General features: G+C 67.7%; 29 protein-coding genes and 6 pseudogenes. 17 read left to right on the top strand and 18 right to left on the bottom strand.

Annotated elements, in window-relative coordinates; all coding sequences use genetic code 11:
- Positions 1-451 precede the first annotated feature (451 nt).
- Positions 452-886 carry a CBS domain-containing protein gene (locus ACZ7M7_RS44290; RefSeq protein ID WP_472127449.1) on the top strand — a complete coding sequence of 145 codons (435 nt, stop codon included), beginning with the start codon at positions 452-454 and terminating at the stop codon, positions 884-886.
- A 624-nt stretch (positions 887-1510) separates the two neighbouring features.
- A pseudogene (locus ACZ7M7_RS44285) lies at positions 1511-1986 on the top strand (transposase); the annotation flags it as partial.
- 23 nt (positions 1987-2009) lie between these two features.
- On the opposite strand, the gene ACZ7M7_RS44280 reads toward ACZ7M7_RS44285, so the two are convergent.
- The gene (locus tag ACZ7M7_RS44280) at positions 2010-2426 is read right to left on the bottom strand and encodes a GNAT family N-acetyltransferase (RefSeq protein WP_472127454.1); all 417 of its coding nucleotides are present in this window, start codon (positions 2424-2426) and stop codon (positions 2010-2012) included.
- Positions 2427-2778: 352 nt separating this feature from the next.
- Between ACZ7M7_RS44280 and ACZ7M7_RS44275 the strand changes: the two genes are divergently transcribed.
- Complete coding sequence (locus ACZ7M7_RS44275) at positions 2779-4806, top strand: S8 family serine peptidase (protein WP_472127447.1); 2028 nt, start codon at positions 2779-2781, stop codon at positions 4804-4806.
- 235 nt (positions 4807-5041) lie between these two features.
- Here ACZ7M7_RS44275 and ACZ7M7_RS44270 read toward each other — a convergent pair whose 3' ends face one another.
- Entirely contained in the window at positions 5042-5956 is a 915-nt protein-coding gene (locus ACZ7M7_RS44270) for a transposase (protein WP_472127446.1), read from the bottom strand.
- A gap of 89 nt (positions 5957-6045) precedes the next feature.
- On the opposite strand from ACZ7M7_RS44270, the gene ACZ7M7_RS44265 reads away from it, so the two are divergent.
- Positions 6046-6863 (top strand): IS5 family transposase gene (locus tag ACZ7M7_RS44265; protein WP_472127444.1). Its coding sequence is split into 2 segments (ribosomal slippage): positions 6046-6394 and positions 6394-6863, totalling 819 coding nucleotides; the frame shifts between segments, so codons are not numbered across the junction.
- Between the two features lie 30 nt (positions 6864-6893).
- Positions 6894-7085 (top strand): hypothetical protein, encoded by a 192-nt coding sequence (locus ACZ7M7_RS44260; RefSeq protein WP_472127442.1) that lies wholly within the window; start codon positions 6894-6896, stop codon positions 7083-7085.
- Positions 7086-8022: 937 nt separating this feature from the next.
- Here the strand turns inward: ACZ7M7_RS44260 and gcvH are convergent.
- Positions 8023-8391, bottom strand: a pseudogene (gcvH, locus tag ACZ7M7_RS44255) (glycine cleavage system protein GcvH); the annotation flags it as partial.
- Between gcvH and fxsT the strand changes: the two are divergent.
- The gene (gene fxsT, locus ACZ7M7_RS44250; RefSeq protein ID WP_472127440.1) at positions 8382-10970 is read left to right on the top strand and encodes an FxSxx-COOH system tetratricopeptide repeat protein; all 2589 of its coding nucleotides are present in this window, start codon (positions 8382-8384) and stop codon (positions 10968-10970) included. The pseudogene gcvH and the gene fxsT sit on opposite strands and share 10 nt — an antisense overlap.
- Positions 10971-11019: 49 nt before the next feature.
- Here fxsT and ACZ7M7_RS44245 read toward each other — a convergent pair whose 3' ends face one another.
- On the bottom strand, positions 11020-11379 hold the full coding sequence (locus ACZ7M7_RS44245; protein ID WP_472127438.1) for a hypothetical protein: 360 nt from the start codon (positions 11377-11379) through the stop codon (positions 11020-11022).
- Between the two features lie 767 nt (positions 11380-12146).
- Positions 12147-13343, bottom strand: coding sequence for an AlbA family DNA-binding domain-containing protein (locus ACZ7M7_RS44240; RefSeq protein WP_472127437.1), 1197 nt, complete (start codon positions 13341-13343; stop codon positions 12147-12149).
- Between the two features lie 497 nt (positions 13344-13840).
- On the opposite strand from ACZ7M7_RS44240, the gene ACZ7M7_RS44235 reads away from it, so the two are divergent.
- Entirely contained in the window at positions 13841-13987 is a 147-nt protein-coding gene (locus ACZ7M7_RS44235; RefSeq protein WP_472127435.1) for a hypothetical protein, read from the top strand.
- Here the strand turns inward: ACZ7M7_RS44235 and ku are convergent.
- The 3 genes and pseudogenes from ku to ACZ7M7_RS44220 form a co-directional block, all read right to left on the bottom strand.
- Positions 13979-14844 (bottom strand): annotated as a pseudogene (ku, locus tag ACZ7M7_RS44230) (non-homologous end joining protein Ku). The gene ACZ7M7_RS44235 and the pseudogene ku sit on opposite strands and share 9 nt — an antisense overlap.
- A 110-nt stretch (positions 14845-14954) precedes the next feature.
- Positions 14955-15218: pseudogene (locus tag ACZ7M7_RS44225) on the bottom strand (HNH endonuclease); the annotation flags it as partial.
- Between the two features lie 862 nt (positions 15219-16080).
- Positions 16081-17115, bottom strand: coding sequence for an AraC family transcriptional regulator (locus tag ACZ7M7_RS44220; protein WP_472127433.1), 1035 nt, complete (start codon positions 17113-17115; stop codon positions 16081-16083).
- A 540-nt stretch (positions 17116-17655) separates the two neighbouring features.
- Here ACZ7M7_RS44220 and ACZ7M7_RS44215 point away from each other — a divergent pair.
- On the top strand, positions 17656-18438 hold the full coding sequence (locus ACZ7M7_RS44215; RefSeq protein ID WP_472127432.1) for a trypsin-like serine peptidase: 783 nt from the start codon (positions 17656-17658) through the stop codon (positions 18436-18438).
- Here ACZ7M7_RS44215 and ACZ7M7_RS44210 read toward each other — a convergent pair.
- The 3 genes and pseudogenes from ACZ7M7_RS44210 to ACZ7M7_RS44200 all read right to left on the bottom strand — a co-directional run.
- Entirely contained in the window at positions 18413-21256 is a 2844-nt protein-coding gene (locus ACZ7M7_RS44210; protein WP_472127430.1) for an AfsR/SARP family transcriptional regulator, read from the bottom strand. The two genes, ACZ7M7_RS44215 and ACZ7M7_RS44210, sit on opposite strands and share 26 nt — an antisense overlap.
- Positions 21257-21423: 167 nt before the next feature.
- On the bottom strand, positions 21424-22140 hold the full coding sequence (locus ACZ7M7_RS44205; protein WP_472127428.1) for a cysteine hydrolase family protein: 717 nt from the start codon (positions 22138-22140) through the stop codon (positions 21424-21426).
- Between the two features lie 373 nt (positions 22141-22513).
- A pseudogene (locus tag ACZ7M7_RS44200) lies at positions 22514-23252 on the bottom strand (APC family permease); the annotation flags it as partial.
- A gap of 143 nt (positions 23253-23395) precedes the next feature.
- On the opposite strand from ACZ7M7_RS44200, the gene ACZ7M7_RS44195 reads away from it, so the two are divergent.
- Positions 23396-24004: a TetR/AcrR family transcriptional regulator gene (locus tag ACZ7M7_RS44195; protein WP_472127427.1), complete on the top strand. Its 609-nt coding sequence runs from the start codon at positions 23396-23398 to the stop codon at positions 24002-24004.
- Positions 24005-24018: 14 nt separating this feature from the next.
- On the opposite strand, the pseudogene ACZ7M7_RS44190 reads toward ACZ7M7_RS44195, so the two are convergent.
- From ACZ7M7_RS44190 to ACZ7M7_RS44175, 4 genes and pseudogenes are all read right to left on the bottom strand, one after another.
- Positions 24019-24432: pseudogene (locus tag ACZ7M7_RS44190) on the bottom strand (helix-turn-helix domain-containing protein); the annotation flags it as partial.
- 283 nt (positions 24433-24715) lie between these two features.
- Entirely contained in the window at positions 24716-25213 is a 498-nt protein-coding gene (locus ACZ7M7_RS44185) for an SRPBCC family protein (RefSeq protein ID WP_472127425.1), read from the bottom strand.
- A 196-nt stretch (positions 25214-25409) separates the two neighbouring features.
- Positions 25410-25976 carry a DUF4291 domain-containing protein gene (locus tag ACZ7M7_RS44180; protein ID WP_472127423.1) on the bottom strand — a complete coding sequence of 189 codons (567 nt, stop codon included), beginning with the start codon at positions 25974-25976 and terminating at the stop codon, positions 25410-25412.
- A gap of 627 nt (positions 25977-26603) precedes the next feature.
- The gene (locus tag ACZ7M7_RS44175; protein ID WP_472127421.1) at positions 26604-27197 is read right to left on the bottom strand and encodes a TetR/AcrR family transcriptional regulator; all 594 of its coding nucleotides are present in this window, start codon (positions 27195-27197) and stop codon (positions 26604-26606) included.
- A gap of 58 nt (positions 27198-27255) precedes the next feature.
- Here ACZ7M7_RS44175 and ACZ7M7_RS44170 point away from each other — a divergent pair, with 58 nt between their 5' ends.
- On the top strand, positions 27256-28206 hold the full coding sequence (locus ACZ7M7_RS44170) for a patatin-like phospholipase family protein (RefSeq protein WP_472127419.1): 951 nt from the start codon (positions 27256-27258) through the stop codon (positions 28204-28206).
- Positions 28203-29684, top strand: coding sequence for a flavin-containing monooxygenase (locus ACZ7M7_RS44165; RefSeq protein ID WP_472127417.1), 1482 nt, complete (start codon positions 28203-28205; stop codon positions 29682-29684). The genes ACZ7M7_RS44170 and ACZ7M7_RS44165 overlap by 4 nt, the downstream gene beginning before the upstream one ends.
- A 292-nt stretch (positions 29685-29976) precedes the next feature.
- Here the strand turns inward: ACZ7M7_RS44165 and ACZ7M7_RS44160 are convergent, their stop codons facing one another.
- Entirely contained in the window at positions 29977-30492 is a 516-nt protein-coding gene (locus ACZ7M7_RS44160) for a hypothetical protein (RefSeq protein ID WP_472127415.1), read from the bottom strand.
- A gap of 554 nt (positions 30493-31046) precedes the next feature.
- Between ACZ7M7_RS44160 and ACZ7M7_RS44155 the strand changes: the two genes are divergently transcribed.
- Complete coding sequence (locus ACZ7M7_RS44155; RefSeq protein ID WP_472127414.1) at positions 31047-31874, top strand: SGNH/GDSL hydrolase family protein; 828 nt, start codon at positions 31047-31049, stop codon at positions 31872-31874.
- A 160-nt stretch (positions 31875-32034) separates the two neighbouring features.
- Here ACZ7M7_RS44155 and ACZ7M7_RS44150 read toward each other — a convergent pair whose 3' ends face one another.
- Together ACZ7M7_RS44150 and ACZ7M7_RS44145 are read right to left on the bottom strand one after the other, a co-directional pair.
- Positions 32035-32493, bottom strand: a complete 459-nt coding sequence (locus ACZ7M7_RS44150; protein WP_472127413.1) for a Fur family transcriptional regulator — start codon at positions 32491-32493, stop codon at positions 32035-32037.
- Positions 32490-33044, bottom strand: coding sequence for an ATP-binding protein (locus tag ACZ7M7_RS44145; protein ID WP_472127412.1), 555 nt, complete (start codon positions 33042-33044; stop codon positions 32490-32492). The genes ACZ7M7_RS44150 and ACZ7M7_RS44145 overlap by 4 nt, the downstream gene beginning before the upstream one ends.
- 698 nt (positions 33045-33742) lie before the next feature.
- Here ACZ7M7_RS44145 and ACZ7M7_RS44140 point away from each other — a divergent pair.
- From ACZ7M7_RS44140 to ACZ7M7_RS44120, 5 genes are all read left to right on the top strand, one after another.
- Complete coding sequence (locus ACZ7M7_RS44140) at positions 33743-34351, top strand: hypothetical protein (RefSeq protein WP_472127410.1); 609 nt, start codon at positions 33743-33745, stop codon at positions 34349-34351.
- A 433-nt stretch (positions 34352-34784) separates the two neighbouring features.
- Positions 34785-34940, top strand: coding sequence for a hypothetical protein (locus ACZ7M7_RS44135; protein WP_472127408.1), 156 nt, complete (start codon positions 34785-34787; stop codon positions 34938-34940).
- Between the two features lie 593 nt (positions 34941-35533).
- Positions 35534-36805: a ferredoxin reductase family protein gene (locus ACZ7M7_RS44130; RefSeq protein ID WP_472127452.1), complete on the top strand. Its 1272-nt coding sequence runs from the start codon at positions 35534-35536 to the stop codon at positions 36803-36805.
- Between the two features lie 233 nt (positions 36806-37038).
- Positions 37039-37197 (top strand): hypothetical protein, encoded by a 159-nt coding sequence (locus tag ACZ7M7_RS44125; RefSeq protein ID WP_472127407.1) that lies wholly within the window; start codon positions 37039-37041, stop codon positions 37195-37197.
- A 258-nt stretch (positions 37198-37455) separates the two neighbouring features.
- Positions 37456-40371: an AfsR/SARP family transcriptional regulator gene (locus tag ACZ7M7_RS44120; protein ID WP_472127451.1), complete on the top strand. Its 2916-nt coding sequence runs from the start codon at positions 37456-37458 to the stop codon at positions 40369-40371.
- Positions 40372-40998 lie beyond the last annotated feature (627 nt).

The raw sequence follows: 40998 nt of genomic DNA, 5'->3' as shown, positions 1-40998 counted from the left end.
GTCTCCGCCAGATCCAGTACCGCAGCAACCTCATCGACGGATGCCTTGCCGAAACCGGCCTCACCTTGACGACATCACGGCAACAACGTCAGTAGAGCCAGTAAGGCCCTCGTCCAGCCCGTCCAGCAGCACAAAGCGTGGCCCGTCTCCTGCCTCGTGCAGGTCCTGGTCCAGCGTGCTCCTCGCGGAGGGCGTATCGACGACGTTCCGGCCCAGGTGCAGCAGGGCGCAGTCGTCGCGCCCTGCTGGTGAGGTCGCGCTCCTGTTCTAAGAGGTCGTAGTGGAAGCCATTGGTGGCGCGCCGGATAAGCAGAGTGCCACCAGCCCCTGACAGCGACACCGGCCCGCACCGAGTGCGTGTCTGCCCTGAGCCGCTGCCAGAGAGCAGTGCCGGGTCATCCATGGTGTCATCGAAGGCGGGGCAATCGACGATTTGGACACGGGAGGAACCATGGCCAGGCGGCTGACAGCGCGAGACATCATGACCGGCGGTGTGAGCTGCGTGGGCGCGCATGAATCGCTGCACGACGCGGCCCGCATGATGCGCGACCTTGACGTCGGATGTCTGCCCATATGCGGCGACAACAACAGACTCACGGGCATGATCACCGACCGCGACATTGTCATCAATTGTTGCGCCGACGGGATCGATCCGGCGACGGTACAGGCTGGCACACTGAGCGGCGATCTGCACTGGATCGACGCCGACGCGGAGGCCACCAAGGCGCTGGAGCTCATGGAGTACCACCACATCAAGCGGTTGCCGGTGATCGATGTCAAGTCCGGTCACGCCCTTGTCGGCATCATCAGCGAGGCTGATGTTGCCAAGAACCTCGACGACAAGCACATCGCGGAGTTCGCGACCGGCGTGTACGCCACCGTTTAGGGCCGCTCCAGCTACCATCCCCTGAGCGGGAATCCTTCTCTGGCATCAGCATGCGCCGCCAGGCCTGACCCGCCACTAGCGTCTGGCATTGGCCAGTGCCGCCCTCCGCGGCATCGTCCGGGAAATCTCTCCCTCCAGCCGATGCTGTTCATGCTCGGGCACCTGGGCCTTCCTCGTCGAGCAGACCCTGCATCACGCCCACTTCCGGCTCCCGACCGCATCACCGACACCTCGTCCGGGTCTCCGTGATGGAAGCCCGCCCCGCCGGCCTCCAGATCAGACAGCTGGTGATTGCAACGCGCCTGACGAAGTCACAGGACGCACGGGGGATCCGGCATCTGCGGGACGTCGGTGCGGCAGAGAGCCTCACGCCGATTATCTGGCGCCGGCGGGACGAGTACATGTTTTCCGACGACCCGGCGGACTGGATCGAGTACGAGAAGAAGCAGTTCCAGCAGATCCTCGGCCGGCTCACCCGGATGATCACGGGGACCCTGGACCCGCACCCGGCCCGCTAACCCGCCGACGAATGGGCCCAGCTCGCATCCGCCCAGCTCACAGGCGTCCGCGCGACCCTCGCAGAGCTCACCAAATAGACCCGCTCCCAACCCTGCTGAGCGCGTCATGCCTGCTTCCGCGCGGCGCCGAAGCCGCTATCCCTCCGACACCACGATCGCCGAGTGGGCTCTGATCGAACCCCTCCTACCAGTCCCTGCCTGCCAGACCAAGACCGGCGGGCAGCCGGAGAAATGACCTCGGCGGGACATCGTCGACGCGATCCGCTACATCGTCGACAACGGTGCCAAATGGCGGGCCCTGCCAGCGGACTTCCCACCCTGCGAACCGTGTCCCGCCCCTGCGGTGCGAAAGGCTTCGTCATCCTGCCCCGCCGCTGGAAAGTCGAGCGGACCATCGGCTCGCTGATGAACGCCCGTCGCAACGTCCGCGACTACGAACGCCTCCCGCAGCACAGCGAAGCGCACCTGAACTGGTCACTCATCACTCTCATGACAAGGCGCCTCGCCCGCAAGCCGGGAACTCCTCAGTCCCACCCAAGCGCTGACCCGCAAGGGGCCTGGGCAAGCTGGTCGAATGGACCGGGATCGTGAACCAGGCCGACGAGTCATCCCTGCGGCGGTCTAGAGGATGGGGTGACCGCATGCCACTCGTCTTCGAGGATGCTGAACATTTCGGAGTCTCGCCAACCGTCCCGGAGCAGAGTGGTGTGACGATGACGTCCTTCCCATCTCATGCCGAGCTTGCTGAGCACCCGTGCCGACCCAAGGTTCCGCGGGTCACAGGTGGCGTAGATGCGGTGGAGCTCAAGATCCTCGAACCCTCGCGCCAGTAGTTCCCTGCCGATCGCCGTTCCGACGCCCTGTCCCCAAACCCGCGGATGCACCGCATAGGTGATCTCGCCTTGACGCTTCCCTCGGCTCCGGACGTGGAGCTCACCCATGCCGACTACGTCGCCATCTACACGCGCTACAGAAGCGAACCGCTGCTGAGGTGAGTGCGACCAGGCCTCGACCGCGGTCATCACGAAGGCGCGCGTCTGCTCTTCGGTGTTCGGTCCCCAGGTCTGGCGGCAGACCTCGACGATTGCCAAGACTGGCTGACGAACATGGCACCGGCTCAGTCAGGCGATGAGCCCTGCGAGGAGCTGCCTGTGCTGACAGCAGCGTCGCACGTAACACGCCCTGGTGGCCAGAAGCGGGCAGCCACAGAGCGGTGCGGAATCCATGAGCCGAGTGGTGCGGTCGGCCGTCCGGGCCCCGCCAACGCATGGCGCGTCTCTCACGCGGCAGAAGACCCCGATTCGTGACATAGGGTAATTCTAGAGGCACGCAGTGTCACTGTTTTTAGTCGCGCGCACATCACTGGAGCCAGCCATGGCCAGAATCACCATCAACGGTGTGACCATCGATCCGCTGAGGCAGTCCCACGAGCTGGCCAGCGCGTCGCTGGTCTCGGAGGACGCGTCCGCCTCCAACTATCTCCTCGTCCAGACCACCCATATCCCCTCGGTACAGGAGAAGGAGCAGCTCGCGGAGCTGGGCGTAGTGATCCACGAGTACGTACCGGAGAGCACCTATCTGTGTGGGTACCGGCCTGCTGATCTCGATGCCGTCCGGGCCCTTCCCTTCGTGGCCTGGGCGGATGTCTATCTGGAGGGCTTCAAGATCGCCCCTTCTCTCAGGCCCAGCGGGTTGCAATCCGATCTGGCCGCCCTGACCTCACCCACGGCGACGGTGGATTCGCAACAGCATGCGGTCGATGTGGTGCTGCATGACGATGTCGATCCGGAGGCGGACGGCGTCAGACAGCGCATCGCCGATGCGGTCGGCGTCAGTGCGGATGACGTCCAGCTCACGAGGAACAAGGCCCGTCTCACGCTGTCAGGAGACCAGCTCGGCAGTCTGGTGGACATCGATGAAGTCCGGCAGATCGACGAGGTGCCCCAGTGGGTGAAGTGCAACAGCGTCGCCCGGCCGATCATGAACGCCACGGTCCAGCTGAACGGCACCGCGTTCCTCGGACAGGGCCAGGTTGTGGCGGTGGCCGACACCGGCTTCGACCAGGGCTCCACAATCGACGTCCACCCCGCGTTCGCTGGTCGGGTGGCGCAGTTGCACGCCCTCGGCCGCCCCAACAGCTCGAACGACCCCGACGGCCACGGAACGCATGTGGCCGGTTCAGTTCTCGGGGACGGTCACTCGGCCACGATGGGTGGTCCGATCCAGGGCACCGCGCCCCGGGCCACTCTGGTACTGCAGTCGCTGTTGGACCCGTTCGGCGGTCTCGGCGGGATCCCCGACGATCTGCGCGATCTGTTCGAGCCTCCTTACCAAAATGACGGCGCGCGCGTGCACACCAACTCCTGGGGCCCCCGTCAGCCGGGGTTGCCCTACGGCAGCAGTGGGTTCGAGGTCGACGACATGGTCTGGCAGAACCCGGACCTGGTGATCTGCTTCTCGGCCGGTAACAGCGGCCATGACCGGGACCGGGACGGTGTCATCGACACAGCGTCCGTCAGCGCGCAGGCAGGGGCGAAGAACTGCATCACCGTGGGCGCCAGCGAGAGCCGCCGCCCGGACATTCTCAAGACCTACGGCCAGCTCGCGTTCGGGAACTTCCCGGCCAATCCCATTCGCGACGATCTAATGGCTGACAATCCCGCCGGGATGGCCGCCTTCAGCAGCCGTGGGCCGACCCGTGAAGGCCGGATCAAGCCCGATGTGGTGGCGCCGGGTACATCCATCCTGTCCACCCGCTCGCGCGCGGTGGTGACGCCCGACATCCGCTTCGGCATCTCCTCGGATCCGGCGTTCTTTTTTGAGAGTGGCACCAGTATGGCCACCCCACTGGTTGCCGGCTGCGTGGCGGTACTGCGTGAGACTCTGGTGACCAGTGGCAATGAGGCGCCGAGCGCCGCGCTGCTGAAAGCCCTGCTCATCAACGGTGCAGTGGAACTGACCGGCCAGTACGTCCCCTCGGAGGCCGGGGCCTCTCCGAACAACAGTTCCGGATTCGGCCTAGTCAACCTCGCTGGTTCGGTGATCGACCCTGGCGACACGAATGCCGGCTTCACCGAGGACGGGCCGCTGGAGCAGGGTGAGGAGAACATCGTCCGTGTCCAGGTGCCGGCCACCGGGTCCTTCCGCACCCTCAAGGTGACCCTGGTCTGGACAGACCCGCCCGGCGCCGCCCTGCAGAACGATCTTGACCTGGTCGTCCGAGCCGTCAGCGGCCAAGAGCGCCACGGCAACATGGGAACCTCCACGAGTTTCGACCGGACCAACAACGTGGAGCAGGTTCACTGGGAGAACGTCCCTCCGGGCGACGTCGACATCATCGTGCGCGCGCACCGGATCACCCGCTTCCCACAGCCGTACGCGTGCGTCTGGCGGATCTCCTGACCCGGCCCGAGTCAGTAGGATCCGGCTTCTGACCGGCGGGTCGGCCAGGCAGACCGGATTGCTCCCCGACCGCAGGTCGGCGCCCACGAGCCGGGCCGGATGGATGTGGACGTTCTGGGGCGGCAGTTCGGTGGTGGCGGCATCGGCCGGCCGGGGCGGGGCGTAGCCGCGGGAAGCCGACTAACGAGTTGGTGCGTGATAGTGGCTGGGGCGTGTTGCCTGCTCGCGGCTGTTTTCAGTTCATGGCGGTGCAGTCGGAGACCAGGCCGGCAACGGCCTGGTAGGTGTCGGGCAGGCGGTCGCGGCGGTGGGCCCAGCGCATGAGTTGTTTCCAGCGTTTGTGGTCAGCAAGGGCGTGCTCGACAGTGATGCGGTCGGATGAGTGACCGTGACGGTCGCGTTCCCACTGTTCGACTCTGCCGGGCAGTGCCCCGGGCCGTGGCTTTCTGGGCGGGGTGACGGCCTGGCCTGGATGGTCACGGCTCAAGCCCAAATAGCCGTCGTCGAGTAACACTTCAACCAGGTCGAAGTGGTCGAAGCAGCCGGTGATACCGGCAGTGCGAGCCGCGGTCGCATCGTGCATCCGTCCCGGCCGCAGCCCGTCCGACCACAGAGTGCGGCCCCGATGGCCGGCGATAACAGTGGCCTTCATCGTGTTCTGCTTCTTCTTGCCCGACACGAACGCCCGCCTGCCGCCGCGGCCCGCCACCGGCCAACGGACCTGGATCTCGGTGGCGTCCAGCCGCAGCTCGACGCCCTCGGCCTGGGCATAAGCGAACACATCCTTCAGCATCCGAAGACGCAGACCGGGCCTTTCAGGAACGGCAAATCCCCGCTCCGCCAGCAGCCGGCGCACCTCACCGACCGCACGGGTGACCGTCGAACGATCGACACCGAACAGCACACCCAAGACCGCATGCGGCAGATCGTGCCGCAGGTGGATGAGCGTCGCTACCAGCCGGTCCACGAAGACCAGCTGATGCCGGGCCCCAGCGCCTGGTGCACGCTTCCTCGCCCCGCCTCTCGCCTGGAACCGTCGCCCCTCGACCCCGACTACCCACCGCCTGGCCAACTCCGAGACCAAGGACGACAGATGAGCTACCGAGATGCCCGTGAACAACGGATGCGATAGTACAGAACGGTCAGCCATGCCCCTCACCAGCACACCATGCCCAGCCACTATCACGCACCAACTCGTAAGACCGTGTCCTACGTGGTGAGGCGGACGTTGAGCTGTACATGGGGCGGGATACGTGGAGTTGGATCGTTCCGGACGGGCTGTGGGAGATCGCGAAGCCGCTGATCCCGCCGTCGAGGGTGCGGCCGCAGGGCGGCGGAACGCAGGACACGCCTGATGAGACGCTGTTCGCGGCCATCGTCTACGTCCTGGTCAGCGGCTGCGCCTGGCGCCAACTGCCGCCCTGTTTCGGCATATCGAAGTCGACGGCTCACCGCCGGTTCCTGATCTGGTCGAGAGCCGGCGTCTGGGGCCGCCTGCACGAAGCCGTGCTGCACCGCCTCGACGACGCTGGCCTCAATGACGTCACCCGTGTTGTCCTCGACACCGCCCATGTGAGGGCCAAAAAAGGGGCGAACACACAGGTCCGAGCCCCGTGGACCGGGGCAAGCCGGGTTCCAAGATGCACATCTTGTCGGACGCGAACGGACTGCCCCTCCTCGTCGGCGTCTCGGCCGGCAACGTCCACGACAGCGAAGGGCCGAAGCCCATGATCGAGGGTCACCAAACGAGACACGACCCTCATCGCGACCGCTACTTCAAGCCCCAGCGCCTCCACGCCGACAAAGCCTACGACCGCGCCGACCTGCGCAGATGGCTCCGATGGAAGCGCATCGGAGTACGCATCGCCCGGAAAGGCATCGAATCCAGCGAGCGATTAGGGCGTCGGAGGTGGGTGATCGAGCGCACGATGTCATGGCTGTCCGGCTACCGCAGACTCAGTCCCCGCTACGAGCGCCAGCCCCGCAACTACCTGGCACTTCTCGGACTTGCCGCTGCCCTCTGCTGCTACAAGCGCCTCGTCCGCCTCACCACGTAGGACACGGTCTTATTACGCAAGGTGATGGCCTTGCCGGATCCACTGTTCCGCACGCAGACGGCGCTGGGCGTCCACAGTCTCGCCGTCCGACGAGGTGGCTTCTACGACACGGTAATCATGGACGGCGAGGGCAGCAACGACGAGGTACTGCCTATGCGCGAGGCTGCGTCCTTGGGAGCCTGGCTGGTCGTCCCGAAGTCGAGGCGATCTGCCGGCCAGTGACCTCAGGGCCTCCGAAGGCGCCGCAGCTCGGCGCCTCAGACGCCCTGAGGTCACCCGGTTTTCATCTCTGACAGCACCTGGACCAGGCCGCCGAGACATGCGTCACGGCCCACCGCGACGCGCTGCGCTCGGACATCGCGCAGCCCGAAGGAGAGGCCGGTGCAGCGCAGATCGGCAGCGCCCACGTGGCATCGACCTCTGGACCGCGCGTTGGCGCCGACAGACAGCATCAGGTCAGTTGTTCCCGGTACTTGCGCAGCACTTCGTCGTATGTGACGATCTCGACCGGTTCATCCTGCTGAAGTGCCCGGTGCAGCACGTTACCGGGGTCGATCTCGATCTCCCTGCCGACGATGAGCGTCAGGCGGGGAACGTAGGGGGTGAACCCCAGCTCTCTGCGGACGTACTCCCGATTCTCTCGCATGTCGAAGTACCCTGCGTAGAAACGGAGTTGGCGGACGGCCGCAACGATGTTGTCGGTCAGCCCGGCGCCAGCCTCCGTCGGTCGGAGGATGCGTTCCGTCGGCAGGCCGAGGTCGACTACCTGCGCGTCCGCGGAGAGACCCGCGACCGGCCGCAGGATGAAGTCGGGGCGCATGTCACGCGTCGTCTCCTGCTGCAGGGTGACCTGAGGGCTCAGGGAGAACCCCGCGTGCAGGCTCTCATACTCGCTCCCCAGCAGGAATTCGGGATGCTGTTCGATGAAACGCCGGAGCTGTTCCGCTTTCGCGCGAGGATCATTGATGAGCGCCTCGAACTCATCAGCCAAGGTGGGGGCATGCAGTCGACTCACGTCAACGAGAGACCCTGTGATCATTCCGGGGATCTGCCGGTTCTGCGCAAGGATCACACCATCCTCGGCCCGGACGGCAGGTACGTAATGAATCTTCTTCCATTCGTCAAGGACGAACACATGCGCTACCTGTTGCGTGACTTCCGCTCGATACCGCACAAGGTTGCGGAGAGCGTCGACGTCTCCGGGGCGGTGCACCTTGACACGGAACAGCCAACCGCCCCCGTACGGGTCACTGTTGACAAGGTCCGGAGCGTTCACGACATCCTCGTTAACCTCGACGACCTCGCAGTCCACGGGGGCCATGATGTCCGAGACCGACTTTGTCGATTCGATCTCCCCGCAAGATTCCTCGGCGCGCAGAAGAGCCCCGGGCTCATCAGGCAACTGCAGGTAGACGACGTCTCCCAGGGCACTCTGGGCGTAGTCGCTGATGCCGATCGAGTAGAGGCCGTTGGCCTCACACATCCATTCGTGCTCGCTGCTGAAGCGATAGTCCAGCAATGATCCCAGTCTCACGGGCTTATCCTTCCCCCAAGGAAAATGTTACGGCTCGACACGGAGCGACACGCCGCAAGGAGCGTGATTCATTGTCGATGAGCATCCCACCCCTTGACGCCCGAAACGCCAGGGGAGTGCAATTCGGAGACCACAGCGTCCAGCAGAACTTCTTCGGGCCGGTGCACCGGGAAGCCCCGCGCGCGGCTCGTTCGCCCCTGCCCTACGCGCTGTCGCCACTGCACGGCAGGGACGGCCTGTTGCGCGAACTGCACGACTGGGTAACGGGCTTGAGGACCGAAAGGGCCCGCCCAGCGCGGATTCTGCTGTACGGCACGCCCGGCGTCGGCAAGAGTGCCCTTGCAGCCGAGTTCGCCCGCCGGTACGGGAGCGCATACGGCGTGGTGTGGTGGGTGCCCGCACATGACCCGGCCCAGGCGGTCGGCGCCTTCGTCGGACTGGCCGCGCAGTTGGACGTGTTGGGCGCCGAGGATCGCACGGATCCAGTGGCTGCCGTGCAGGCCATGCTCGCCGCCCGTGACGACCGCTGGTTGCTGATCTTCGACGATGTTCCCGACACTGGCGTACTTGACGGGTTGATGCCGTCCGACCCACGTGGTGACGTGTTGATCACGAGTCGGAATCCCCATCTCGGTACTCCCGACATAGTCGTGCATGTTCCCCCACTGAGTACGGAGGACGCCGAGGACTTCCTCTGCCGCCGCACCGGATCGGGAGACCGGGCCAACGCCCGGCGACTGGCCCGGGAGCTGGGCGGGCTGCCCATCGCCCTGGAACAGGCAGCGGCCTTCGTCGTGTCGACGTCCGGCGCACTGAGTCTCGCCGGTTACGTCCGGCTGCTGCGGCAACGCCAGATCGAAGTACTCGATGAAGGACTGCCGGGCGAGTACGTACCGCAGCGGCGCACCGCCGTATCCACCTTCACGCTGGCCATGGAGGCGCTTCCGCCCGCGGCCGACGCCCTCATGAGACTCCTCGTGTCCTTCGCTCCGCAAGGCATCCCGCTGTTCGTGCTCGACCATCTCCCCGGCACACGCGAGGACCACGAACCATGTCGGCTTCCGGAGGCCGACAAGCTGCCGTGGGATCCGCTGGATGTCGGTGTGGCCACGTCCGTGCTCGCCAAGTACTCGCTGATCCACAAGGAGCCCGCCCTGGATGGGTCGTTACTCGATGTCCTGTCCGTGCACACACTCGTTCGCGCGGTGGTGCTCAGCAGGATGACCGCCGAGGAAGCCGCCGATCTGAGGGCGGTCGCACGGCTGCTGGTGCACCGCGCCACGCCACCGCGCCCAGAGGACCCCGCCGTCTGGAACCGGTACGGTCTGCTGGTGCCCCACATCCGGGCTGTGGCCGATCCCAGGGCCCTACACGAGGACGAGGCGTGCTGGCGTGCCGCCACCTACCTCGAGGGGCGAGGCGACAGCCGTACAGCCAGCCTGCTCTGGCACGAGATCGAGAGCGCGGCACGTCAGGCCAACGGCGAGGAGGACGCCCGGCGTCTGGCGGCCGCAGGCAACCTCGCCATTTCCATGGCGGGAGCCGGCCAATTGGCGGAAGCGCATGCGCTGGAACGTCGCGTGGCCGACCTGTGCACCAACCGGCTCGGCAAGGATCACCCTCAGTCACTGGTGGCAATGGGCAATCTGGCGATCCGATGTGCGTCGCTCGGCGATCTGGCCGAGGCCGAGAGGCTCGAGCGAGCGGTTCTGGAGGGGCGAAAACGGATTCTCGGCGACGAGCATCCCCACACGCTCCTCGCCATGGAAAATCTCGCCGTCCGACGCGCCACACTCGGCGACCTGGCCGAGGCCGAAGAGCTGGAAGGCACCGTTCTCCAGGTCCGGCGTTCCCTCGGCGACGAGCGAGCGACGGCCCATGCCATGACAAATGTGGCTGCGACGCTCGCTGCGTCCGGTGACTTCCTGCGGGCGGCCGACTTGGAGTCCGAGGTGCTGCGGACTCGCCGACGCATACTCGGAGAAGAGCATCCGCATACCCTGCAGACGATGTCCAACCTGGCCGGGTATCTCCTGCAAGTCGGTGCCATGACGGAGGTGCTCGACGTCATCGTCCCCGTCGTCGATGCCTTCAGACGCCTCCGCGGTGACCACCACCCCGACACCCTCAGCGCGCTCGGCGTCCGGGCCATCGCACTGGCAGCCACGGGCAGAGCGGAGGAGGCGGCCGAGATCCAGCGGCGGGTTCTCGACAGTCGCCGATCCCTCGGCCCAACTCATCCAGACACTTACCGAGCCATGGGCAATCTCGCCAACTCTCTCAGCGCACTGGGCGACCTCGAGTCAGCGGTGAAACTGGAACGACAGGCCTTCGAGGGTTTCGAACGCATCCTGGGCCCCGACCATGCCGACACCTTGTCCGCCCTGGACAACCTCGCCACCTCGCTAGCGGCGACGAACGATCTACGCAGCGCGGTGGAACTCCAGCAGCGGACACTCGACGGGTACCGAAGAGTCTTCGGCGACGACCACGCCTGTACGGTGCGAGCGCGCCGGAGACTCGGCCTGTTGCGCCGTCTCGCGACTGCGGGCCCTGCGCCCCACGCGCCGTGAACCGATAGTCCGGCGGGGAACATGCTGCCGTGATGGCACTCTTCCGCCGTCAGGAGAACGTGTTGGTCTGAGTGTTGTGGTCCCCGATCTGCACGCCCTTCGAATCTCGGGCGTCCACCTCGTACTTCCCTGACTGCTTGAGCAACTCCCTTGCCAGCAGCAGGATCTCATCATCCCTGTCGGCTCCGGAGTCGATCAGCTCCTCCCTCAACTGTGCGTGCCACATGCCCGGCTCAACCTCGACAGCGTCGAGGACACTGGGTGACTCGTCATCGTGCGCGGCCAATCTGCGGCGCACCGCGTCGCGGAGTGCGAGATACGCCTCCTTGACGGAACTGCTGGTCGCATCCGTGATACCGGCCGCAGCTCCCGCGGCCAATGCCGCCAGGACTAGCTCCACACCCGTCATTCCCATCCCCTCCATTGGAGATGCACCCGACGACAGCACCCGCCAGCTGGGCAGGCAGCCGTCCATAAGGGTAACGGCGTTCTTCCCCGCGCACGGTCCTCGCGCTCGATCCGACAACGGACCGGTACAGCGCGAAGGCGCAGATCCGCATCACCGCGCGCGCTCCTGGCGCCCGCACCCGCCACCATGGCGCCAGCACGCGAGCCCCAGCAGAGCAGGATCCGGCTCTCGCTCACCGTCACCGCCCAGGAAACCGGGTCCGCGGATAATCGAGCGTGGATCGATGACGACGAAGGCTTCTTGGGGTGCACGATAATCGGCGCTTCAGGCGACAGCAGAGAGCTTCGACCCGTCACGGGCATGAGCCTACGGGCCACCGCCTCGTCACCCGCTCGGGCCACGATCGGAAAGGCTCCCTGGATAAGGACAGGATCAGCGGCGGCCGTCAGACTAATCGTCGCCGATGTCAGCTGGCGGATTTACTCGCAGCTCGACCACGCGGAATGATCTTGGAGCCAGGGCCGCCATAAGTGCCCTCACGCAGGGCGACGAGGACCTTCTCGTCGATCGCCCAGTCCACTCCACGCGCACCAGCTTGAAGCGTATGGGGCATCCTCAACGACCGGTTCCATGAGCCAGATCGGGGATCCACAGGCGGCACACTCTGCCGGTGATCTCCCGCAGGGGCGCCTGCAGCCGTCGGGCGCCTCCGCGCGCTGGGGTCGCGTCGCTGCAGCCAGGATCGCCCTTCGTCGCGGTCGTGCAGGTTACAGATGGCCGGTGATGCCGAACTGATGCATCAGGTCGGTGAAGAGCTCCTGAGCGCTCACCCGCAGCAGCTCGTCTCCGTCGGCGGGGCTGACCTGGGTGGTCACGGTCTGGATGCGTCGGGGCCGGCGGGCGCGGTCGGGGGCGTGCCGGAAGGCACCGCCGTGCTCGGTGACGATGGGGGTCAGTGGTTCGCGCTCTGCGGTGGTGATAGTCGCCTGGACGTGCGAGGAGCTGTCCACGCCGAGGTGGCGAGCGAGTTCGCGGGTCAGGGCGAGGGTGTCCCGGCAGGCCGCCGCCGTGACGTCCGTGTCGACCAGGAGGCCCGTTGCCCGCGGTTCGTCGTCCTGACGGCGCAGGGCTCTGAAGGAGACGTTGACGGCGAGCACGGTGCTGCCGTCGTGGTGGAGCTCGGTGTGGATCTCCCGGCCCGTGCGCGGGGACAGGGTGGAAAAGACCCATCGGCGCAGCCCGGGGCGAGGGTCGTGCAGCACGATGCTCAATGTCTGCAGAGGGCTGCCGGTGTACTGGTCGCGGGTCGGGCGCTGGGAGTGCGCGGTGGCGGTGCGGCAGAGGGAGCCGGCCGTCTCGCGGGTCAGGAGTGTGGCGGTGCGCGGCAGGGGCCGCTGGGGCCGGGCGACGGCGATGAACCAGGCCGAGGGTTCTTCTTGTTCGGCCAGGACGTCGCCCCGGGTGTGGGTATAGAGCTCCTCGAGTGCGTCCTGGGCGTGCTGGGCGCGGGTGAGGCGGTCGCGGTAGGCGCGTTCGATCTGGTGCTCGGCCATCCAGGCGGTGTGGTCGCGGTCGTGGTAGGGGACGACGACGGCCTGATGGTCCTTGTCCTTGGCCGCGGTGCCGTACACGTGGTGGGGGGCCATGGGGCTGGCGGGCACGTCGACGACCAGGAAGCTGGTGGCGCCGTCGGGTGAGGACAGGACGGTGAAGTCGGTGTCGGCCAGGTAGGGCTGGACGTGGTTGCGGATCCACTGCGCGTACTGCTGGGTGTTGACCTCGGCCAGGTCGATGCCGACGGGCTTGGTGTCCTGGTCGGTGACGCCGTAGATGAGCAGGCCGCCGCGGGTGTTGGCCATCGCGGAGACGTCCTTGGCCAGGCCTGCGGAGGCGGCCGAACACGCGGTCCGCCGCAGCGGGGACCGCTGGGGCGCCGTCTTCCAGCCGCCCCAGAGCCAAGACACACACCCGTCCGTTGGACGCCGCACCGACAGCAAGCGCGCCAGAGGGATGTCGTCGCGCGTTCCGATTTGGGCGGCCCGGTTTGACTGGTACTCAGGTCACCGCCAGCGGCGTTGGCTCGCAGGAGGTCCACCCGGCGGTGGCCAGTCGTGGCGCTTCTTCCAACGCCCGGCCCGGAGGTATCGAGGTTGCCGGGAGTCACCATGTGTCAACGCGGGATATCCACCCGAGCTCAGCCGCGTTTCCAGCATGTCAGCGAATTTCGTTGGTGCCTCAAGGCCGTCGCTCTGCAACCGACTACACCTCGCGGTCCCTGCATGCTGATCGCTCAGGCGACCACTGGGCTGGAGCAGTTCATTGACGCTGCTGCGCATGACCACAGAGCGTGGAGCCTTGGTTGGGGCCGGTACGGCCACGAGCGGGTGGGCGTGGGGAGCCGTCTCTTCGACGAGGCACCAAAGGCGGGAGCCAGACCTGAGCGCCTCGGTACGGTGCTCGCATGGAGACCCTCAAGACCGACCGCTGGATCGCGCTGGGCGCGATGGCTGTCGCCATGGTGGCAGCGGTCATCAGCATCTGGCAGGCGTTCATCGCCCGCCGCTCCGGGGCCGAGCAGCTGGAGTTTTGCCAAGCGGGCTCAGCGTGAGCAGAACGAGCGGTACGTGAACGTCGACGTCGGGCCGCGCGAGACTGGGTCCAGGCTCCTCGTAAGTGAGCTACGCCAGCGTTGCCCCTCGCCGTCGACGAAGGCCACCTCGAAAAGACGGTTCACCAGCCCATGAATCGAAGAAACACTGAGGTCTTTCAGCCTTGCCGCCCCAGAGTGAGCACCCTCGCGCTTGGCCTCGATGATCTGCGCGAGCGCGTTTGTGTACTCGTCGTGGAACTCGGGGCCCTCCAGAGCGTCGCGGGTCATGCTCTCGATGAGAGCGAGCGCGCCGTCGATCTCGCCTTCCGTCAGGTCTACGCGCGGTGGCAGCAGCTCGGTGGGGTCGCGGATCGCGTCGGGCCAGTACATGACGTGCAGTACGAGGGCTTCGTCACGGACGCGGAGGATGCCGAGGCGTTCGCGTCCGTGCCAGGCCCATTTGGCGACGGCCACGCGGGACGATCTGCCGAGGGCCTCGCGGAGCAGCTTGTAGGGTTTGGCCGCGACCTGGCCTTTGGGCGTGAGGTAGTAGCCGGAACCGATGCGGATCGGATCGATGGACTCCAGCGGCACGAAGGCCTCGATCTCCACGGCCTTGGCGGTGTGCAGCGGCAGGTTGTCGAGGTCGGCGTCGCTGATGGCGATGATGTGGTCCTTGGCGAGTTCGTAGCCCTCTCACTCTCGTCGACCTGGCGGTCCTCGATCTCGCAGATCTTCCGGTAGCGGACTCTGCCCATGTCCTCGAGGTGGTACTGGTGGAAGCTGATGCTGTGACTCTCGGTGGCGCTGGCCACGTTCACCGGCACGGTGACCAGACCGAATGAGATGGCGCCTGACCAGATGGCTCGGGGCATGGCAGACCTCCGTGACGACCCCGAGCAACACCAGCCTAAGAGTGTGGCGCCGGTCGGCAAGGCGCAGCTGCGCCGCCCGCCCGATGCGGGATACGGAGCCGGCTTCACGATCAGGGGGCGGGTTCGTACGTCACCGTCTGGTCCGGACAGCCTGAGGCCGCCTGTTCCAGAGCGGCCAGTTCGACTTCGTCGATGCTCAGGGCCCAGCGGAGTTTGGTGCCCACCCATTCGGCGAGGTACCGGCAGTGGACGTCAGCGGCGGGCGGCAGCCATGGGGCGGGATCCTGGTCGGCCTTGCTGCGGTTGGAGCGTGCGGTGACCGCGACGAGGGAGGGATCGGCGCCCTGGGCGCGGCCTGTCTCTCGGCGTCGAGCTCTCACACCGCGCACGGGGCGACCCGCCTCATGCAGGCTCCTCCGCTGGTCGAGGTGCGGCCTTCAGCGAGCGCCCGAACTGCTCGACCCGCAGCCCGGTGAACGTCCCCACGCACGCCCGGCTCGGCCTTCAAGTCCCGTCTTGGCAGGCCGGTTGGCGGGGGCAGCCGGTGTGGGTGCGCAGCGAGCGGCGGACGGCCGCGGTGCCGCTATCGAGCTCGAGGTAGTGCGCACGTCCCCGCGCGAGCCGACGTCCCTAGACGACGGCGCACGAGGGAAGAGAGCATCATGGACCTTCGGCGCTGGCTCGGCCGAGCGGCCCACGCGATACAGGACTGGGCCGACACCTTCGGCCCCTATCAGCCACACCCGTCGCTGCCGGCCGACGACGACCGCTTGGCCGCCGCGTTCCTTCAGAGCCGGCCGGGAGGCGTTCACCGCACGCCACCCCGAGATCACCCCGGACGCCGACGGTGCCCGGATCCTGCGCAGCGTCCTGATGAAACCGGAGTCCGGGCATCACGTCGAACACCTTCATGCCCGCGCGGAGCAGCTCGCCCTGTCGTCATCGGCGCGGTGGTGAGCGCGCAGGCGCCCGCCATCCCTCCTTCTGATCGGTTGGAGCATGGTGATGGAGGTCGGCGCGTTTCCCGCAACTGGTCCGCGGACCATTGCACAGGTGAGGGCCCCGCCGAATGTCATCGCACCCAACGCTATTCGGGATACGAAGATCCCCGTGGCGCCCATTTGCCCGTACTGCATGTTCTGCCTTCCGGTGATCCGTGCGCTGGTCGTTGACGGCGCTGAGGCTGTCCGCACGGCGGTGTTCGACGCGATGGGCCACCGAGTGGGCAGTCCATGATCAAGCGTCTGGAGAACCTGCGCGTGCGTCTGATGCTGTCGGTACGCGGAAGGGGAGCGCGGGCCAGCCGTCCCGCGTCGCGATCACGGCTTCCGCGGGGGCGCTGCGGTACTGGGCCGGTGAGATGCCCGTGATCCGTTCGAATGCGGCGCTCAAAGCACTCTCCGAGGAATATCCCCACTGGGCGGCCACCGAGGCCACGGTCCGCTCGCTGCGGCGCAGTTCCTGGCCGGCGGCCAGTATCCGCCAGCGCTGGAGGTAAAGAAGCGGCGGCAGTCCGACGAGTTCCTTGAACCGGGCGGCGAAGCTCGCCCGGCCCATGCCCACATGGGCGCCGAGCGCGGAGACGGTCCATGGACGGCCGGCCTGCTGGTGCATCAGCAGCAGCGCACGGCTGATGCGCGGGTCGTTGAGGGCCGCCAACCAGCCCGGCAGCGAGGTCCCGTCCGGCACGTCCGCCGCGACGACGGCTCGCAGCGCCTGGATGAAGAGGATCTCGGTGAGCCGGTCCGATATCACGGAGGTGCCCGCGCGCACGGCGCTCACCTCGTCGAGGAACACCCCGAGCAGCGGCTGGATGGCCTGTGCGTGGGGCGTTGCGGCGCGGATGTGGACCAGGGGCGGCAGGCCGCCGAGCAGCAGTGCGACGGTGGTGTCCAGGAAGTCGACGCTGCCGCCGACGATGAGTGTCCGCTCCTGGGCTTCGGATTCGAGGTTGTGCCCGAGCCGCACAATGCGGCTGTCGGCCGCTCGATAGAGCTCCTCGGCACTGCGGTACGGCGTTCCTCGGTCACTGGCGACGGTGAAGGACTCTCGCGCAGCGAGGAGGAAGCAGTCGCGGGCCTCGAGGCGTACCGGATCGGCGTCGTCCACACCCAACCAGCAGCCTCCGTCGAGTACGGCACCGATCTTGATGTGTTCGTGGAGTTCGAAGCGAAGTGCCCAACTGCCCCGTGCCTCGAGCCCGGACAGTGATCCGGCCCTGATGTGCAACGCGGCGAGGACATCGGACAGCGGGTCAGCCGATGGTGTCATGCCGCGCAAGGTAGCGCAGTGCTCGACCGGGTCGCTGTCCCGTCCAGCAGACAGTGGTCAACCTGTGGCCGCTCGGCCGGGCCGGTCGAGGTCCGCACTTGGCCGACACCACGTCGTCACATCACGGTTGTGTATTGGGCGGCTGCGGGAGAACCCCGCCGGGGCCGGCTCCGTAGAAAGGGTTGTCGGCTCCACTTCGGAAGCCGCGCACCATGCTGGGTCGGCCCTGTGGGGTTCGAGCGCAGGGACGGCCAGGCGGGACAACGCGCAGCACAAAACAGGTGATCGGGCGGGCCATGTGGGCGCCGTGCCCGATCGCGACCACTGACCTCCGGGGCGGGTGGGGCTGTTCCCCCCTCTTGTTCCGCCCGCCCCGGGCTCCGCACGAGTTGAAGGATGCCCTTGAGCCGCTGTACACGCGTCGCTGCTTGCATCATCGCGCTACTGCTTGTCCTTGCGGGGGTCGCCGGTTGCGACTCCTCAAGACGGCTGTCGGCCTTCTCCAACCCCGTCGTGGAAGGGCTCTGGACCATCCAGCGCATGGCACAGGCTCGGTCCGCGGACACCCGTGTGCCCAACGACATCGGCGAGGGCTCCGGCACGACGGGCCCTGAGCCCGACCCGGTGCCCGCACAGCCGCAGGCGGCGACGTACCACGACAACGCCGCGGTGATGGGGAAGATTTTCTTCGACACTCCCGACGGGCCGAGCGTGTGTTCCGGCACGGCGGTGGAGGATCCGGCGCGCCCCGGCAGATGGGGGCTGGTGTGGACGGCGGGTCATTGTGTGCACGGCGGGGCCGGAGGCGACTGGTTCCGCAACATCGTCTTCGTGCCCTCGTACAACAATCTCGGGCTCGAAGGAGCGGCCCGGCAGAGTGCGGGCGAGGACCGGATCGCACCCTTTGGAACGTGGTGGGCCAGCTGGGCGCAGCGGCAGGGAAAGGCTGCGTCGCTGCAGAAGATGATCGGTCAGGCGGCGCCGGTCTGGTTCGGCGCTCCGTCGGCGACGCGTTTGAGTGACATGGCGGCTTGGGGGTATCCGGCCGAGGCCCCGTTCGACGGCGAGCGGGGCTTCTCGTGCCGGGACAGGCCTGGGCGTCTGTCGATCCGCCCGAGGCAACCGGTGTTGTACCGGATCGGCTGCACGATGCCGGGGGCTCCTCTGGGGCGGCTGGTTCGCCCGCAGCACGGCAGCGGGCTGGAGCTGGTGAGCAACACGTCTATCGGGCCGACCGACAACACCTGGCTGGCCGGCCCTCGTCTGGCCGAGTCGGCGCGGGAGCTCTACCAGCGCGTCAGCGACAAGGTGGGTTCGTCGTGAGGGCTTTGAGCTGGGCTCGGACGGCCTCTTGATCGGCATGGCCGAGTCGTTCCAGAAGGGCGAGGGCCTGCGTCCATGCCGCCCGGGCCTGCTCTACCCTGCCTGACGTGAGGTGGGTGTCCCCGAGGCGGCGCAGTGTGTCGGCTTCGGCCTGGGCGACGCCGATTTTTCGGAAGAGGACGAGGGCCTGTTCGTAGCTGGCGACGGCGTCGGTGTGTCGTCCCAGATGGTGCTGGGCGAGGGCGATGCTGTCCCAGACGTCCGCTGCGAGGTAGGGCCGGTGGTGAAGCTCTGGTATGGCCAGAGCTTCCTGGCAGTGGTCGAGCGCCTGTTGGTGCTGTCCGAGCAGGATGTGGCACCAGCCGACGGCGTTGAGCGCCGCAGCTGTGCGCGGGGCCGGGTCGCCGGCCGCCCGATGCCGAGCGAGGGACTGCTGGGCGTGGAACAGAGCTCCCTCCAGGTCGCCTTGCTGCTCGGCCACCCAGCTCACCTGCCGGTGGCTGTCGGCGCAGGCGGTGATCTCGCCTGCCGCGGCGAAGAGTTCCACCGCACGCTCCATGCGGATGCGCGCCTCCTCGACCCGGCCCAGGCAGGCCGCGGCGCGTGCGAGGCTCAGGTGGACGTGTGCCTGGGCACAGGGGTCTTCAAGACGCTCGGCCGCCTCCATGGCCATGTGCTGGGTCGCTTCGAGGTCGTGCCACTGAGCCTTCCGGTCCAGGTGGTGGGCGACGGACCAGGCGAGTTGCCAGGTGTGCGCAGCGAACCCATGGACGGCCGCCGTTCTGATGGCCTCTATCACCACTGCTCGCTCGGTATCGAACCAGGATGCGGCGGGGCTCGAGCGTTCTGGGCCCGGTGGGAATTCCTCGGCCTGAACACCCTGGGAAGGCGCGGACAGGGCGATGGCATGCCGGTCGGGAGAGTACGCCCGTCCTGCGCGGTGCGCGCTGTGCAGATAGTGGTCGAGGACTCGGAGGCGGGCGGCGTGCTGCTCGTGCGGTGCGTCGGTGGCGCGCGCCAGCTCGTCGGCATAGGCGCGCAGCAGGTCGTGCATGGCGTACCGGCCGGGCGCGGGTTCGTCGGCGAGGTGGGCCTCGGTCAGTTCGGCCAGCAATTGGTGTGTGTGCGGGAGGGTCAGCCCGGCGAGGCTCCCCACGGCGGCGAGGGAAGCGTCCGGGCCCGGATGCAGGGCGATCAGCCGGAACAGGCGTGCGGCGGCGGGGGTGAGGGCGTGGTACGACCATGAGAAGACGGCGCGTACGTCGGCGGCCGCGTCGCAGTCGCTCAGTGTGTTGAGGCGGCTTTGGCCGTCGCCCAGTTCCTGGGCGAGAGTCGCCAGGGGGAAGGCCGAGCGGGCCAGCGCCCGTGCGGCCGCGATGGACAGGGCGAGTGGCAGGCGGGCGCAGTGTTCGATGATTTCGTCGACGGCTGCCGGCTCGGCGGCGACCCGGCTGGCGCCCAGTCTGCGTGCGAGGAATTCGCGCGCCTCCGCGACGGTGAGCGCGTTGAGGTGGACGGGGCGGGCCCCGTCGGTGGCGATCAGGCCGGACAGCCGGTTCCTGCTGGTGACGATCACCATGCAGCCGGGGTTCGCGGGAAGCAGCGGGCGCACTTGCTGGGCGTCGCGGGCGTTGTCGAGCAGGAGCAGTACTTGCCGCCCGGCGAGTCGTGTGCGATACCAGGCCGCGAGTGCGTCGGCATCCTGCGGCAAGCTCATGGGATCGCACCCGAATGACTCGAGAACCGTGCGCAGTGCCCGATCCGGGGAGACCGGCAGTCCAGCCGGGTCGAAACCCCTGAGGTTGATGTACAGCTGGCCGTCAGGGAAGCACGGGGCAACGCGGTGGGCCCAGTGAACTGCGAACGTGCTCTTGCCGACTCCGGCCATGCCGGTGATAACGCCGACCCCGACGTGAGCGGGTATCCCGTCCTCTCCATCGAGCATCAGGTCGACCTGGGCGAGCTGCGCCGCGCGTCCCACAAAAGCTGGTAGATCGACGGGGAGTTGTGCGGGCGCCGGCTGGCGGGGCACCGGCTGCATTGTGTATGGGTGTGTGGGTGCCGGTGGGGTGGTCAGCGCGACGTCCGCCCGCAGGATGCGCTCATACATGTTCCGCAGTTCAGGTCCCGGGTCGATCCCCATCTCGTCGGCGAGGAGAGAGCGGGCCTCGCTGTAGGTCATGAGTGCCTCGGCCTGGCGTCCTGACCGGTACAGGGCGAGCATCAGCATCTCCCTAAACCGTTCGTCCAGCGGATGCTCGGCTACGAGAGCGGCCAGTTCCCTTGCGATGTCCGTGTGCTCGCCCAGGTCGAGCCGGACCGCGAAAACCGCTTCCAGGGCCGAAAGCCGCAGTCGTTCAAGCCAGTTGCGCTGCGCTTGGGCGTACTCGCCGCGGATTCCGGCCAGCGCTGTCCCCTGCCAGTGAGCGAGGGCTTCGTTCAGGTACCGGGCGGCGGTGTTGCTGTCGTCGTCGCGTCGGGCCCGGTCCGCCCGCGCGACCAGCTCACGGAAAGCGGTCAGGTCACATGAGTCGGGGCAGATGGACATCTGGTAGCCGTCACCCATGGAAACGATCGTCAAGGGCCCGAGCAGTTGACGCAGCCGATACACGTAGGTGCGCAGCGAACTCACTGCGGAACCCGGTGATCCGGTGCCCCAGACGGCGTCGACGAGGGTCTCAACTGAGACCTGCGCGCCTTCGCCGAGCAGAAGCATGGCGAGGACGGCACGCTGCTTCGGGGGTCCGAGGTCAACCTCGTCCGGCCCGCGCCAGGCACGGACGGGCCCGAGAACAGTGAAGCGCAGTTGCTCCTCCATTCACGTTCTCCCCTGCCCGTACCGCGTGCTGTGCCTTCCACCAGTGTGTGTTCTGGCCGCGGATGACATCGGCGGGGCCGTCGGCGGGGCTGACTGCGACGCTACGGTCCGCCGACCGGATGAGCCATGATCGGGCGTCTGGAGAATCTGCGCGATCGTCCACGGTGTCATTGGCTGCCTCGCAGCGCTGTGACGGCCTCGGCGGTCGACCAGGTGGCGCTCGCCAGGAAGCGGAAGTTGATGAGGGCGGAGAGATAGCCATCGCCTTCCGGGAGCCGCGGGCCGGCTGTGGCATCGCGGACGACGACCACTTCGAAGCCCTGCTCGATGAGTTCGCGGAGGTGGCCCTCGACACAGAGATTGGCTGCCATGCCGGCCAGCAGGACCTGCGAGATGCCGCGCTTGCGCAACTGGAGGGCGAGGTCGTTCGACTCGGGCCCAACGATCTTGTGCGGCGAGGCGATGACGGTTGCGCCATCGAGGATGTGCTCCTGGTACGCGGGCAGGAAGTCGGCCCCGGAGCCGGCGAATTCGTCGAGGAGGAGGGGCCCTCGGCGCCTGAACATGCCGACGCTGTGCATGTACTGCTCGAGAGGGCCGCCGAACTTCCAGGCGTCGTCGGACGGGTAGTAGTAGTGAGGCGAGATCGCCACGGTGATACCGGCGGTCTTGGCGGCCTGAAGAAGCTGTCCGATGTGGGCGACCGTGTCGTTGTCCGTGACGCTGGCGCCGAAGATCTCCCAGGTGGCCCCTTGCGGACTGAGGAAGTCAATCTGCGGGTCGGTGACGACCAGGGCCGTGCGAGGAAGGTCGAGTTGCAGGCCGCTGGCCGGAAGCGCGGGTGTGGAGGGTTCCGCATAGAGGCTGGCCCGGGCAGTTGTCATGGTCGGACTCCTGGTCTGTCGATACGGGAGATGGATGAAGCCTCCCGAATAATAAGTGACCAGTCGTCTGTTAATGAAGGCGGGGGCGCACACGCCACATCTGAGTGTCCGAGGACGAACCACAGTGGCCGCCGAGAGCGTCGGTATCGCCTGCGGCCCGGCCGGCATGGCCGGCATGGTCGGCCTGGTCGGCCTGGTCGGCCTGGTCGGCCTGGTCGGCCTGGTCGCCATCGACATCGACATCGACGCCCACCGCACACAGCCACCGGCCCGGGACCGGATCCTGCCCGGTATCCCGTCGCCGACCACGTCGACCTCACCGGCTTGGCCCCGCGCGGCCGGCGCAGCCCTGTGGAGGACGACACCACGCTGCGAACACCTCGAACGGGAGGAAGACGACACCTACGCCGATCAGGCCCGCGAGGCCCGTGGTACGGCGGCTGTCGCGGGTCTCCTTCTGAGATTGCTGGTGCCGTCCCAGCCCCGGTAGTAGAAGGCGGCAATCACCACGCCGGAGGCGAATCCGTTCATCCCGATCGAAGTGGCCGAAGCCGAGCCAGGACCAGTCGAAGGGCTGGGCGTGGTGGCTGTGCAGAAGGGCACCGACCGCGAAGACGGCCAGGATGGCTCGTTCCACGCCAGACATGAGCAGCTGCGCGCGGACCGTGAGCCCCGCCCCACCAAGCACGACAAGCAGCATGATCAGGAACCAACCGGCGCCGACGACGGTGGTCACAGCGGTGCTGTCGGGCGAGCGAGAGGGGCATCGCCCCGGCGGGCAAAGAACCGGCGACCATGAACATGGTGGCCGAGACGACCAGCGCCCCGCCGCTGATGAAGCCGAGGAAGGGGTGCAGCGTGCGGCCCACCCAGGAGTAGCCGACCCCCGCGTTCACGTCGAGGCCGAGGTAGCCGAAGGCGAGCGCGATGCCCAGCATGGGTATCGCGCAGTACAGCAGGGCGGCGGAGCCGGCCAGGCCCACCGTGCCGACAAGGACCGCGGTGGTCGCCGCCAGCGAGTAGGCCGGGGCGCTACCGGCGACCGCCATCACGACAATGTCGAACGTACCGAGGGCGTTGGCCTGAAGCCCTCCGCCCTTGTGGTTGCTCATGAATTCGCTTTCCGTCACGCACGATGCGGAGGGGCGTTCACTCCCTGCTACGCAGCCGGTCCCGGCGGGGTTCTGTTGCGGCGGCCCGATGCTCAACCGTGACCGCCCTGAACGGATCCGTCGCCGAGGGTTAGGCTGTGCATGTGCCCCGACCTGCCAATCCCTTCGTCCGCGAGAGGCTCCTCGACGCCGGACTGACCCTTTTCCATGCTCGCGGCATCAACGCGGTGGGAATCAAGGAGGTCACGGACACAGCCGACGTCCCGAAGGGATCGTTCTACAGCTACTACAACAGCAAGAACGACTTCGTGGCTGCGGTCATCGACCACTACTGGGCCGGAGTCATCCGTGATCACGGCGTGCTCCTCACCGACATGTCGGCCCCGCCGGTGAGGCGCCTCGTGGCATTTTTCGAGTCCCTGACCCAGGAACATGCCGAGCGGGGATTCGCGCTCGGGTGTCTCCTCGGCAATCTCGCTCTCGAACTGACCGATGACAACGGCGAGGCACGGCAGCGGCTGGCGGACATCATGGACCAGTGGTCGGCTCTCATCGGTGCGTGTCTGGCACAGGCAAGGAGCGCCGGTGACGTCACCGCGACCACCGATACGACGGAACTGGCATCGATGATCATCGAGTGCTGGGAGGGAGCTGTCATGCGCGGCCGGGTCGACCGGAGCCGCGTCCCGTTCGATCGCTTCCTCACTGTGTCGCTGCCCCGTCTGTTGGACATGGCCCGGGTATCTGTCTAAGGGCTCGCAGAGAATCAGCATGCTGATTTCGTCTCGGCGGGGCTGCTGTTCGCGAGGAACACGGTGACGTCAGCGGGCGTGCGGAACCTGGCGTTTCGAGGGTGGCTGTAGCCGTCCTCGGCCCGGAGAGGCTTGCCGAACGGCCCCGGTGAGGGTGCTGGCGTTGACTCCGAAGAGCTGGGCGAGCAGGTCCCAGGTGCCGAATTGCGCAGGTAGAGCACAGTGACCACGACTCTGTCGGCAGTGGTCAGCTTGTCCTTGGCCCCTGCGCCACGAGCACGGATGCGCTCCTCGCCTCGCTGCTGGAGCCGTCCTGGCTCACGTAACTCATCGAGCCTCTGGGCAAGTTGGTCAACGAGTTCGTCCAGCGCCGGTTCCGTCATGCCAGTCAGCTCCGGGTCGCTCAGGCATCCAGCGAAGGGCTGCGGGTACGCGATGCCGGCTGGCCCAGCGGCCTGCGGTGAACTCCTGCAGCTGGTCCACCAGTTGCCGATCAGGCCGGGCCATATGACGGAGGAGCCGGGCATGCGCTCGGTCTGCTGTTCGGCGCCCGCCTGATCCTCTTGTTCGCGGACGGTCTCGGGTGTCCGGCGCTCGCCAGGGTCGCGGACCTGCTCGGCCCTTCAGCCCCAGTCGGCACGGTTAGCGGCCCACAGTCACGCCGGGTCCGTCGTCATGCCGGGCAACGCTGGTCAGGCGTCTGGACAGTGATCAATCCAATGGTGACGCGAGCAGGTCCCCGAGCTTGCCGAGGCTCTGACTCCAGCCTTCCTCGTGGAGAGCCCGCCGCCGCTCCGTGGCGAAGTCGCCCTGGTCCAGGACCAGCTCGGACCGTGCGACGTCGAGGTCGTGAAGCGACAGCGTCACCACCGTCTCCCGGTCCTCGGGGTCGGGATCCTCCCAGCGGAAGGTATACGACAGGCGTTCTGGAGACTCGACCTCGATGAATTCGCCCACCAGGTAGAAAAGCTCGCCCTCTGGGGGCTGCATCGCGATCCGGTAGGCACCACCTGGGCGGAGCTCGCTCTCCACACTCGGGACGGTGAACCCGTCCGGGCCCCACCAGCGGGCCAGTTTCTGGGGTTCGGTCAGCTCTCGGAACACGACCGAGCACAATCCGTCCAGGGTACGCTGCAGATGCAGTCTCAACTCGCCTTCCTGTGTCATCACGCACCACCTCCCACCGAAGGTGCCGTAAATGACCGCCATGCCCATTCTACGTTTTCCCGACCGTAGATCACGATCTCTCCCGGCAGGGCGGGGCAGGGCAGAACCCGCGGCCGGCGCCGGAAAATGCTGCGCCCCGCCCCCGGCCGGTTGAGGAACAGGCATTAAAGGCCTTTAAGGCGTGTGTCGAAAGTGCTCGCAGTACGATGGCCGTGGGCGGACCCTCACCAGTCCGCCGTCATCTACCTGGAGAAACGACGTGTTCCAGTGCCTGGGGCATTGGGTAGGTGCGCTCCGCAGGAAACAGCCGCTGTGCCTTGGTGGCGTGCCCGGTTTGTATCAGTGCCGAGGCCTTGCGGATCTGGGGGGTGAGATCGGTGAGACTGACGATCCAGTCGTCGGTGAACGTGCGGATCAGGTGGCGGCCGATGCCGACCTGGATGCTGTAGTGGTTCAGAGCCGCTCCGCGCGGCGAGCGCTCCGGGTCCCACTGGACATGTACGGCTGCCTGGGCCACGGCCGCTGGGTCGGCGGTCGTCAGCACGGCCTGGGACAGGGCATCCTCCCAGCCCTCCCGAGTAATCCGCACCGCGAGAACGCGTTCCTGGCCGGGCTTGCGGGCCCAGTTGCTGCGGTGCATCAGCCACATGAACGACGGCTTGATCCACGTCATTCGGTGGAACGAGAACGGCGCAACGAAGCGGCCCGCCCGCAGTGCCGCGTCAGCAATGGCAGGCGAATACGCCTGATAGACCACGATCGTGCGAGCGTCGTAGTCGGCACGAATCTGATATTGGGGCGTCATGCGTCGCACCCTGCCATCTGGTCCGCCGGCGCGGCGAGCCGATTTTGCCTTACCGCCCCCGGGGCCGGTTCGAATGCGCTGCTCAGAGCCACTCGTTGGTGGAGTCGACCGCGACGTCCCAGTCGAAGTCGCCTTCGGCGTCGGCCTGGGCGAGCAGGGCGGTGAAGACCTTCTCCCAGGTGCCGTCGGCGGCCCATTTCCTCTCACCGCCTGGCGGGCCCGGCGCCGTCGGGACGCCCTGGACATCGGCCGGAAGCAGGCGAGTCGGCGGGTTGGCATCGTGGCAGCAGAGGGATGTGAGGCCCCGCCGACCGGGGATAGGAACGCGGCGGCTGTAACGGCCGCTACCGCAGTGGCTTTACGGAGGACAATCCTGGAGCATCACGGCTCACCACGATCGACGCAGATCGGAACGACAACAGCTGGCCCACTGGCCGTACGCTGAACCCCACTGTGCGGCGCGGCACAGGCCGTCCGCAGGGGTTCCGGATCGGCTACGGCTCCGTGAGCGGCGCAATGCTCAGCGCTCCCTCGGCAACACGGCTTTCGCGCCGATCGCCCCGCTCGCCTCCGAGCCGCCCTGTCCAGCCGGGTGCCCGCACCGTCAGCGCAGCAACATGGGCACCCTCATTGACGCCCGCTCAGGACGCTGCGCAGCAGGTCAACGAGGGGCTGCACCGGGACGGTCGGGTCGAAGGCACGCTGGACGCCGAGCCCGATGCCGAGGCTGAGCAGGGTCAGGGCGGCGGTCTCGGCGGGCAGGGAAGGTGTGCTGCCGAGTTCGTCCGCCTGCGCCCGGATCAGGTCCGCGAGCGCGTCGGTGACGGTGCGCCGGCGCTGGGCGAGTTGCTCGCACACCTGCTTGTCGCGGCGGTTGGCGGTGGCGAACTCGACTTCCAGCGAGGTCCACGAGCTGTCGCCGATGGTCTCCTCAGCCCAGCGGGCGAACCCTGCGATCCGGTCCTCGAAGCGGGGCGCGTCGCCCATCGCGGCGGCCAGCTGTGTCACCTGTTCCGAGGCGACGCGGTCGAGGACGGCCAGGCATAGCTCGTTCTTGGTGGCGAAGTTGGAGTACACCGCCCCCTTCGAGTAGCCCGCCGCCTCAGCGACACGGTCCATTGACGTCGCCGTGAAGCCGTCGCCCAGGAAGAGCGCGTATGCGGTGTCGAGGACGTGTTCGCGGGTGCGGGCCTGGCTCTCGGCCCGGGTCAGTCTTGCCATCCCCGGAGGATACCGCTAGCTTTCGAATTCCCATGGACTTCAAATACCGGGAGAATCTATGGCGGGGCGTCAACGACGCGGACTGGTCGTCGGGTGCGGCGGCACCCTCGGCTTCGCATGGGCGGTTGCGGCGCTGGCCGCGGTTGAGGAGCAGCTCGACTGGGATGCCCGCACGGCAGAGGTCCTAGTGGGGACGTCCGCGGGAGCGGAGGTCGTGTCCGCGCTCGGGTCCGGCCGGTCGGTCTCCGACCTGCTCGCGGCACTGCTGGGCCGGTCCGACGCGGACCCGCTGCTCCTGCGGCACGTCGGCGCGCACCCGGGCGCCCTGCCACCGGTTCCGTGGCCGGGACTGCCGGGCGCCGGGCTGACGGCGGCGGCAGCCCGGGGCCGTGTCCCGCTCGGGTCGGGGCTGCTCGGCTTCCTGCCGCGCGGCCGCGGGGATGCGGGGTGGCTTCGGGGATTCGGCGCCGCGCTGGCGGACGGCCACACGTGGCTAGCCTCGTCATGTACGTGGCTGGTGGCGACCGAGACGCGCTCCGGCAGACGCGTCGCGTTCGGTTCGCCCGACGCCCCGGTCGCCGACATCGGCAGCGCGATGGCCGCGTCGTGGGCGATCCCGGGCTGGTTCCCTCCCGTACGAATCGACCGACGCTCCTACCTCGACGGCGGGGTGTTGTCGCCGACGTCGGCCGACCTCGTTGCCCCGCTCGGCCTGGACGAGGTGGTGATCGTCGCCCCGATGGCGACGTCCGGGGGCGCGCCCGCCACCGGGCTGAGCCGCCTCGAACGCGTCCTCAGACGCTGGATGACCCGCACCCTCGACGCGGAGGAACACCTGCTTCGGGCAGCGGGGACCCGCGTCGTGCGGATCGAGCCCGGCGCCGAGGAACTGGCCGTCATGGGCTTCAACTTCATGGACGTCGCCCGCCGCCCGGCCACCCTCGACGTCTCCCTGCGTACCGCGCCCAACCGTGTCAAGCGAGCCATCGACAGGAGCACCACGACATGAGCGCCCATTTCGAGGTCATCGTCATCGGCGCCGGCATCTCCGGGGTCGGCGCGGGGGTCCGTTTGCGCGAGGCTGGGATCCGGGACTTTCTGATCATCGAGACCGCCGACGACTTCGGCGGCACGTGGCGGGCCAACACCTATCCGGGCTGCCAGTGCGATGTGCCGTCCCGGCTCTACAGCTACTCGTTCGCGCCGAACCCGGACTGGATGAGGGTGTACGCGCATCAGCCGGAGATCCTCGCCTATGTGAAAGGGGTCGCCGACCGGTACCGGCTGCGCGAGCACACCCGGTTCGGCGTGCACATGGCCGACGCACGCTGGAAGCCCGACGCGGCACGGTGGCGGATCCGCACCAATGTCGGCGAGTTCACCGCCCGGTTCCTGATCGCCGGTGCCGGGCCGTGGAACGAGCCACTCATCCCCGATATCCCGGGCCTTGCGGAGTTTCCCGGCGAGGTGTTCCACTCCGCGCGCTGGAACCACGACTACGACCTGCGCGGCAAGCGGGTCGCGGTGCTCGGCACCGGGGCATCGGCCGTGCAGTTCGTCCCGGCCATCGCCCCCCAGGTCGACCGGCTCCACCTGTTCCAGCGCACTGCCCAGTGGGTGCTGCCCAAGCCGGACCATCGCATACCGAAGGCCGAGCGGTGGGCGATGCGGCACGTGCCCGGCGCCCGGGCCGCGGTGGCCTCGGTGGAGTACCGTGCCATGGAGATGCTGGGCCGCGGATTCCGCAGGCCCTCGCTGCTGCGCGGCGTACAGGCCGTGGCACGCGCACACCTGCGCGCCACCGTCCGCGAGCGTCAACTGCGTCGCAAGCTGACCCCCGACTACACCATCGGCTGCAAGCGCATCCTGTTCTCCAACCACTACTACCCGGCCCTGACCCGCCCGAATGTGGACGTGCACGCCTGCGCCGTCCGCACGGTCGACGGCAGCACCGTGCTCGGCGCCGACGGCAGCAACGCCGAAGTGGACGCGATCGTTCTCGGCACGGGCTTTCACATCCTCGACATGCCCCTGTCGAACCTTATCCACGACGGCGCGGGACGTTCCCTCGCCGACCACTGGCAGGGCTCCCCCGAGGCCTACCTCGGCACAGTCACCGCCGGGTTCCCCAACGCGTTTCTACTCCTCGGTCCCGGCCTGGGCACCGGACACAGCTCCGCGTTCACCATCCTCGAAGCCCAGCTCGATCTCGCCCTCGGCGCGATCCGCTCAGCACGCGCCCAGGAGTGGGCATCGATCGAGGTACGCCACGACGTGCAGAGCGCCTATAACACCGAACTGCAGGCCGCGCTCGCAGGCACCGTCTACAACACCGGCGGATGCCGGAGCTACTACCTCGACGCCAACGGCCGCAACAGCTTCAGCTGGCCCTGGTCCACCGGCCGGCTCCGCACGAGGGTGGCACGCTTCGACGCCCGAGACTTCACCGTCATCCGCCCCGCCGACCGGCAGGGACTCAGCGCATGAGATTCCCCGCCATCGACATGCGCGGCGCCACAGACCTCCTGCTGGTCAACGCACATGACCCGCTGCTGCTCTCCCTGGCCCAGCACCGGCAGAGGCGTCGCGCCCCCGAGACATGACTCTCGTCTCAGTTGGCCGTCAAATACGGAGCACTCTCGACGGGCGAACGGCAGTAGAACGACGACGTCGGAGCGCTTGACGAGTCACTCGCGGAGGGCGTCACTCTCGACGAGGAGGGTGGCGGGGCTTTGGCCGACGCGGTTGTCCCAGTCCGCAAGGACCGAAGTCGCGCGATTCATGGTGCCCGGCTGACGCCGGCTTCGCGCCAGAGGTTGTTCTTGGTCAACTTGCCGCCGGTGCGGGTGGGCTGGCCGGTGAACAACCGCTCCGTCGCCTCGCGCAAGGCCTGCTCGGTCCCAGCGGACACCGCCGCAGGCGTCATCGGGTGGTCCTTCGGATCACGCGGTCGACGTCGTGGGGCTGCTCGGTGAGCAGTGCCCGGCGGTTGGGCGGGAGGTTCGCCGCGGAGATATCCGCGCTGTGCCTGGTTGGTCGCTCTCATCTCGGTCGCTGTAGCCCGGATGGCCGCGAAGGTCTCGCGCAGGTGGTCGGCGCCCGGTCCATGGCCGATCGGTTCGCGGTCGGCGGCGGCGAAGAGCTCGGTCACACGCTCGAAGCGGCGCTCGCTGATGGCGGTCCTGAGGTGCTGGGCCCAGGCGGGCGGGGGTTCGGTGGAGGCCTGGGTGGTGGTGTTCGCGAGCGCCCGGGTGGCGACGTGCTTGACGTTCCGCCGCACCATGGCGGTGCTCACATGGGGGTTCCCGGCTCGGAGATCGCCGTCGGAAGTTTCTCCGGTATGACCTTTCCACACACATGGCCGACGAGTGAGGGAGCCCGCTGGCGGCGCTCAACAGCGCATGGTCAATGCAGTCCTGCGCGGATGGTTGCGAGTGCGTTCGAGACGGAAGATCTCGGACAGTGCGCGCGAGACAAGCCGTCGACGTCTGGCCTAGCCCAACGCCCCCTGAAGGGCCCACCGCCTCCTCGCGCAGAAACTCACTACCAGTCAAGTGGCGGCGTTGGCCGCGCTGTTCGTGCCAGCGGCAGAACAAGCCACTCGCAGAGATCACCGAATCGCGCACTCACTGGGGTGAACCCTGAGACCGGGAGCGGCGTAGTGACGAGCGAGAAGAGCGGGCAGAGACCCGAGGTACCCGCACCTGCGTACACCTCTCACCTCTGCCGGCAGCCGGAACCACCCGACTCAGAACAAAGGAAGCCGTGAAGCCACGCACTACCCGTCTCTCACGCTGTCGCGCGGCTGCGCTCAGCGCCGCAATCACCTCTGGCGCATTGGCAGGCGCGATGTTGCCCTCAGCCGCACATGCGGCACCCCAGTACCCCCGATCGCTCGACTACGTCGCGCTCGGTGACTCCTACGCCTCCGCTCCGGGCGTGCTAGAGCAAATCGATCCGGTGTGCGCCCGCTCCAGCAGCAACTACCCACATCTCGTGGGGGCGCAGAACAAGGCACATCTCACGGACGTCACCTGTTCGGGGGCAAGCACAGCGGACCTGGCCGTCGCCCAGGGTGCCGCTGCCGCACAGTACGCCGCCCTCTCCCGGAGGACCGACCTCGTCACCGTAAGCATCGGCGGCAACGACATCGGCTTCTCCGCGGTGCTCAGGCGCTGCGCCGCGCTGACCGCCGGAGCGCCGTCCGCGAGCCCATGCCGCGACCACCTCACTCAGGGCGGCATCGACCAGGTCGAGCAGAGCATCGCGGCCACGGCGCCGAAGATCTCCCAGGTGATCGCCGAGATTCGCAGCCGGGCCCCGCGAGCCAAGGTCTTCATGGTCGGCTACCCATCGCTCTTCCCCGACAGCGGAGTCGGCTGCACAAGCCCCAGCGTCCCCATCGCCGCGGGCGACTTTGCCTACCTGCGAGACAAGACGAAGGCCCTCAACGCCATGATCGCTCGCCGGGCCAAGCTCGCGGGCGCCAAGTACGTCGACACATACACGCCCACCATCGGCCACGACATGTGCCGTCCCGTAGGGGAACGCTGGATCGAAAACCTCGGTGCCGAGGCCCCGGCGGCGCCGGCCCATCCGAACGCACAAGGCGAGCAGGCCATGGCGACAGCCGTGAACCGCGCGCTGTCTCGGTGCGGCGGAGCCCACCGAGCCTGATCGCGCCGGTTCCTGGGTGAGGCGACAGCAGCACGCACCCATCAGCTCCTCCGGCGGCCCCCTCTCCCGGGACCGCCGGAGGTGGTGCCCGCTCAGGTGCCATGCGCCTGCATCACAGCCCCAGGCGCACTCGCACCCGCGCGGGTCATCGAGGTCTGCGTCAGGGTGCGGGGGCCTCTGTCCGGCAGTCGGGGCACAGGCCCCAGAACGTTACCGCGGCTTCCTGTGTGTCGTACTCCTCCGGCAGTTGCGGGTCCATGCACGGAGCCGTACCCACCGTGCACACCACGTCACGGATGGTGCCGCATGCGCGGCACACGAAGTGGTGGTGATTGTCGTGGCGCTCGGTCTCGTAGCGGGCCGGGTGTCCGGGGATCTGCGTGCACCGCACCAGGCCGGCGTCCGTGAGGGCGCGCAGGACGTTGTAGGTGGCCTGCACGGACAGGTGGCCGGTGACCCGCTGGGCGTGCCCGCGCAGGGCATCGGCGTCAAGGTGGCCGGACGATTCCTGGACCGCCCTGAGGATGGCCATGCGCGGGGCGGTCACCCGCAGGCCTGCCATGCGCAGCCGTGCCGCGGCCAGCGCCATGGGCTCCTCGGCGTCGGTCACGGTCGTCATGTCACCCCGTCCTTCCTGTCGTCTTCGCCTCCGTCCCGGCCCGGCGGGTCAGTGTCTGCGGAGAGCTCGAACCACACGCTCTTGCCCGCGGGCCGGTGCTCCCAGCCCCAACGTGCGGCCAGCATGCCCACGAGCGCGAGTCCGCGGCCGTGCTCCGCCTCCAGGCCTGCGTCGGTCGGGCGGGGAGGTGCCGAAGAACCGTCGGAGACCAGGCAGCGCACATCGGACACACGCTCGAGCGTCAGGACCAACGGGCCGACAGCATGGCGAAGCGCATTGGAGACCAGCTCGCTGACCAGCAGCTCGGTGGTCGGGACGAGACCGCCCAGGCCCCATCGGGACAGTACGTCGCGTATGGCCGACCTCGCCTGGGCGCATGCCGTGGGGGACCACGGCAAGGTCCAGGGGCCGGCGACAAACGACTGCACCTTCTCCTCACCCGCGGAAGCGCCGACGGTCGCCGATGGGGCGCAGGGCCGGGGCAGGGCGGGGAAGGCCTGATCGACGACCGTTCCGCCCGGGAGGGGTTCGAGCGGCACTGTGCGGTCCATGAGGCGCGCACCTTCGAGTGGAGGATCGGGGCACTTCCCAAGGTACGCCTTTTCTGGAATGAGTCAATTGTATGGATAAGGTCTTCTTTCCAGACTCAGTCCAGACACCATCGCGCGCGGCCTCGGCTCAACCGGATCCGTTGCCCAGGAGGCAATCAGCTTGGAGCTCTCACGACGGTTCAAGTAGCCTCTCGAAAAGACCCCGGTGAGCTCGCCGCGATGCGGTGATGAACGGTGGGCCGCCACTGCGGTGGAAACCGCACAGAGTTCGCCTGTGCCCACGTCATGCCGCGACGCCCGCGCGCGAGCGCTCGGATGCGGTCACAGTCATAACGGAAAACGATGTTCAAGAGCCCCGTTGTATGCGGGCAGGGTTTCACTGGCAGCCTCCATGGGACTTCACTCGCCGTAGCGTCTACGCTCCCGATCCTGGATCTGCACGGACACGAGCCGAAGGCGCCAGCAGCGGGCCATTGCATGCGGCTGAGATCGGATTTCTCGACGCTGCGGACCCTCACTTCGTGGAGATCTCCCGCAGACTGGGACGGGACGGGCGGCAGGCGCTTGATCACCTCGATGTCCATCTCAGTCTGGACCTTCTCCCGGCGCCGCCCTCAATGAGGGTCGCTCTCCCCACTGGTGAACTCTTGATCAGTCTCGAGCCGGGCTGGACCGCTCCCCAACTGCACGGGGGCTCCGTGTCCTACGGGAACCTTTCGATCGAAGGCACCGCCGAAGGCTCCCGAATCTCGTGGAAGCCGGGGACTCGCATCCTCGTCGAAGACGTACCCACGACCTCGCTGGCCTCTCTGCCCCCGCACTCGTACACGACCCTTCGTTCCAGAACCAGCGACCTCGGCGACAGCATCCGCCGCGAGGCGTTCACGCTTCTCGGCACCAGGTATCGAAGCGACATTCCCCCGGTCCCTGACGATGCCTTTCCTGCCGACCCGCAACGGGAAGCGTCACGTGTGCTCCGTCACGTGCCGACGGAGTACCCCGGGTTGACGGGCGCGGCCGAGGTCTTTGTCGACCATGAGGGCGCCGTGCTCACCATTCGACGCTACGGCTGTAATGGCCGCGGGACTCAGTACGACCTGCCCATGACAGCGGAGCGCGCCGAGTTGGTGGACAGAATGCATCAAGAATTCGCCGGCTCCACAACTGCCTATGCCAGCCTCGGTGCGGGGCCAGAAGCCGCGTCGCAGTTGAGCCTCACCGCATGGTCCCCTCTCGCGTTGAGGAGCTTGCTGCCCCTCATGCGTGTTGTCGATGCGGATGATGCGACCGTCCTGACGCTCACCTGATGTGTGGCGCAGCGAGGGCGGGGAGGTGGCCCCCTCAGCGAACTCGTACGCGGACCTCCGGGACGCAAATCCAGAACGGGCGTGGCGTGCTGCTGAAGCTGCCGCTGTTGCGGCAGCCGGCATTTCGGCCAGCCGGGCATACGAGCTGAGAGACTTGGGCTTCTCCACGGTTCAGTCGGCAATCTCAGAGCATGCCGTTCGCCCGACGGAGGCCGCCAGGACAGCACGTGAGCTGATCCGCGCGTCGGAAACCCCTGTGCCGAAGGAAGTCGGTACCGCACTGGCGGCGGCCCAGCGGAATGAGCCCGAAGTGGCTGACACATGGCAGCACGAGTACCGCCGCAGTTGCGGCCCCGAGGGATGGGGACTGTGGGCGAAGCTGACACGCCACACATTCGCCCTCGGAGATGGACGGACCAGCACACTCTGGGACGTGGCGAATGGTTGGTGGGCCATCGGCGAGGAGGGCGAGGAGGCGCAGACCTGCTGCATCGTCGTGGACGAACACGCGGCGAGGATCCTCTGGCGGTCGACGTGCAGGGAACTGCAGAAGCTCGCCGATCAGCTTCAGCGGGATTCATGCAGCTGACAGACGCGGACTTCCGTGGCGCGCGGTGGCGAACGGCGCGCTGCGGCGGTGCGTGATGTGCCCACCCTGACCGATCTCGGCCATGAGAACGCGGGCGGCTGCTTCCGCCTTCCGACGTTGCCGAGAACACTTCATTGCCAAGTGAGCAATGAGCAACGCATCGTCGACCGGACGGCCATGAAACACCATTGGTCGAATAACTCTGCACTTTCGGGCAGAGCGGTCTTCCGCGCCTTGATTTCTGAGTCGTGATCGCCCCTATTTTGCTGACGGTTTGAGCCCCGCCGGGCTGCGGAACCGGTAGGTGACCTTCGAGCAGCCCACCCTCCCCACCGCACGCCGGGACCAGACCATCGGACTGGGTCGCAGCAGGCCCACGAGTACACGCGCCAGGGGTGCTGAGAACCGATCTGGGCCCGGGCTCGTAGAGCAGACCGGGTTCCCACTACAGGCTGGAGCCCTTGGTCTTCGTGGCGTTGCGGGTGTGGGCGCCACGAGTGCAGCAGCGCGGCGAACGAGAGGTAGCGAGGGTGGCGACGAGTTATCAGGTGCAGCGGGGCACCGTACTTCCGGGCGTTGCGGCGCAGTGGGTGATGTGGACGTTCGTCATCGCGAACACGGTGATCGTCGAGATTCTGTTCTTCACCGGCGGCACCGGCAAGAACGGGACGCTCACTGTCGCCAAGTTCTTCGGCTTGCACGCTGCGCTGCTGATGCTGTTCCAACTGCTGCTGGTGGCACGCCTGCCGTGGCTGGACCGCCGCATCGGCATGGACCGGCTGACGGTGTGGCACCGGTGGGTCGGCTTCACGTTGTTGTGGACTCTTCTCACCCACGCCACGCTGGTCGTGCTCGGGTACGCGCGGCTCGACGGCGTATCGATGCTGAAGACGCTGGTTGCTCTGAGCGGGGTACCGGCTTCCCTGCTGGGCATCCTGGCCGCTGTCATCGTCGTCGTGATTGCCGTGGTCTCCACCCGGAACCTGCGGCGCCGGCTGCGGTACGAGACCTGGCACGGCCTACACCTGCTGCTGTACCTGGCCATAGGGCTGTCGTTCGTCCACCAGCTGCAGGAGCCCGCGAGCTTCAAGGCATCCGGGTTCGGGAGAGTGTATTGGTGGGCCCTGTGGCTGCTCACCTTCGGTGCTTTCGTGATCGGGCGGCTTGTCCTGCCGGTGTGGCGCAACGCCTACCACCGGTTCCAGGTCTCGGCCGTGGTGCCCGAGTCGGACAGCGTGGTGTCGGTATACGTCACGGGCCGCCGCCTCGACCGGCTGCCCGCCAGGGCAGGGCAGTTCTCCATCTGGCGCTTCCCCGGGCACAACCACTGGTGGCTGGCGAACCCGTTCTCCCTGTCGGCTGCCCCCAACGGCCAGTCGCTGCGCCTGACGGCAAGAGCGGCCGGCAAGACGAGTGCGGGCCTGCGGCACCTGCCTGTCGGGACCCGTGTCTTCATGGAAGGCCCGTACGGAGCATTCACCTCATTGCATCGAACGCGGCCGGGCGCACTGCTGATCGCGGGCGGAGTGGGGATCACACCCGTCCGAGCCCTGCTGGAGGAGCACACGGCCGGCGATGTCGTGGTGCTCTATCGAGTGCGCAGCGCAAACGATGCCGTGCTCATCGACGAGGTGCGAGAATTGGTCGCTGCCCGCGGCGGCCGGCTGCACCTGCTCACCGGTCAGACCGGTGCGGGGACACAGCCGTTCGAGCCGCACAACCTCCACGCCCTGGTCTCCGACATCACTGAGCGCGATGTGTATGTATGCGGGCCGCCGGCCATGACCTCGGCTGTGCTTCGCGGGCTGCGGAAACTGAAGGTACCCAATCGGCAGGTACATGCCGAGAAGTTCAGCCTCGCCTGACGCCGCTCCCCCAGGGCAGACTCCAGCAACCGCTTGGTCAGCTGCTGGAGCAGCCCGCCTGCGCCGGTCAGATGCAGGCGCTCGGCCGACACATACGCTGACGCCTCATCGCCAGGGGAACGTGACCCCCGGTCGACTGGCCGGCCTCTTGCACCCACCCGTGGGCCGTCAGATTCTGGCCGGTCAGAGACGACGACGGAGACCTGTGCGCGATCGCGTACTGGGGTGTCGGCGTGACAGCCGAGTACGAGGCCCGTCACCGGCTGCTGGTGCTCAGCGAAGCCACCAGCGCCATCGGCCGCACCCTGGACGTGGAGCACACAGCCCAGGAACTGGCCGAAGCGTTGGTGCCGGATGGAGACGATGACTTGGTGCCCACAGTCCGCGTCTGACCGAGGCGTTACGACGTTCCGCGATCTGGCCGGCGTTCGCCGTCGACGGTTGAGGCATGCAACTCGCGACGATGGTCGACCGGTGGGTTGCGTCCCGGCTGGGGTGCCTCCAGTTGCTGGGCCCGGCCCGGTGATACCTGTCGAGTCCCGCACCGCAGGGCCCCTCTGAGGGTACGCTCGTCCGTCGTCGCCCGGCCCGTGGGGCTCGGGGCACATGGGGGGCGAAGATGTGCTACCGGTACGGAGTGTTTTGTGCGTATGCGTTTCGCCGTGCTGGGGCCGGTCAGAGCATGGCGCGGTAACACGGAGCTCGAGCTCGGGCCGCCCAAGCAACGAGCCCTCCTTGCTCTGCTCCTGACCCGGGCGGGGCATCCGGTCGCCGTACACGACATCGTCGATGCTCTGTGGGGGCAGGACCCACCGGACAGCGCCGTCAATGTGGTACAGCGGCACGTCGGGTCCCTACGCCGCCTGCTCGAACCGGGCGGCCCGGCGAGGGGCGCCTCACGGCGACTGGTGCGCGGCTCGGGCGGTTATCGCCTGGAGGTGGACCCCGACCGCCTCGACCTGCTGCGCTTTCGGGACCTGCGGCAACAGGCGAAGGATGCGGCGCGGCGCGGGGGGACGGCCGAGGCCACGGAGCTGCTGATCGAGGCCCTGGCCCTGTGGCGAGGGCCCACGGCGTCCGGAATCGCCCCCGAGGTCAGGTCCCATCCGGTATTCGCCGCCGTGGACGGCGAGCATCTGTCCGCCCTCAAGGAGGCGGCGGAGCAGGCACTGGAGGCCGGACCCGGTCTCGGCGCGCGGGTGCTGGTCACGCTCAGGCAGGCCGCCGCCCAGCACCCGCTGGACGAGATGCTGCAGGCCCGACTGATCCTGGTCCTCGCGGCCACCGGCCACCAGGCGGAGGCCCTCGACGTCTACCGGAACATACGCGCCCGTCTCGCGGGGGAACTGGGTGTGGAACCGGGCACTGAGTTGCAGGCCGCTCAGCAGCAGGTGCTGTCCCAGACCGTACCCATGGGGAATCCGGCTCCGACCCGTGGAGCGGGACCCGACGCCCCCGACGACTTCCACGGCATCAACGCGGGTCCGGCCAACGCGGCCCAGCCCGACGACACCGCGACCGTACGCCCCGCGCAACTCCCCGCCGACCTTTCGGTCTTCACCGGCCGCGGCAAGGAAATGGAAGGTCTCCGGGCACTGCTGCCAACTGCCCGGGAAGTCGCGTCTTCAGTGGTGATCAGTGCGATCGGGGGCATGGCCGGGGTGGGCAAGACCACCCTGGCCGTGCACTGGGCCCACCAGGTCGCCGAACGTTTCCCCGACGGGCAGCTCTATGTCAATCTCCGCGGATTCCATCCCAGCGACTCGGTCATGAGCGCGGCCGAGGCGATACGGTCCTTTCTCGATGCCCTCGGCTTCCCCTCCCATCGCCTCCCCGCCGGACTCGAGGCGCAGGCCGCGCTGTACCGGAGTCTGCTCGCCGACCGGAGGATGCTGATCCTCCTGGACAACGCGCACGACACCGAACACGTCCGGCCCCTGCTACCCGGAGCCCCCGGCTGTCTGGTGATCGTCACCAGCCGCAACCAGCTCTGCGGACTGGTGGCCTGCGAGGGCGCGCACTTCGTCACGCTGGACCTGCTGAGCGAAGCAGACGCGTTGGCGTTCCTGTGCCGCAGGCTCGGCGCCGACCGTGTCACGCGTGAGCCCGCTGCGGCCGCGGAGATCGTCTCAGCCTGCGGAAACCTGCCCCTGGCGCTGGCCATCGTCAGTGCGCGTGCCGCCGTGAATCCGGCATTTACGCTGGCGTCCGTCGCGGCCGAACTGCTGGAGAGCCGGGGCAGCCTCGATGCCTTCACCGTAGAGGCCCCCGTCGCGGACGCCAGAACTGCCTTTTCCTGGTCGTACAACCTCCTGTCGCCGGAGGCCGCGCGCATCTTCCGGCTACTGGCCCTCCATCCGGGCCCGGACTACTCGCTCGCCGCCGTGGCAAGCCTCGCAGGGCAGCTGCCCGGCCGGATACGCCCGCTGCTGGCGGAGTTGGTGCGTGCCCATTTGATCTTCGAGGCCGTGCCCGGCCGGTTCGGCTGTCACGAACTGCTGCGCACCTACGCCGCGGAGCTCGGCCAGGCCCGGGAGGCGTCGGACGATCCCGGCTCCGCCCGGCGGCGGATGCTCGACCACTATCTGCACAGCGCGCATGCCGCCGAGCGGATCCTCGCGCCGAGCCGGGAACACTTGGAGCCGAAGCCCCACACGGCTGAGGTGACCGTGCCGCGGTTCGCCGATCAGGCGCAAGCGGCGGCCTGGCTGGACGTCAACCGCCCCGTCCTGCTGGCCGCGATCGAGCAGGGCAGCCTGCACGGAGACAGCGAGTACAGCTGGCAGCTCGCCGCGACCCTCGAACGGTATCTGGACCGCAGCGGCCGCTGGCAGGAACAGGCCGTCGCGCAGACGACGGCGGTGACCGCGGCCCGCTGCCTGGGCGACATACGCGGCCAGGCATACGCGCACCGCGCACTGGGCTTCGCCAACGGCCGCCTGGGCAACTGGGAGGAGGCCGGCGACCACCTCACGCGCGCGTTGAAGTTGTTCGGCGAAATCGGTGACCCCGCCGGTCAGGGCCGCGTACACCGCTATTTCGCCTTTCTGGCCAACGGGCGGCTTCGGCACGACGAAGCGCTCGACCACTATCGGCGGGCGAGCGACCTCTACCGCACGGCCGGGCGCCGCAGCGAGGAGGCGAGCGTCTTCAACGAGGTCGGCTGGACGTACATCCTGATGGGGGAATACGCAAAGGCGCTGGGCGAATGCGGTCAGGCCCTCGCGCTGCACCGGGAGATCGGTGACCGCAACGGCGAGGCCGCCGCGTGGGACAGCCTGGGCTACGCCCATCACCATCTGCACGCTCACGACGAGGCGCTCGCCTGCTACGAGCCTGCTCTCGAGCTGTACCGGGCGATCCGCGACCGCTATCTCGAGGCCGACACCCTGGTGCACATCGGCGACTCCCACCATGCGGCAGACCACCACGTGCAGGCCTCGTCCGCATGGCGGCAGGCACTCGCCATCCTCGACGAGATCGGCCATCCGGACGCCGCGGGTGTCCGCGACAGGCTGAAGGACACGGCTGCGTCAGGCATGCGAGGGAATCTCCCGAAGGCCTGAGGACGGCGCCCGCCTGGCGCCGTCCACCCCGTCCGGCCCTGCCGAACTCCTCTACGTCAGTAATCCGTCAGTGCTCCGGACGCGCACGCTGCCCAGCCTCGCCGGGCGTGCTGCTTCACCTGGACCGACCATTGTCGCAACCGGCCCTCGGATGCCGGCAAGAAACTCCCGCTGCACACCCCTGTGTTCGAGCAGGCGAAGGCCCTTCTCGCCTACGCCGAGCAGCTTCTGAGCGACTGTCACATGGCAGGGGGCATCGTCCAGGGTGCTCTGGTCCGTGCCGGCCACACACGAAGTGCCTCTACCGCACGGAAGGCTCGGTACGGGTCCGGCTCCTCACCCGTCGTGTTACGCAGGCTCTCCGGCCCCAAGGCCACTGTCGGACGGATACTGTCTGGCCGGCAGCGCAGGCATGCCGGCCAGACCGCCAGGCCTATCCAGGGGAAGCAATGACGGAACGCGTCGCACGCCACTTATCGTGGTCGTGAGACTCAGGGATCCAAGTCCTCAGGGACGCCCCGGCCAACTACCTCTTACTGATCGTTTCAGAATGAGGTTCGGAGACGTCTCAAGCAGATGATGCTGCATGCGAGTTGGAGCAGGCCGAGGTGGAGGTCGGCGCGTATC

The sequence above is a fragment of the Streptomyces sp. NPDC111606 genome, assembly GCF_055656945.1.
The sequence above is the reverse complement of the archived record's forward strand: the minus strand, read 5'-3'. Positions and strand labels throughout refer to the sequence as shown.

Excerpts from the sequence above, each read along its gene's own strand:
- ACZ7M7_RS44290 (WP_472127449.1), top strand. The coding sequence starts at position 452 with ATGGCCAGGCGGCTGACAGCGCGAGACATCATGACCGGCGGTGTGAGC.
- ACZ7M7_RS44280 (WP_472127454.1), bottom strand. The coding sequence starts at position 2,426 with ATGACCGCGGTCGAGGCCTGGTCGCACTCACCTCAGCAGCGGTTCGCT.
- ACZ7M7_RS44275 (WP_472127447.1), top strand. The coding sequence starts at position 2,779 with ATGGCCAGAATCACCATCAACGGTGTGACCATCGATCCGCTGAGGCAG.
- ACZ7M7_RS44270 (WP_472127446.1), bottom strand. The coding sequence starts at position 5,956 with ATGGCTGACCGTTCTGTACTATCGCATCCGTTGTTCACGGGCATCTCG.
- fxsT (WP_472127440.1), top strand. The coding sequence starts at position 8,382 with ATGATCCCAGTCTCACGGGCTTATCCTTCCCCCAAGGAAAATGTTACG.
- ACZ7M7_RS44245 (WP_472127438.1), bottom strand. The coding sequence starts at position 11,379 with ATGACGGGTGTGGAGCTAGTCCTGGCGGCATTGGCCGCGGGAGCTGCG.
- ACZ7M7_RS44235 (WP_472127435.1), top strand. The coding sequence starts at position 13,841 with ATGGAGACCCTCAAGACCGACCGCTGGATCGCGCTGGGCGCGATGGCT.
- ACZ7M7_RS44220 (WP_472127433.1), bottom strand. The coding sequence starts at position 17,115 with ATGACACCATCGGCTGACCCGCTGTCCGATGTCCTCGCCGCGTTGCAC.
- ACZ7M7_RS44215 (WP_472127432.1), top strand. The coding sequence starts at position 17,656 with ATGGCACAGGCTCGGTCCGCGGACACCCGTGTGCCCAACGACATCGGC.
- ACZ7M7_RS44210 (WP_472127430.1), bottom strand. The coding sequence starts at position 21,256 with ATGGAGGAGCAACTGCGCTTCACTGTTCTCGGGCCCGTCCGTGCCTGG.
- ACZ7M7_RS44205 (WP_472127428.1), bottom strand. The coding sequence starts at position 22,140 with ATGACAACTGCCCGGGCCAGCCTCTATGCGGAACCCTCCACACCCGCG.
- ACZ7M7_RS44185 (WP_472127425.1), bottom strand. The coding sequence starts at position 25,213 with ATGGCGGTCATTTACGGCACCTTCGGTGGGAGGTGGTGCGTGATGACA.
- ACZ7M7_RS44180 (WP_472127423.1), bottom strand. The coding sequence starts at position 25,976 with ATGACGCCCCAATATCAGATTCGTGCCGACTACGACGCTCGCACGATC.
- ACZ7M7_RS44175 (WP_472127421.1), bottom strand. The coding sequence starts at position 27,197 with ATGGCAAGACTGACCCGGGCCGAGAGCCAGGCCCGCACCCGCGAACAC.
- ACZ7M7_RS44170 (WP_472127419.1), top strand. The coding sequence starts at position 27,256 with ATGGCGGGGCGTCAACGACGCGGACTGGTCGTCGGGTGCGGCGGCACC.
- ACZ7M7_RS44165 (WP_472127417.1), top strand. The coding sequence starts at position 28,203 with ATGAGCGCCCATTTCGAGGTCATCGTCATCGGCGCCGGCATCTCCGGG.
- ACZ7M7_RS44155 (WP_472127414.1), top strand. The coding sequence starts at position 31,047 with ATGTTGCCCTCAGCCGCACATGCGGCACCCCAGTACCCCCGATCGCTC.
- ACZ7M7_RS44150 (WP_472127413.1), bottom strand. The coding sequence starts at position 32,493 with ATGACGACCGTGACCGACGCCGAGGAGCCCATGGCGCTGGCCGCGGCA.
- ACZ7M7_RS44145 (WP_472127412.1), bottom strand. The coding sequence starts at position 33,044 with ATGGACCGCACAGTGCCGCTCGAACCCCTCCCGGGCGGAACGGTCGTC.
- ACZ7M7_RS44130 (WP_472127452.1), top strand. The coding sequence starts at position 35,534 with ATGTGGACGTTCGTCATCGCGAACACGGTGATCGTCGAGATTCTGTTC.
- ACZ7M7_RS44120 (WP_472127451.1), top strand. The coding sequence starts at position 37,456 with ATGCGTTTCGCCGTGCTGGGGCCGGTCAGAGCATGGCGCGGTAACACG.